This is a genomic window from Streptomyces sp. NPDC001020, assembly GCF_053599115.1.
Genome location: NZ_JBSFLQ010000019.1, coordinates 57,672 through 115,342 on the forward strand (window position 1 = coordinate 57,672; position 57,671 = coordinate 115,342).

The following is a 57,671-nucleotide window of genomic DNA, read 5'->3' on the forward strand; positions in this document are numbered from 1 at the left end:
CGGGCGGGCCGCTGACGTAGGCGACGTGCTCGGACCAGTCCCCGTGCCGGGCCATCGCCTCGGCCACCGAGCCGTCCGCGGACGCCCCCGGGCCCTCGTCGATCACCGGGACCACCCGCAGCCAGGGGCAACGGTTCTCCAACCGGGCCAGGGCCTGCGCGTCGTACAGCTCCTCGGCGGTGCGGACACCGAGGAAGAGGTGGGCTCTACGGCCCGGCGCGCGCCGCAGGGCCAGTTCCTCCAGCAGCGCCCGGCCGGTGGCCCATCCGGTGCCGCCGGCCACGATGAGCACGTCCCGCTTCAGGTCGTCCTCCAGGGTTGCCGTGCCCTGCGCGGGGCCGAGGCGCAGCGTGTCGCCGACGCGGGTCCGCAGGGTCAGGGCGTCGCTCACGCCGCCCGGACCGGTGCGGCGGACATGGAACTCCAGTTCGCCGTCCACTGCGGAGGCGCCTGCGAACGTGTAGGGGCGCCAGGTGTGCGGCAGCAGCGGGGATTCGAGGGTCGCGTACTGGCCGGGCCGATACGGGTACGGCTCCGCGGTGCGCACCCGGAGCACCGCGAGGTCCGGGCGGCGCAGCTGGTGGGACGTCACCGTGCCGTGCCACGCGGGCGGTTCGGCCAGCGCGCTGTTCGAGCCCGCCACCATGCCCGCGGCGGCGAAACGCACCATGCGCAGCCACGCCCGCTCCACCCCCTCGTCGAGCCGGCCGCCGGAGCACCGGTACAGCCCCTCGGCGAGCGCGGACTCGAACACCTGGAAGTGCACGGGCTGCACGCCGAGCTTGCGGTGGTCACGGCCCAACTGGGTGCAGAACGCGGTCACTTCATCAGGCTTGTGCAGGTGCTCGATCAGGTACCAGAAGGCCCGCTCCAGGTGAGCCTTCTGGAACTCCATCGACTCGGGGAAAAGCTGCCGCAGATAGGGGTGCCGCTCGAACATGGCGTCGTAGAGGTGGGCGATGAGTTCACCGAACGGGGTGATGGCGGCCAGGTTCTGGACGATGAGTTCCTGGTCGGCGGCCCCGTCGTAGGCGTCGTACGAGGGGGCACTCGCCTTCTCCACACCACGGGACGGGGCGAGCATCTGGTCACGCAGGCGCATCGCGTCCCGTCGCGCCAGCAGCGCGTGGTACTCGGCGCCCTTCCTGCTGTCCCTCGTCCTGTTGCCGTTGTCCATGATCGTGCTCTCCTCACGGCCGCACCGCCTCGGGATCTCGTCCGTGGCAGTCATCAGCGAGTCTTCCTCGCGCACATGCCACATACGGCGCCGTCCCGGCGGGCCGTGGCCGCGGCGCGGACGGCGAGGGCGGGAGTGGCGGGGCAGGGCATGGCGCGGCTTCCTATCTGCGGGTATAGGGCACCGCCCGCGCCCACGCCGAACCGCCGCTTGTGGCGGCGACGACGGTGAGTGGTGGGCAGGACGGCGGCATCCTCCGGCGGGCAGCCGGAGGGCGCGCTGCTATTACATCGCCGAGTCGGACCCTGAGGACCCGTCCAAAGAGCCCTTTCACCAGGCAAAAGGTCCCGATGATCAAGGACTTTCGGCCCTGGCGTCAGATGATCGCTTCACCTTGTCCGCCGTAGTCGCGGCTTCCCCGCCTCGAACTGGCGCTCGCGCTCGTCATCGTCCGGAAGCACCCGTCGGAGGAGTCCGCGAAACCCGGCTCCATACCCGGGTGCCCGAAGATGGCACAGTTCCTGGACCAGGACAAGGCCCAGCGGTGAATGGCGGGTTGCCACCCGGTGACGTTTTGGGAGCACGGGTCCACGGGCGGCCCGCGGCCCGTGTCACACCGCCGAGGCCGCGCCCTCCGCACGGACCGTGGACGCGATGGTGGCGGAGCCGACCACGCGCGTGCCGTCGTAGAGAACGATCGCCTGGCCGGGGGCCACTCCGCGGACCGGCTCGGTGAAGCGCAAGCTGAGGCCGCCGGCGACCGGCTCGGCGGTCACCTCCGTCTCGCCGCCGTGGGCGCGGAGCTGGGCCGTGTAGGTGCCGGGGCCGGTCGGGGGCGCCCCGCACCAGCGGGGCTTGATCGCGGTCAGGGCGGTGACGTCCAGGGAGGACGCCGGGCCGACCGTCACCGTGTTGGTGACCGGGGAGATGTCCAGGACGTAGCGGGGCTTGCCGTCGGGCGCGGGGGTGCCGATCCTCAGGCCCTTGCGCTGGCCGATCGTGTAGCCGTACGCGCCCTCGTGCGTGCCCAGCCTGGTGCCGGACTCGTCGACGATGTCGCCCTCCGCCCTGCCGAGCCGCTGGGCGAGGAAGCCCTGGGTGTCGCCGTCCGCGATGAAGCAGATGTCGTGCGAGTCGGGCTTCTTGGCGACCGCGAGGCCGCGGCGCTCGGCCTCCGCGCGGATCTCGTCCTTCGTGGTGAGCGTGTCGCCGAGCGGGAACATCGCGTGCGCGAGCTGCTTCTCGTCGAGCACGCCGAGGACGTAGGACTGGTCCTTCGCCATGTCGGAGGCTCGGTGCAGTTCGCGCGTGCCGTCGTCGAGCGTGACGATCTTGGCGTAATGGCCGGTGCAGACCGCGTCGAAGCCCAGGGCGAGGGCCTTGTCGAGCAGCGCCGCGAACTTGATCTTCTCGTTGCATCGCAGACAGGGGTTCGGGGTGCGCCCGGCCTCGTACTCGGCGATGAAATCCTCCACCACGTCCTCGCGGAACCGCTCGGCGAGGTCCCACACGTAGAAGGGGATGCCGATGACGTCCGCGGCGCGGCGGGCGTCGCGCGAGTCCTCGATGGTGCAACAGCCCCGCGCGCCCGTGCGGAACGACTGCGGGTTCGCGGAGAGCGCGAGGTGGACGCCGGTGACGTCGTGGCCCGCTTCGGCGGCGCGGGCAGCGGCGACGGCGGAGTCGACCCCGCCGGACATGGCGGCGAGGACACGGAGGGGGCGCTGCGGGGTCTCAGTCATAACCCTTCCAGGGTACGGGGCCGGGGGAACCGGGGCGCGAGAGTATCCGTTGACTGCCATATGGGGGATCGGAAAGTGGTGAGGGACGGCGACCGGCGGCTGGGTCGGCGGGCGCTGATCGTCGGGGGCACAGCCGCCGCGGTGGGTACGGCCGCTCTGGCCCGGGAGGGGCTGGCGCACCTGTGGTGGCGGCTGCCCGGTGTCGAGAAGCCCCGAGTGGAGGGCGCGGTCGACTTCCGGGGAGCGCAGTGGGTGGCGGCGTCGCCGGCGAATCTGCGCCGCGCCGACCGGCCCGCCGACTACCGCATAGACCGGGTGGTCATCCATGTCACACAAGGCGGTTACCGCAGCGCGGTGAAGGTGTTCCAGGACCCTGCGCACGGCGCGGCGGCGCATTACATCGTGCGTGCGGACGGCCATGTCACCCAGATGATCCGCGAGCTGGACGTGGCGTTCCACGCGGGCAACCGGCAGTTCAACGAACGCAGCGTCGGCATCGAGCACGAGGGCTACGTGGAGCGCGCCGCCTCCTTCACGGACGCGATGTACGCGGCGTCGGCGCGGCTCACGGCCGGGATATGCGGGCGGTACGGCATACCGGTGGACCGCGAGCACGTCATCGGGCACGACGAGGTGCCGGGCACGGACCACACGGATCCGGGGCCGCACTGGGACTGGGACCGGTACCTACGGTCCGTACGGCGGGAGAGGGCCGCGACGGCGTAGCGCCTGTGCCGTCAGCTCAGCCCCGCGCTCCGAGCCCGTTCCACGGCGGGGCCGATCGCCTTGGCGACCGCCTCGACGTCGGCCTGCGTGGACGTGTGGCCGAGGGAGAAGCGGAGGGTGCCGCGGGCGAGGTCCGGGGCGGCGCCGGTGGCGAGGAGGACGTGGCTCGGCTGGGCCACACCGGCCGTGCAGGCGGAGCCGGTGGAGCACTCGATGCCCTGCGCGTCCAGCAGCAGGAGCAGGGAGTCGCCCTCGCAGCCCGGGAAGGTGAAGTGCGCGTTGGCCGGGAGCCGGTCCACCGGGTCCCCGCCCAGGATCGCGTCCGGTACCGCGGTACGGACCGCGTCGATCAGGTCGTCGCGCAGGGCGCCGATCTCACGGGCGAACCACTCGTGCTGCTCGGCGGCGAGCCGTCCGGCGACCGCGAAGGAGGCGATGGCCGGAACGTCGAGGGTGCCGGAGCGTACATGGCGTTCCTGGCCGCCGCCGTGCAGCACGGGAACGGGGCTGTACTCGCGGCCGAGCAGCAGCGCGCCGATGCCGTACGGGCCGCCGATCTTGTGGCCGGAGACCGTCATCGCGGCGAGTCCGGAGGCCTCGAAGCCGACCGGGAGCTGCCCGAAGGCCTGGACCGCGTCGGCGTGCAGCGGCACACCGAACTCCGCTGCCACATCGGCGAGTTCGCGGACCGGCATGATCGTGCCGATCTCGTTGTTGGCCCACATCACGGTGGCGAGGGCGACGTCGTCAGGGTTGCGCGCGATGGCTTCACGCAGAGCCTCGGGGTGGACTCGGCCGCAGGCGTCGACGGGCAGGTACTCGACGGTGGCGCCCTCGTGCTCACCGAGCCAGTCGACGGCGTCGAGGACCGCGTGGTGTTCGACGGGACTGGCGAGAACGCGGGTACGGGCGGGGTCGGCGTCACGGCGGGACCAGTACAGGCCCTTCACGGCGAGGTTGTCGGCCTCGGTGCCGCCGGAGGTGAAGACGACTTCGCTGGGCCGGGCGCCCAGCGCTTCGGCGAGGGTCTCGCGGGCCTCTTCGGCGGTGCGCCTCGCTCGGCGGCCCGACGCGTGCAGCGAGGAGGCGTTGCCGGTGATGCCGAGCTGCGCGGTCAGGACCTCTGCCGCCTCGGGAAGCATCGGGGTGGTCGCTGCGTGGTCGAGGTATGCCATGGTGCGGCCGATTCTACGGGCCCACCCCCCGCGGCCTCAGCCCCGGAGGCGCCTGGAACCGGCGCACCCGGGGCCTCGGGCGGCTCCGCACGATGCCGCGCTTCCCGCAGGCGGTTCTAGAAGCTCCAGGAAACCGTGTCGTGCATCTGCATGAAGGCGAGCAGGACGACCAGGTCGGCGACGCCCAGGCCCAGCCCCAGGAGGGCACGACCCCGGCGCTCGGTGCCGCGCCGCAGGGCGACGGCCGCCAGGACGATGGCGAAGGGGCCCAGGAAGACGTTCAGGACGAGAAGGCCGACCAGGCCCAGGATGAAGGACGCGACGGCCATGCCGTCGGCGTCCTGCATGCCCGTCCGGCGGATCGGTGCGGCGGTGCCCTGAGTACGTGCTGCGGTGAGGTGCATGTGCGGTCAACTCCCGACGGTGCGTTGGCGTACGGCGGATCGGCCGGTGGCCGTGGACCAGGTCAGTTGGCCGACGTGTGCCGCTGGCGTCCGTGCCGCTCGCGGACCGCGAAGACCACCAGCCACACGCCGATGACGGCGGCGGAGACGAGGGTGAAGGAGAGCGGGGCCTGGGCCACGGTGCCCAGCACGGTGCCCAGCAGCAGGAGCGCGGCGACGAGGAACAGCATGGGACGGAATCCCCCTCCGAGATGTCCTTCTGGCACTTCGGTGAACGCCTGTGGCTACAAGTGTTCACTGACTGATGAGTCTAACGCTTCCGACGCCTTTCCAATTCCGGAGAACAGTTGTTAACTGCATGGCATGAGTCACACCCTCGGGCTCCGGCAGGCCCAGAAGCAGAAGACCCGACAGGCGCTCCTGGACGCCGCGTTGGGCCTGCTGGAGGAGCAGAGCCTGAGCAGCCTGGGTCTGCGCGAGGTCACCCGCGCGGTCGGCGTCGCCCCGACCGCCTTCTACCGGCACTTCCCCTCGATCGCGGACCTCGGTGTCGAACTGGTCGAGGAGGCTCTCGGCAGCCTCCATCCGATGATCGGGTCCACGGTCTCCGCGACCGGGAACAGTGACGAACGCAGCGCCCGCGCCGTCGACTTGATCGCCGGCCATGTCGACGCGTACCCGGCGCACGTACGGTTCATCGCGCGCGAGCGGCACGGCGGTGTCCAGCCGGTGCGGGAGGCGATCCGGCTGCAACTGGTGCGGTTCGCCGAGGAGGTGAAGGTCGCGCTGGCCGAGGACCCCGAGTCCGAGGGGTGGGGCGAGGAGGATCTGCTGATGCTGGCCGGTCTGTACGTCGACCAGATGCTGATGACGGCGTCCCAGTTCCTGGAGACGCTGGAGGCGTCCCCCGAGGAACGGGACCGGGTGGCCCGGGTGGCGACCCAGCGGCTTCGGCTGATCGGCATCGGCCGCCACCACTGGAAGGACTGACCGGACGGGCACCTCACCCCGGCAAACGGCCATGGGCGGCGCGTTCGTTCACCGAGCGCGCCGCCCACGTTTCACCCCCGCACCTCGTGCGGTTCAACCCAGCCTGACCCTCGCCAGCTGGCGGGACTGGGCGACCAGGCGGTCCGTGCTGTCCCACACCTCGGCGTCCTCCTCCAGGAAGCCGCCGGCGAGGTTGCGCGTGGTGATCGACACCCGCAGCGGGCCGGGTGCCGGACGCGACCGCACATGCACGGTCAGCTCAACGGTCGGCACCCAGCCGGAGAGCCCGAGTTCGAAGGCGGTGGGCGGCAGCGCGTCCACCGCGAGGAGCAGCGAGAGCGGGTCCGCGTCACGGCCGTCGGCGAGCCCGAACCAGGCCCTCATCTCGCCCTTCCCGGAAGGCGACCCGAGCACCCAGCCCAGCGTGGCGGGGTCGAGCTTGAGCATCAGCCGTTCGGTGATGGCCGAGCTGCCGGGCAGCGGCGTCGGAGCGTCCTCGGGGCCGAAGCAGTGCTCCATGGGCGGGAAGGTGGGCGGCTTCGCGCTTGTACGGACGTCGTCGGGCAGGGAGTCCAGCTCGCCGTAGGAAGCGAGGACCCGGATCCTTTCGACCTCGCGGCCCTCGTCGTCGCACTGGAAGAGGGACGCCTGACCGGTGGAGAGGGTACGGCCGGTGCGCACGACGTCCGTACGGACCACCGCGGGGCCCGGCTGGGACGCGGTGAGGTAGTGCGCGGAGATCGTGAACGGGTCGGAGTGCGGCAGGGCGTCCGCGAGGGCGCGACCGAGGACAGCCAGCAGATAGCCACCGTTCACCGCGTTGATGATCGTCCAGCCGGCCGAGAGGTCGATGTCGTAGAGGCCGGGTTCGCGGAGGGTGACCGCGGTGTCGCGGTCGAACTCACTGTCGCCGATCGTGGCGCGCGCGGCCTGTGCGGTATCTGCTTCTGACATGCCCGAACAGTACAACACGAAATTACCCAGCAGTAGCTTTTGTGATTCCGCCGACGGGACGTCCCGCTGAACCACCAGGGCCGGGTTTCCGCCCCCCCATAACCATGATTCTGGCAATTTCTTGGTAAGTGTCCGCACTCGTCCGCGACCGAACGCCGATGGAATCCCTCTCAAAGGACATACAGCTCTACCCGTCCGTTCACAGGAAGAACCGCACAGCCGATGAGCCTCACCGGAACGCCGTTCCTCTTCACGTCGGTCGCCCTGGTGGCGGTCGCCCTCATCCTGCCGCTGATCCTGTGGTCCCGGATCCGCGGCCCGATGGTCGTACGCCACGCCGTCCGCGTGCTGATGCTGCTGTTCACCCAGGTCACCGCGGTCACTCTGGTCTTCGTCATGGTCAACGACGCCAACAGCCTGTACGACAACTGGGCCGACCTGCTGGGCACGGGAAACCATGTGCAGCAGGCGGCCGACCTCGGCAAGGACGGCACCGGCGGGATCCAGATAAAGGCCCTGCCGAAGGTCAGGCAGACCTTCACGCAGGCCGACGGGCCGAGCATGCACGCGGCCGGCGGGGTGCGCGTCACCCAGCTCAAGGGCCGGGTGTCGGGCGTCGACGCCGAGGTCTACGTCTGGCTGCCCCCGCAGTACGACGACCCCGCCTACCGGAACAAGAAGTTCCCGGTCGTGGAGTTGCTGTCGGGCTATCCCGGTTCGGCGAAGGCGTGGTTCGGATCCCTGAAGGTGCACAGCCAACTGCTACCGCTGATGAAGAGCGGGCAGGTGGCACCGTTCATCCTGGTGGCACCGCGCACCAATCTCATCGCCAGGGTCGACACGGGCTGCGCGAACATCTCGGGCGCCGTGAACGCCGACAGCTGGCTCAGCATCGATGTGCCCAAGATGGTGACGGACAACTTCCGCGCCGAGTCCACGCCGGGCGGCTGGGCCGTCGCCGGCTACTCCGCGGGTGCGCACTGCGCGGCGAAACTCGTGGTCGCGCACCCCGACCGCTACCGGGCCGCGATCAGCCTGTCCGGCTACAACGACCCGATAGGCGAACGCAGCTCGCTCGCCGCGCGGAGCATCCGGCTGCGTCGGCAGAACAATCCCTACTTCCTGCTGAAGGGCTACCGCACCCCGCCCCGGATCTCGCTCTATCTCTCCGGCGAGTACGACGACGGCTACCAGGCGGCCGCGGCGCTGCAGCAGATCGCCAGGCCTCCGACGGTGGTGCGCGCGGTGCTGATCCCGCGCAGCGCCGGCGGCCACAGCATGGCCCTGTGGCGGCCGCAGATCCCCACGGTGTTCACCTGGCTCAGCCGGCAGCTGACAGGTCAGGCGACGGGAAGTCTTCCTCGGCCACATTGGAACGCCGGTTCCAGGCGCGCGGCGCTCGCCAGTGGAAGCGCATCGCGAGCAGGCGCAGTACGAAAGCAGTGACGACCGCGAGCCCGGAGGTGAGCGGGGTCAGCGCCTCGTAGCGGATACAGAGCGCGACCATCGCGGCGCCGACGATCGCGGGCACCGCATACAGGTCGCGGTCCCAGCGCAGCAGCGAAGGCACCTCGTTGGCGAGTATGTCGCGCAGCACACCGCCGCCCACGGCCGTGGCCATGCCCAGGACGGCGGACGAGGTGAGGCCGAGTCCGTAGTCGTGCGCCTTCGTCGTGCCGGAGACGCAGAACAGGCCGAGGCCGGCCGCGTCGAAGGCGTTGACCGCCCCCTGGATGCGCTCCACCTCCGGGTGGAGGAAGAAGACCAGGACGGTGGCCAGCAGCGGGGCCAGGAAGTAGCCGAGGTCCGTGAAGGCGGACGGCCGGGCGCCGATGACCAGGTCCCGGAACAGCCCGCCGCCCAGCGCGGTGACCTCGGCGAGCACGGCTATGCCGAAGACGTCGAAGTTCTTGCGCACGGCCAGCAGCGCGCCGGAGATCGCGAAGACGAAGATTCCGACGATATCGAGCGTGTGCTGGACGGAAGGGCTGAACAATTGCTGGAACACCCTCACATTCTCACCTATCGCAAGGCGTGCGCCTTACAAAGCAAGGCCAAGGCTGCGAATGGCCGGGAATGCCCAGCAGACACCGCGAGGGAGGCCGCCGCGGTGGCGATGGCCTCCCTCACTGTCGAACGGTGAGTCCTGGGAGTTGGTTCAGGACTCGGTGGAGCGGGACGACTCGGACGCGTCGGAGGATCCGGTGGCCTCCGTCGTCTCCTCGGAGGCGGTGGCCGCGTCCTCCGAAGCCGCGCCCTCCTCGGAAGCGGCAGGCGTCCCGGCCGAAGCGGCGGGCTTGTCCTCCGAAGCGGCGGGCTTGTCCTCCGAAGCGGCGGGCTTGTCCTCTGAAGCGGCGGGCTTGTCCTCGGCAGCGGCAGGCTTCTTCTCGGACTCGGCTTCCACCTCGGCCGCGACCGCCGCCGACGTCTCCGCCGACTGCGCCAGAACCTCGTCCGCCACCAGCTCGGCCGCCTCCTTCGCGGCCGACAGCAGGACAGTGTCCTGCGGTGCCTGGTCCTCGAAGTTCTCCGGGTGGTGACAGGCGACCCGCTGACCCGGCCTGAGCTCCACCAGCACGGGCTCGGTCGTCTTGCAGATCTCCGTCGCCTTCCAGCACCGGGTGTGGAAGCGGCAGCCGCTCGGCGGTGCGATCGGCGAGGGGACGTCGCCCCTGAGCAGGATGCGCTCGCTCTTGACGTTCTTCCGCTTCGGGTCCGGGATCGGGACCGCCGACATCAGCGCCTTGGTGTACGGGTGCATCGGCGCCCGGTACAGCGAGTCGCGGTCGGCCAGCTCCATGATCTTGCCGAGGTACATCACCGCGATCCGGTCCGAGACGTGCCGGACGACCGAGAGGTCGTGCGCGATGATCACGTACGTCAGGCCCAGTTCCTGCTGGAGGTCGTCGAGGAGGTTGACGACCTGCGCCTGGATAGACACGTCCAGCGCGGAGACCGGCTCGTCCGCCACGACCAGCTTCGGCTTGAGCGCGAGCGCGCGGGCGATGCCGATGCGCTGGCGCTGGCCGCCGGAGAACTCGTGCGGGTAGCGGTTGTAGTGCTCCGGGTTGAGGCCGACGCGCTCCAGGAGCTCCTGGACCGTCTTCTTGACCCCGCCCTCGGGCTTGACGCCCTGCAGCCGGAACGGCGCGCCGACGATCGTGCCGATGTTGTGGCGCGGGTTCAGCGACGAGTAGGGGTCCTGGAAGATCATCTGTACATCGCGGCGCAGCGGGCGCATCCCGCCCACACCGAGGTGCGTGATGTCCGTGCCCTCGAACTCGATCTTCCCGGAGGTCGGCTCGAGCAGCCGTGTGATCAGTCGGCCCATGGTCGACTTGCCGCAGCCTGACTCTCCCACGACGCCCAGGGTCTCCCCCGCTCGTACGTCGAAGGTCAGGCCGTCCACCGCCTGCACCGCCGCGACCTGCCGTTTGAACAGGCCCTTCCTGATCGGGAAGTGCTTGACCAGGCCATCGACCTTGAGCAGAGTTTCGCCCTTGGCGGGCTCAGGAGAGGTCGCCGGCGATTCCGACGCCTGCTGAGGGATCGTCATCTCGGGTCCTTTGGCGTCCGTCACAGCTTCGGCGCAATCTCTTCGTTCCAGATCCGCTCCCGCTCCTCGGCCGACATGTGGCAGGCAGAGAAGTGCCCGGAGCCGACCTCGCGCAGTTCGGGGCGCTCGCGGCGGGTGATGTTGTCCTTGGGGATGTCCGCGTACGGGCAGCGCGGGTTGAAGGCGCAGCCGCTCGGCAGATTGATGAGGCTGGGCGGGGAGCCCTTGACCGGCGTGAGCCGCTCGGTCTGCTCCCGGTCGATGCGCGGCATCGAGCCCAACAGCCCCCAGGTGTAGGGGTGTTCAGGCTTGGTGAAGACCTCGGCGGCGGGGCCGCGCTCGACGCAGCGGCCGCCGTACATGACGAGCAACTCGTCGGCCATCTCCGCGACGACACCGAGGTCGTGCGTGATCATGATGATGGCCGAGCCGAACTCCTTCTGCAGGTCGCGGAGCAGATCGAGGATCTGCGCCTGGACCGTCACGTCGAGGGCCGTGGTCGGCTCGTCGGCGATGAGTAGCTCGGGGTTGTTCACCAGAGCCATGGCGATCATCGCGCGCTGGCGCATACCGCCGGAGAACTCGTGCGGGTAGGCGTCGACCCGCTTGTCCGGCTGGGGAATTCCGACCCGGTCGAGCATCTCGATGGCGCGCTTGCGGGCGGTCTTCTTGTCGACGTCGTGGTGGACCCGGTAGGCCTCCACGATCTGCTTGCCGATCGTGTAGTACGGGTGCAGCGCGGACAGCGGGTCCTGGAAGATCATCGCCATCTCGCGGCCGCGCAGCTTGCGCACCTTGTCCGGGTCGGCGGAGAGCAGCTCGGTGCCGTCCAACCAGATCTCGCCGCTGATCTGCGCGCGGCGCCGGCCGTACTGACCGGCCGTGTGCAGGCCCAGGATGCCGAGCGACGTCACGGACTTGCCGGATCCGGACTCGCCGACGATACCGAGCGTGCGGCCCTTCTCCAGCTTGAACGAGAGCCCGTCGACGGACTTGACCATGCCGTCGTCGGTCGGGAAGTGCACCTTGAGGTCGCGGACCTCGAGGAAGGCGTTGGGGGCACCGGACGCGACGGGTTCTCCGACCGCCGCGCCGGCGTTGTGCAGTTCGGTCATCCCAGCCTCACTCGTGGGTCGATGACGGCGTACAGAAGGTCCACGACGAGGTTGGCGACGGCGATCGCGAGGGCCGCGAAGAGCGTGACGCCGAGGATCACGGGCAGGTCCTTGTTGGTGATGGCCTGGACCGCCGCGAGGCCGAGGCCCGGCAGGTTGAACGTGGACTCCGTGAGCACGGCGCCGCCGAGCAGCACGCCGAGGTCGAGTCCGAAGACGGTGAGGATCGGCGTCATCGCGGAGCGCAGGGCGTGCCGGGTGATGACGGCGGGCTCACCGAGGCCCTTGGCGCGCGCGGTACGGATGTAGTCCTCGCCCAGGATCTCCAGCATGGTGGCGCGGGTGAGACGGGCGTACATCGCGGCGTTGAGGAAGGCGAGCACGATCCACGGCAGGATCAGCGTCTGGAACCAGGTGCCCGCCGAGTCGTCGGTGGAGAGACTGTCGGCGATGTGCACCAGGCCGAGGTTGTGCACGAAGATGCCCATCGCGACCATGCCGGTGAAGAAGACCGGGAGCGAGACACCACCGAGGGCGGTGGTCATCGCGGCGCGGTCCCAGATGGTGCCCCGCTTGAGAGCGGAGACCACACCGGCGGCGACACCGGCGGCGAGCCACAGGACGCAGGCGCCGGCGGCGAGCGCACCGGTGATGGGCAGCGCGTCCTTGAGGGTGGTCCAGACGGGTACCTCCGTACGGAAGGAGTACCCGAAGCAAGGGGCGGAGCAGTGGGTCACGTCATTGCCGTTGGCGTAGTCGCGCCCCATCGGGATGCCCTTGATGAAGTCCCAGAACTGGACGAGCACGGGCTCGTCCAGACCGAGCTTTACCCGGATGCCAGCGAGCTGCTCGGCTCCGGTTGCCTTGCCGGCGAAGAGGACGGCGACGTCCTGACCCGCCCATTTGGGCAGCATGAAGAAGATGGTGAACGTCGCGAGCAGTACGACGAGCACCATGATGACTACGGCGAACAGGCGCCGGATGAGATAAGCAAGCACTGTGCGCGGCCCGACGGTGGCCACGAACTCCTTGTGGGGGTCCGTGACCATCGCCCGGGGCCATCACCTGCCCTTCGGACTGGCGGGTTTCGGCGGCTGAGCTGAGGGGCCGGGCAACGGAGCAACTCCGTTGCCCGGCAGGGGCGTTATTACTTGACGACGCCGAGAGAGACGTAGTCGTAACGGCCGTTGTAGGCGTCGGCCATGTAGGCGTTGGTCAGACGCGAGCCACGCCAGGTGATGTTCTTCTCGTAGATGAAGGGCATCCAGTCGGCCTGGTCGAGGATCCGGTGGTCGAGCTCCTCGTAGATCTTGCCGGCCTTGTCGGCGTCGGTCTCGGCGATCGCCTTGTCGAACAGGCCGTCGATCTTCGGGTCCTTGATCTGGGACTCGTTGTAGTTACCGGTCTCGGCAATGAACCGGCTGTCCCACAGCGGCTGGCCGAAGCCCTGGCCGGACGGGAAGTCCGGGCCCCAACCGCTCATCGTCATGCCGTAGCCGCGCTCCTTGACGACCTTCGGCGAACCGGTGATCGACGAGATCTCGGCGCCGTCCAGCGGGTTCACCTCGACCTTGATGCCGGCCTTGCCGAGCTGCTCCTGCAGCGCCTCGGCGGTGTCGACCTCGCCCGGGTTGTTGTTACGGGCGGTGAGCTTGGTGGAGAAGCCGTCCGGCTTGCCGCAGGCCTTCAGCTCTTCCTTGGCCTTGGCCACGTCCGCCTTGCCCTTACGGGCGAGGACACCGTACGGGTCGTAGTCGCTGTGGCCCTTGATGGAGGCCGGCAGAGCGGAGTTGGCGATCGAGCCACCGGCGACCTCGCCGCCGCGCACCTGCTGGAGGCTGGCGAAGTCCGTCGCGTAGAACACGGCCTTGCGGCAGTGGACGTTGTCGAGCGGCTTGGCGGTGTGGACCAGGGCGACGTAACGGACGAAAGAGGTCCGCATGTTGTCGACGTTGGCCTTGTGGTCCTGGAGGGCGGTGACGCGGCCCGACTGGGTCATGCCGGTGCCGTTGAGGTCGACGTCGTAGTCGCCGGCCATCAGGCGCTTGTCGTTCTCCTCCAGGTTGGCGGAGATCGTCACGTCGACCTTGTCCGGAAGCGCGGCGCGGATCGGGTCCGAAGCCTTCTTCCAGTTGGTGTTGCGGACCAGGACGATCTTCTTGCCGGGCTTGTACGTCTCGAACTTGTACGGGCCCGAGGAGAACGGACGCTGGGTGTACTTGGCAGCCGTGTCCTTCTCCTGCTTCACCGGCGAGCCGCCCGGCATGGCGAGGAACTGCTCGAAGTCACCGTTGGGCTTGGGCAGGCGGAAGACGATGGTCTTGTCGTCGGGCGTCTCGATCGCCTTGAGGCCGAGCTTGTCCTTCGACTTGTCCTTGTACGGGCCCTTGTACTCGCCCTTCGGGTCGAGGTTCTGCTTCAGGTAGACCGGACCGCCGGTGATGACGTCATCCGCCCAGATGCGCTCGATGCCGTACTTGACGTCCTTGGAGGTGATCGGCGAGCCGTCCTCCCAGGTGATGCCGTCGCGCAGCGTGTACGTGTACGTCTTGCCGCCGTCGCTGATCTTGCCGGGGGCGGTGGCGAGGTCGCCGACCAGCTCGGTCGACGCGGCGCCCGGCTTCGGCGCGTAGCTGACCAGCTGGCGCGTGTAGAAGCGCATGAAGTCCCACGCCATGCCGTAGTAGGCGCGCTGCGGGTCGGCGGAGTCCAGGTCCTGCTTGCCGACCATCCTCAGCGTGCCTCCCTTCTTCGTGGAAGGGTTGGCGACCTTGTTGTACGCGGCGTCGAAGCCCGCGCCCTTCGACGAGCCCTTGGACTCGTTGTCGTCGCCACCCCCGCACGCCGTGGTCGTCACCAGCGCCGCGACCACGAGGGCGGCGCCGGCGGCGAGCCGTCGCTTCGAGGAACCATTGGGCATTTTCTCGTGACCTCCGAGATCGCGGCCCCGGACAGTTGCCGGAAGACCATGGAGTCGAGCCACCTGACGGGGCGACAGGGGCGATTCTTGTGCAATCGGTTGGGCTGTGGTGGCGTCCGGCTCTACCGGGTGCCCTTGGGGTCGAGCGCGTCACGCAGACCGTCGCCGAAGAGGTTGAACGCGAGGACGGTGACGAAGATCGTCACACCCGGGAAGACCATGAACATCGGGTCGTGCTCGTAGGTCCCGAGCGCGTCGCGGAGCATGCCTCCCCAGGACGCCGTCGGCGGCCGGACACCGGCGCCGAGGAAGCTGAGCGCCGCCTCCGTGAGGATGTTCGTCGGGATCATCAGCGTCGCGTAGACGGTGATGGGGGCCACCAGGTTCGGCAGCAGTTCACGGAAGAGGATGTGCCGCGAGCCGCCGCCCAACGACCGTGCCGCTTCCACGTATTCACGCTCTCGCAGGGAGAGCGTCTGTCCTCGGACGATACGTCCGATGTAGGGCCAGCCGAAGAAGCCGATGACCAGGACGAGGACCGCGATGCGCACCCCACTGCCGGTCAGGCCCAGCATGTCGTCGGGGAGCACCGAGACCAGGGAGATGATGAAGAGAAGCTGCGGGAAGGAGAGCAGCAGGTCCATCACACGGCTGATCAGCGCGTCGACCCAGCCGCCGAAGTAGCCGGCGATGATGCCGAACAGGGTGCCGAACGCGACCGCGACGAGCGCCGCGAGGAACGCCACGAGCAGGGAGATCCGGGCACCGTAGACGATGCGGCTGAACACGTCGCGGCCCTTGTTCGGCTCGACGCCGAACAGGTAGTCGCCGCTGACACCGCCGAGCGAACCCTTGGGCAGGTTGGTCAAGGGGTCCAGTTCGTTCTGGTGGAACTCGTTCGGCGGGTGGCCGAGCAGGCTCACGATGAGCGGAGCGAAGACCGCCACCAGAATCAGGAAGACGACAACGATGCCACCGCTCAGGGCAACCTTGTCCCGCTTGAGACGGTTCCAGGCGATCTGCTTCAGCGACCGACCCTCGACCTTGCGACCTCCGTCGCTCGCGGCGGCATCGACCGGCGCGGTTGGTTCCGCTTCCGCAGTCGTGTCGTGCAATGGTGCCGTCATCGTGGCAGGGACCCCTCTCAACCGGCGGTGACCGGCCCACACTTGCCGCTGTAGCGGCGTGGTTCAGTCCGTCGTACACAGGGGCGAGCCCCCTTGAATGGGGAGTCTTCAATGCACTGGCGATCCGCTGCCAGGCTTGACGATGAATGGATGCGTAAACGTGATGCGGGCTGGTGTGTTCCGTTATCCGAACAGTGGGTAACGGGGGTCGGACGTATGCCAACTGGGACACATCAGATGAGGGAGGACCTTCCCCATCATCTCTGCGCGAAGAAGGTCACCAGGTACTCACCCGCTCACAGACGGGAGTTGACGGAGTATCAGTAGCGGTCGTACGCCGGTGGAAAGCCGTAACCGCCCGCCGCCGGTGCCGGCGCCGGGGCCACGTGGGCCTCCCGGTCGTAGAAGGGACGGGCTTTGGCGCGCAGCCACATCGCGACCGGGTCGTACGCGTCTGACATCGCGACCGTCGACACCGGCAGCCCCTCGGGGACGGCGACAACGGACTGCTGCATCATCGCGCGCACCGAGTCGACGGCGGGCGGCGAGGTGTCGTACACGTCCAGGCCGATCGCCAGATACGGTGCGCCGAGCGCGGGCTGCACCCAGGCGCGGCGCAGCGAGCGCACGGCGGACGTACGGTGCGCGTTCTGCGTGAGGAGGGCGTAGAACTGCGGGATCTCGATGGCCGGTTCGGTGAGCCGCAGCGGTCCGGCGGGCTGACGCTCCAGACCGGTGGCGATACGGCGCAGGTCCAGCCAGGGGATGCCGACGCCGCCGCCCGGCGCATGCGGGTTCAGCCACAGGCCGTAGTGGTCCGGGTAGAGGGTGCGGGCCACGTCGAGGACGTCGACCACCTCGTACGACCGGTTCCAGCCGCTTGCGGAGAGTTCCTGGGCGGAGGTGACGCAGGGCGCGTAGGCGTGCCCGTCCACCTCCATGTTTCCGTACTGGGCGTCGGGTGAGCCGGCCTGGCCGTGCCAGAGCAGCATCCAGACCTGGCCGGACGACGGGGTCGCGAGCGTACGGAGCAGCGCCTCGTAGGCGTCGTAACGCCCGGGCGTCACCTGGCTCAGCATCTGCTCGACCTTTCCCCAAGGTCTCGACTGCGTTCGACCACGGGAGTCCCCATCGGCCGCGGCCGTGCCCGACGCACTCACCCGCTACCACCCCTTCATGGCAAAACTGACAACCCCGGCGGATACCTCCGGTGCGTTGCGCGCGGACTCCGGCCGCACCACCCCGACCGGGCCATTCTCCACGTCCGGCGGACATTGCGCCCCACCGCGGCGTCGCCGCGGGCGGGATCCCGACCGGATACCGACTGGCTACCGACTGGCTACCGACTGGAGCTGAACGCCGCCCGTCGGCCCATGTAACCAGGTTACGGCGCCATACTGACAGCGACTTGACACGCGTCGACCCTGAGGCCTCCGGCCCGCGCGAGCGACGATGGTTCAGTAACCGTGCTGGTAGAACGGCCGCACCTGTTCGCGCAGCCACTCCCCCACCGGGTCCTGGGCCACATCGAGGAACACCATGTTCACGGGTGTCCCGACCGGCACCTTGCCCAGCGCGCGGCCGAGCGCGTCCAACGCAAGGGTGCGTATGTCGCCCTCCGCGGAGGAGAGTTCGACGCCGATGAACATCACGGGGTCAGCGGTCTCGACAGCCGCCATGCAGCGGCGTGCGGTGAGCACGACACCGGTCGTCGCGAACTCGGCCGACGCGGCGGCGAGGAAGTCCACCGGATCGTCCTGCCAGTCGGGCTCGAAGAGACGGACGCGGCCGCCGCTCACGGGCCCGTCCAGCGGGCTTTGCCCGGCCCGGCACAACTCGGCCACCGCGTCCGGCGGGAGCGGCACACCGACCACGCCGTCCGGGTTGAGCGCGATACCGACCTGCGGGGGCAGCCCGCGGGCGAACTCGACGGCGGGCGCGATCGCGTACGCCATGTGACTGCCGACGACCTGGCGGAACTGCTCCTCCGAGCTGAAGACGGGGACGTACGCCTGCCCGTCGATCTCCAGCGTGGGCAGGTCGAGGGGACCGCTGCTGGGTCCGCCGCCGCTCGGCAGCGGCACCCACACGAAGCTACGGCCGAGGACCTCCACGATCCGGCCACCGGCCGAGGGAACGCCGAGCGAGGCGGAGAGCACCTCCTCCAACTCGTTACCCGGCCATCCGCCGTGCGGATGGGGGTGCGCCTGTGCCGGGAAGTCCGCGGGAAGGTCCGCCGGGAAGTCCATCTGCCTACCGCCTGCCGAGAACGCTGCTGAGGTGGAAAAGGCTAACGGGTGCGCGCGAACGACCGGTCACCCCGCGAAGTCGATCCGGCGCAGTACGTTCGCCGCGTCCCGGTCGAGCAGGATCGCCGAGCCACAACCCTCCGGCAGGTCGCCCCGCTCCATGGCGCGCAGCAGGCGGCGGTTGGCCCTGCGGTGCCGCTGGAACGCGTACCGCGAGACGCCGCGGCCGCGTTCCCCTTGGCTCGCCAGGGCCGTGTCCGGGGTGACGTCGAGTAAGAGCAGATGGAGCGTGCCGCCGCGGCGGCGGGCCTCCCGGGCCAGCCAGGCGCGCACCCAGGCCTGCGTACCGCAGTCGTGCACGACGACTCCGGTGTCGGCGCGCAGGGCCCGGCGCAGCCCGGCGTAGTGGGCGAGGCGGACGACCGGGCGGTAGACCGCGTAGGGCAGGAATCGGGCACATCGCGAGTCCCAGCGGTCGCGGGTGTCCTGGGAGTCGACACTGACCCCTGGTACGGCGCGTCGTATGAGCGTGGACTTGCCGCTGCCGGGCAGACCGGTGACCACGACGAGGTCCCGGGCGGCGAAGGTCAGTGCGTGCGGGCTGTGGCCCGCACGTCCGCGCAGGTCGCGGACCACGGCCGCGCACGGCGGCCCGCAGGCGTCGCAGAGGGGGACTGCGGGCTGCTCGGGCATCGCGACGCCCCCCGTCGCACACGCCGAGGTGGTCTTCACCGTGATCGACCTCCCTTGGGATCAGGAGCCTGGAATCAGGAGCCGCCTCCCCGCGGAACGTAAAGAGAAGGTAATGCATGATGTCCTGGGATTCCGTGCACATACGGCCACGGGTCGGTTACAGATGCGACCTGCCATGATCGGGCGACGCGTGCAATGATGTGCGCGCCAACTGCATACCGGCCGCTTGAATCCGCGCGGGAGAGTTCCGGGTACGCACATGCGTCCGGGCGCCGAAGGAGCAAGTCCCTCCCTTGAATCTCTCAGGCCCCTGATACCGCGCGGGCGAGGCACATCTGAAAAGCGAGCCGCGCTACGGTGGCTCCACCCAAGGTGCAAGCCGTGACGACTCCGCTCGCGACGTCATGGCGAACCTCTCAGGTTCCGATGACAGATGGGGAGGAACGACCTCGCCCTCTCCCACGCTCGGCTTCGCTCGCGCGGGGGACCGCACATCCTTGGGAGCAGCACCGATGAGCAGTAGCCCCCTGCGCCGTACCGCGCTCGATGCCCTGCATCGTTCGCTGGGCGCGACGATGACCGACTTCGCCGGCTGGGACATGCCGCTGCGGTACGGCTCCGAGCGTGACGAGCACGTCGCCGTCCGTACGAGGGCGGGCCTCTTCGACCTCTCCCACATGGGGGAGATCGCGGTGACCGGTCCCGAGGCGGACCGCCTCCTCAACTACGCACTGGTCGGCGACCTCGCCTCCGTGGGCGTCGGCCGGGCCCGCTACACCATGATCTGCCAGGAGGACGGCGGGATCCTCGACGACCTGATCGTGTACCGACTGCGGGAGCAGGAGTACATGGTCGTGGCCAACGCCTCCAACGCCCAGCTCGTGCTCGACGCGCTCGTGGAGCGTTCCGCCGGCTTCGACGCCGAGGTGCGCGACGACCGGGACGCCTACGCGCTGATCGCCATCCAGGGCCCCGAGTCCCCCGGCATCCTGAAGTCCCTGACCGACGCCGACCTGGACGGCCTCAAGTACTACGCCGGTCTGCCCGGCACGGTCGCGGGCGTCCCCGCGCTCATCGCGCGCACCGGGTACACGGGCGAGGACGGCTTCGAGCTGTTCGTGGCCCCGTCCGACGCCGAGAAGCTGTGGCAGGCGCTGACCGACGCGGGTACGCCCGCGGGACTCGTCCCCTGCGGGCTGTCCTGCCGGGACACCCTGCGCCTGGAGGCGGGCATGCCGCTGTACGGGAACGAGCTGGGCACGTCCCTGACGCCGTTCGACGCCGGGCTCGGCCGGGTCGTGAAGTTCGCCAAGGAGGGCGACTTCGTGGGTCGGGAGGCGCTGCGTGAGGCCGCTGACCGGGCCGCGGAGAACCCGCCGCGCGTCCTGGTCGGCCTGGTCGCCGAGGGTCGCCGCGTGCCGCGGGCCGGGTACGCGGTCGTCGTCGGCGGCGAGCCGGTCGGCGAGGTCACCTCCGGCGCCCCCTCCCCCACGCTGGGCAGGCCGATCGCGATGGCGTACGTCGACGCCACGCACGCGGCACCGGGCACGCCCGGGGTCGGGGTGGACATCCGGGGCAAGCACGAGCCGTACGAGGTCGTGGCGCTGCCGTTCTACAAGCGCCAGAAGTAGACAACCGGGAGCGGGCCGGACGTGACACCGCACACACCGCCCACGTCCTCGCCCGCTCACACAGCGTCTCCAGTAATCCCCCATTCACCAGCACTCCCCCGCGTACAGGAGAATTCAGGTCATGAGCAACCCCCAGCAGCTGCGCTACAGCAAGGAACACGAGTGGCTGTCGGCCGTCGAGGACGGCGTCGCGACGGTCGGTATCACGGAGCACGCGGCCAACGCGCTCGGCGATGTCGTGTTCGTCCAGCTCCCGGAGGTCGGTGACACGGTGACCGCGGGCGAGACCTGCGGCGAACTGGAGTCGACCAAGTCGGTCAGCGACCTCTACTGCCCGGTCACCGGCGAGGTCACCGAGACCAACCAGGACGTCGTGGACGACCCGTCACTGGTGAACTCCGCCCCGTTCGAGGGCGGCTGGCTGTTCAAGGTACGCGTCGCGGAGGAGCCGGCCGACCTGCTCTCCGCCGACGAGTACGACGCCCACATCGCCGGCTGAGGAGTCGTAGGACACATGTCGCCTCTGAACACGCCCCTGCACGAGCTCGACCCGGACGTCGCCGCCGCCGTCGACGCCGAGCTGCACCGTCAGCAGTCCACCCTCGAGATGATCGCCTCGGAGAACTTCGCTCCGGTCGCGGTCATGGAGGCCCAGGGCTCGGTCCTCACCAACAAGTACGCCGAGGGCTACCCGGGCCGCCGCTACTACGGCGGCTGTGAGCACGTCGACGTCACCGAGCAGATCGCGATCGACCGGGTCAAGGCGCTGTTCGGCGCCGAGTACGCCAACGTGCAGCCGCACTCGGGTGCCTCCGCCAACCAGGCCGCGCTGTTCGCCCTGGCCCAGCCCGGCGACACCATCCTCGGCCTGGACCTGGCGCACGGCGGCCATCTGACGCACGGAATGCGGCTGAACTTCTCCGGCAAGCAGTTCAACGTGGTCGCCTACCACGTGGACGACACCGGTCTGGTCGACATGGCCGAGGTCGAGCGGCTGGCCAAGGAGCACCGGCCGAAGGTGATCATCGCAGGCTGGTCGGCGTACCCGCGGCAGCTGGACTTCGCCGAGTTCCGCCGGATCGCGGACGAGGTCGAGGCGTACCTGTGGGTCGACATGGCGCACTTCGCGGGTCTCGTCGCGGCCGGTCTCCACCCGAACCCGGTCGAGCACGCGGACGTGGTCACCTCCACCACCCACAAGACGCTGGGCGGCCCGCGCGGTGGCATCATCCTGGCGAGGAAGGACTTCGCGAAGAAGCTGAACTCGTCGGTCTTCCCGGGCTTCCAGGGCGGCCCCCTGGAGCACGTGATCGCGGCCAAGGCGGTCTCCTTCAAGGTCGCCGCCTCGGAGGAGTTCAAGGAGCGCCAGCGCCGTACGGTCGAGGGCGCGAAGATCCTCGCCGAGCGGCTGACCGCGCCGGACGCCCGCGAGGCCGGCGTCAACGTGCTGTCCGGCGGCACGGACGTGCACCTCGTCCTGGTCGACCTGCGCGACTCCGAGCTGGACGGCCAGCAGGCCGAGGACCGCCTGCACGAGGTCGGCATCACCGTCAACCGCAACGCCGTCCCGAACGACCCGCGCCCCCCGATGGTCACGTCGGGCCTGCGGATCGGCACGCCGGCCCTGGCGACCCGCGGCTTCACGGCCGAGGACTTCGCCGAGGTCGCGGACGTCATCGCCGAGGCGCTGAAGCCGTCCTGCGACGCCGAGGCGCTGAAGGCCCGAGTGAAGGCCCTGGCCGACAAGCACCCGCTGTACCCCGGTCTGACGAAGTAGTTCATCCCCGTGGCGGCACCGCGCACACCGCACCCGCACTCACCGTGAGCGCGGTGCCCGCCCCAGCCCCACCCCCCGTATTGAGGAGTCTTTGTGGCCGTCTCGGTCTTCGACCTGTTCTCGATCGGCATCGGCCCGTCAAGCTCCCACACGGTCGGCCCGATGCGCGCGGCCCGTATGTTCGCCCGCCGACTGCGCAACGAGGAGCTGCTGGGCTCCGTGACCTCCCTGCGTGTCGAGCTGTACGGCTCGCTGGGCGCGACCGGACACGGCCACGGCACACCGAAGGCCGTGCTGCTCGGCCTGGAGGGCGCCTCGCCGCGGACGGTGGACGTGGAGACGGCGGACACCCAAGTGCAGACGATCAAGGAGTCGGGCCGGATCCGTCTCCTCGGCGAGCACGAGATCGCCTTCGACTTCGACGCGGACCTGATCCTGCACCGCCGTGAGACCCTCCCGTACCACGCGAACGGCATGACGCTGTGGGCCTACGGTGCCGACGGAGCCGAGTTGCTGTCCAAGACGTACTACTCGGTGGGCGGCGGCTTCGTCGTCGACGAGGAGGCGGTGGGCGCGGACCGCATCAAGCTGGACGACACGATCCTGAAGTACCCCTTCCGCACGGGCGACGAGCTGCTGCGCCTGACGAAGGAGACGGGTCTGTCGATCTCCTCGCTGATGCTGGAGAACGAGCTGGCCTGGCGCACGGAGGAGGAGATCCGGACCGGGCTGCTGGAGATCTGGCGGGTCATGCAGGCGTGCGTGGCGCGGGGCATGTCCCGGGAGGGCATCCTGCCCGGCGGCCTGAAGGTGCGCCGCCGCGCGGCCGTCACCGCGCGCCAGCTGCGCGCCGAGGGCGACCCGACGGCCCGCGCGATGGAGTGGATCACGCTCTACGCGATGGCTGTGAACGAGGAGAACGCCGCCGGTGGCCGCGTGGTCACGGCCCCGACGAACGGCGCCGCGGGCATCATCCCGGCGGTCCTGCACTACTACATCAACTTCGTGCCGGGCGCGGACGAGGACGGGGTGGTCCGCTTCCTGCTCGCCGCAGGCGCGATCGGCATGCTCTTCAAGGAGAACGCGTCCATCTCCGGCGCGGAGGTCGGCTGCCAGGGCGAGGTCGGCTCGGCCTGCTCGATGGCGGCGGGCGCGCTCGCCGAGGTGCTGGGTGGCACGCCCGAGCAGGTGGAGAACGCGGCCGAGATCGGCATGGAGCACAACCTCGGCCTGACCTGCGACCCGGTCGGCGGTCTGGTGCAGATCCCGTGCATCGAACGCAACGGCATGGCCGCGGTCAAGGCGGTCACGGCGGCGCGGATGGCGATGCGCGGAGACGGTTCGCACATGGTCTCCCTCGACAAGGTCATCAAGACGATGAAGGAGACCGGCGCGGACATGTCGGTGAAGTACAAGGAGACGGCTCGGGGCGGGCTGGCGGTCAACATCATCGAGTGCTAGGGAAATAGACCCTGACCAGCGTGTTTGCATCTTTCAGCGCTGTCAGGTCCTTCCCTGCTTACGCGACGGAAAGTCCCCGGAAAGCCCCCGGGACAGACTTGAAAGTCCCCGAAAAGTCCCCGGGAAATCACGCGGGATGAGCGTCTGACCTGGGGTTTCAGACCCCTCAGTCACTGTTCGGATCCGCCCTGACCGTCAGCGGCCGCCCGGATGTATCAAATCGATCCCCGAAGGACATCCGACGGGTACCATTCGATACATGAGTGCTGCGGGAAACTCACGCTTGGAGCAGCGGCTGGTCGGCCTCTCCCCCACGTTCACGACGGCGCAGGCGCGTCAAGCCCTGCTCTCCCCTCGCGATCTGGCGCACTTGGTCACGGAAGGGGAGATCGACGAACTGTCCCGCGGGGTGTACCGGCGGGCAGGCGCCCCAGAGACGGCGCACGCCGATCTCCTGGCCGTGTGCGTACGGGCCCCTCGCGCCGTCGTGTGCGGCGAGTCCGCCCTAGCTCTGCATGAGCTGATCGACGACATCCCCGCAGCAGTACACATCGCCGTGCCACGCGGTACACGCCGCCCCACGATTTCCTACCCGCCGACCGTGGTGGCGCAGTACACCTCGAAAACCTTCGCCCTCGGCGTCGAACGGTTCGAAGCGGCCCCGGGAGAGACCATTCCCGTGTACAACGCAGCCCGCAGCGTCGTCGACGCCATGCGCCACCGCAGCCGCATCGGCGAGACCCTCGCCTTGTCCGCACTCGGCCGCTACTTGCGCCGGAGCGGACGTGGCGGGGTCAGCGAACTCCAGCACATAGCGCGCGAGTTGGGTGCTCTCTCCGCCGTCCGCCCCGCCGTAGAGGCGGTGCTCGCCTGATGGCCAACCCCACCCGCGACACCACCGCTGGCCGCGTCTACAACGACCTGCGCAACTTGGCCCGCCGCAACAGCCGGTCCACGGACGAGGTCATGGTCGAGTATGTCCTCGAACGGTTCCTCTACCGCTTGGCCTTATCCCCCCTTGGCCGTGAACACTTCATCCTCAAGGGCGGCCTGTTGCTCGCCCAGTTCGGCGCGCGTCGAATGACCCGCGACATCGACATCCTCGGCCGCTCGTTCCCAGGCGACGAAACCGAGATCATCCACAGGATCGCGGCCATCGCCGCCACCGAGGTCGACGACGGAGTCGTATTCGATCCCACGACGCTCAAGACGGTTCCCATCCGCGAGGAGGACGAGTACCACGGCCTACGCCTGTCCATGGCCGCCTCCATCGCCCGAGCGCGACTCAAGCTCCAACTGGATGTCAGCTTCGGAGACCCCGTCACCCCCGGTCCCCGGATCGTCGACTATCCACAGCAACTCACGGCGGAAAGCTTCCAACTCCTCGGCTACCCACTCGCCACCGTGATCGCCGAAAAACTCTCCACTGCCGTCTCACTCGGCGACCTCAACACTCGCGACCGCGACTACGGCGACCTCTACCGCCTGCTCACCCTCAACGACCTCGACGGCCAAGAACTCACCACAGCGCTGACCGCCACCGCCGCACACCGCGACATCACCCTGAAACCCCTCAGCGCTACCATCACCGACCTCGGCGAGCGCCGCCAGGCCTCCTACACCGCCTGGCGCCGCCGACAAGGCCCCGCCGCAACCGGCTACCCCGAACGCTTCATCGACGTCGTCCGGCAAGTCACCGCCTTCGGAGACAAACTTCTCAACGGCGACGCCGTCACCCTCACGTGGAATGCAGCGACCCTCACATGGTCATGAACCAGACCTGACCGACGGACCAAGCCTTCGGGGCGCGAACCCGAGACTTATGGCTCCACCCCGACAAGGTCACCGATCTCTTCGAACGCCCCGTTGCCGCCTCCGGCCTGCCGCCGATCCGGCTGCACGACCTCCGCCACGCTCATGCTGGCTGCTGGCATCGACATCCAGGTCGTGTCAGACACACTCGGGCACAGCGACACCCGGATCACGCGCGACATCTACCAGAGCGTGGCCCCCCACGTCGGCAAGAGCGCCGCCGAAGCCACCGCCAAGCTGGTCCCGCTTCAGCGGAAGGGAGCAGAAGGAGCAGGCCCGCAAGGCCGCCAAGAAGGTCAATGGGGCCGAGAAGGCGGAGGCCAAGGGGAAGAAGAGGGGCAAAGCCAAGAAGGCAACCAAGAAGGGCTGACGGCCCAACAGCCGCCCGCACTATGTGAGGCCGCAAAAGGCCAGGTCAGACAGCGCCTGACCTGGCCTTCCTCTGAGCCGCTTTCGGGATTCGAACCCGAGACCTACGCATTACGAGAGCTTGCGAGATCGTGACGGTAGATGCCAAGCCGTGGCACTGGGTCCTGTTTTTGCTGGTCAGCGGCGTGCGACCGAGAGGCACGTGCTCGTCCGGTCCGGCCCGTGCCACCCTGTCCGCTCACGCACGGCTCACGCACGCTGGACGTTTCACCGCTTCGCCGCAGAAGATCTGGAGCATCTGGGCTCTCGTCGTTCTGTAGCGTTCCCACTCGGAGAACTGGGATGATGGCACCCCACAGCACGCGACCAGGATGGGAGGCAGCGGATGGCCTACTCGACCCGCATGGCTGCCGCCCTCTCGGGAGCGACGGTCGGACAACTGCGCACGTGGAGGCAGGACCGTGGCAACGGGCCGATCCTTCAGCCCGAGCTGGCAGCCAGGCCGGCCCTGTACTCCTTCCGCGACGTACTCGCGCTGCGCGCGTTCGCCCACCTTCGCCAGGACGTGTCACTCCAGAAGATCCGCGTAGCCCTGGCCACCCTGAAAAAAATCGGGGAGGTCGAGCACCTGTCCAGTTACTCCCTGGTGGCCGAGGGCGACTCGATCGTCCTCGCAGGCCACGATGACCACGGCACCGATCTGGTCAAACGCCCTGGCCAACGGGTGATCGCCACCATGGCCAACATCCTCCAGGAGTTCGCTCCCAGAGCCGGCGTCGTCGTCCCCCACCTGCTCCAGCCGAAGCAGCACGTCACTGTCGACCCCGAGACCCAGGGCGGACAGCCCGTGATCACGGGCACGAGGATCCCCTTCGACACCGTCGCGGAGCTGATCGAGGACGGCATCCCGCCGGAGGGGATCGCCGACTACTACCCCGGCGTCACCGCTGACGCAGCACGTGACGCTGCTTCCTTCGCGCTCTACGTGGACAGCTACAGCACGGGAGCGCGCGCTGCCTGATGCGGATCCTCATCGACGAGAACGTCCCCGTCCAGGTGCTGGAGATGCTCAGACGGATCCTGCCCGGTCATGAGGTCAAGCACGTCAGCGAGATCAAGTGGGCGGGCAAAAAGGATCTCGCGCTTCTCCCCGATGCTGCGAGAAAAGGTCTCGACATCTTCCTGACCAGGGACGCCCGACAGCTGGAGGATCCGTCGGAGACAGAGGCCATCAAGAAGTCGGGCATGCACCACATCCGCTTCAGCCAGGCGCACAAGGGCATGGCCGGTCTGGGCCTGGCTATGGGCGCGGCGGTAGCAGCCATGCCCCTGATCATCGGCGAGCTCAACGAAGCAGACACACAGCAGCTGATTCACATCAAGGGCTTGAACCCGGTGAGCAAGCACCGCTTCGAGCGTGTGGACCCGTCCGTCTCACCGCCAGCCTACTGGCCACGCTAGACGAGTGACGTCTCCCGCCGCATGCCCGACGCGGCGGGAAGCCATGCCGACCACCCGGCTCACGGCCGGACGGTGATCCTTCTGGTGCAGAGCCGGCAGGAGGGTGCGTTAGTCGTCCGGCATACCAGGATGGTCGGCGCTCACTCAGTCTTCTTCTCGCCTTGCTCGTCGTTCCCGCGCAGACGACGCGCTCGCTCGGCGATACCGCTGGAGAGCTTGTTCTTCACCGAGTTGGCCCGGTCGAGGGTCTCGTTGCCCAGGCTTCGGGCAGCACCAACACCATTTACTCCTTTTTCCAACGCTCTGTCCCTCACCTCCAGGGCAGCTTCCGTCCATCGCCTCGCCTCAGATGAGTCGCCACCGGACTCGATTCCGAGCCGCACGTGAAAGTCATGGACGCCGGTCGCGACCTGGTTGCTCGACTGGACTACAGCCGGGGATGTGGTCGGGTGCAGCAACACCTTCGCGTTGGCCACGCCAGCAGCGGCGTTCATCCTGGCCAGCAGAGTTTCGGTGCTCCGCGAGATGTGCTCCAGCCGGCCCTGCCGGGCGGCCTTCAGGCCGAGGCGATGCCCGTTGAGCTCATCGGGGGACGCGTCCAGCACCCTGTCGAGTTCGAGTACGGCGATCGCGTCCTGCAACTGGAAACAGCGAGCGAGAACGGCGAGCCATTCTCGAATGATGCCCTCAGCCTCCTTGACCATCGTGGCGAGATCGCCGATCTTGGTCTGACGCTCCATGTTCTCCGCGAGCGCGTCGAGTTGACGCAGCGCGTACGCCTGCGTCTCCGCGATCGTCGCCGGCGCGGCGTGCACCTTCGACCAGGTGACCTCGTCGACCCTGCCCCGCTTCTCTCGGATGGTCATGGCCTCCTCGATCACGAAGCCCACTCCGATCATGCGGGCCAACACAGCGTCCTTCTGGGCACGCAGTACGTCGTCGACCTTCTTGTCGATCGCGGCGAGATAGTCAGTGATCTCGTCCATGGTCTGTTGCATCGCAACCTGCGCCATGAACTTCCCGGCGTTGGCAAGAGTCGCCGGGTTGGACAGGAGCGATCGGGGCGCGTGCGCGAACTCGAGGAATCCCTTGATCTGACCCTTCTGCCCCTTCAGCACACCCGTGCTGAGCCCCGTCTTCGCGCTCTCCCTCAGGCCATACTTCTTGAGAAGCAGCGCCGATTTCGGGGTCAGCTTCACCCAGTGAGCGGAGTTGGCGGCGATCTCCGATCCTGCCTCGGCGACTGCAGCACCCGTGGCGAAGACGGACTTGTACCATCGCGGTCCGAGGCTCTTGGACGGCAGTCCCTCCGAAGCGAGGAAGTTTTCGACATCCTTCGCGCTCCCCATGACTGTCAGCCCATCCCCGTCGCTGATCAGCTGAATCTCGTTGTCCATGGTCCGCTCCTGAAGTGGCTTCTCGCCGTCGAAGGTGGTCGGAGTTCGCAGAGTGATCGCCGGGCCGCGGCCGAGGTCTTCCAAAGGCGGGAGACCTCGGCCCCGACCCGGTCGGGATGTGGGTGCACTGCTCTTGCACCAACGCGGCCGCGCGGCTCAGCTGTCCGGCATACCGGTGGTGGCCCACTCGTCGGCGAAGTGCTCCATCTGCTTCAGGACCAGGTTCACCGCCTCCGCACGACGGTCCGGCGGGTAGCCGTGGCGAGCCAGCAGGCGCTTGATGGCGCTACGGAGACCAGCGCGGACCGGCTCGCGGGCGATCCAGTCGGGCTTGAGTTTCTTCTGGACCTCCGCAACGAGGTCGCGCGCGATGCTCGCCAGGATCTCATCGCCCATGAGTTCCTGCGCCGAGTCGTGCTCGGCCACAGCGTCGTAGAAGGCGAGCTCGCGCCAGTTCAACGGCGGGTCGAACTTCTCGCCGCGTCTGGCGTCTTCGACCACTTCCTTGGCCATCTCGACAAGCTTCGCGATGAGTTCGGCACTCGTGTACTGCTGCCGCGTGTACCGGATCATGAGGTCCTGCAGACGGTCGGAGAAGGCGGTGCGGCGGACGATGTTGTGACGCGTAACCTCGCGCATCTTCTGCTCGATGAGCCGCCGCAGCGCCTCCGCCGCGAGGTGCGGGGTGTCGCTGCCTTGGAGCTTTGCGACGAGCGCGTCATTGAGGTGCGTCAGGTCGGCCATCTCCAGGCCGGCCTCGGCGAACAGGTCCGATATCCCGCCGGTCTCGACCACGGACGAGGTCAGCTGGGCGAGGTACAGCTCGACGTCGCGGGCGACGGGCAGGCCACGCGCCTCGCGGTCCGCCGCGTCGAGCTTGGCCATGTAGGCGCGGACCTCGACGAAGAACTGGACATCTCGACGCCAGGTCGGGTGGTCCGGGAAACGCTCGCCGATGTTCGTGGCGCTGGCGGTCAGCGCGTAGAAGCGCTCCAGGCGGTGGGAGTGCTCGCGAAAGCGCCGGCCGACGGTCTGGCGGGGGCCGTCGAGCTTCTCCGGGTCGTTGCCGGGGGTGCGCGGGTTCCGCAGGTACTCGGCGGCCCCGCCGGCGGCGTTGACGAACGCCTTCGCAGTCGGCTGTTCAAGTCGCGCACGCCAGTTGAAGCCGCGCAGGATGTCGCTGAGGATGTCGTATTCGTTGCGCAGCTCATCCAGCGCGCGGTCGAGGTCCTGACCGAGGGTGCGGTCCTCTTGGTCGGCGTCTGTGTACTCGGCGATCGCCTTCTGCAGGTTCTCCGTCAGCGGCGCGTAGCCGACGAGCAGACCGTCCTCCTTGCCGCGGAAGCGGCGGTTGACCCGGGCGAGGGCCTGCATCAGGTTGGCGCCCTTGAGCGGACGGTCGAGGTACATGGTGTGGACCGGCGGGGCGTCGAAGCCGGTCAGCAGCATGTTGTTGACGATGAGCAGCTCCAGCTCGTCGTCGGGGTCCTTGGCGCGGTTGATCACCGCCTTGCGCTGGCCGTCGGGCAGCGCGTGGGCGAGCAGGTGGTCCTCGTCCTTGCGGGAGTTCGAGGAGAAGACGATCTTCATCGCACCCTTGGACGGCTCGTCGCTGTGCCACTCCGGCCGCAGCTCGCGCAGGGCGTCGTAGACCCGGACACAGATCTCGCGGGTCGCGCAGACGACCATCGCCTTGCCGGCCGCCCCGCCCTTCTCGGAGACCCCGACGAACGGCCGCATCCGGTCGCGCCGCTCCTCCCAGTGCGCCACCAGGTCCTCGGCGAGATCCCTGACACGGGCCGGCAAGCCGTACATGGCATTCATCGTGGCGACGGCCGTCTCAACCCGGCGGCGTTCGGTGTCGTCGAGGCCGTCGGTGATGCGGTCGGCCTCCTCGTCGATCTTCGTCGGGTCGACGTCTTTACCGAGGACGAGCTTGATGACCCGGCCCTCGTGGAAGACCTTGACCGTCGCGCCGTCGTCGGCGGCCCTCTTGAGGTCATAGATGTCGATGTAACCGCCGAAGACTTGGCGGGTGTTGCGGTCGGCCTCGGAGATCGGCGTTCCGGTGAAGGCGAGGAGCGTGGCGTGCGGGAGGGCGTCGCGGAGGTGGCGGGCGTAGCCGTCGAGGTTGTCGTAGTGGCTGCGGTGGGCCTCGTCGACGACGACCACGATGTTGCGCCGGTCGGAGAGCAGTGGGTGGTCGGCCCCCGACTCCTTCTCCTCCTTGGTCTTACCGAACTTCTGAAGAGTGGTGAAGAGGATGCCGCCGGTCCGTTTGGCCGCGAGCTCCTCCCGCAGCTTGGCCCGGGTCGCGACCTGGAGGGGCGTGCCCGGAAGGATCTCACTCTCCAGGAAGGTGGAGTACAGCTGGTCGTCGAGGTCGTTGCGGTCGGTGATGACGACGACGGTCGGGTTCAGCAGGGCCGGGTCGCTCATCACCATCGCCGTGGTGAGTACCATCTCCTCTGACTTGCCAGAGCCTTGCGTGTGCCAGACGACACCGGCCTTCCCGTCACCGGCTGCCGCCTCCCGCACCTTCTCCGCAGCCCGGGTCACCGCGAAGTACTGGTGCGGCTTCGCGATGCGCTTCATCTGCTTGGACGGCACAAAGTTGATGAAGGACCGGCACAGGGAGAGAAACCGGGTCTGGGTGAACAGCCCGTGCAGCGCCAGGTTCTGGCCCGAATCGGCCACCCCGTTGCCGTCCGCGGCGAACGGGTCGACGCGGGCCCCGAACTCGTCCGTGTTCCACGGCGCGAAGTGCTCGTACGGGGTGAAGGGCGTGCCGTACTTCGCCGTGATGCCGTCGGAGAGCAGCACCACCGCGTTGTAGCGGAAGGCGGTCGGGAACTCCTTCACATACCGGGCGACCTGGGAGTGCGCGTCCTGCAGCGTGGCGCTCTCGTCGCCGGCGCGCTTCAACTCCAATACGGCGAGCGGGAGTCCGTTGACGTACAGAACGACGTCGAAGCGGCGTCGCTTCTCGCCGTCGACGACGGTGACCTGGTTCAGCGCGCGGTACGTGTTCCCGTCCGGGTCCGCCAGGTCGACGAGGCGGACGGTCGGGTTGTGCTCGGCGCCGAAGGCGTCGGTGTAGACGACGGAGCGGATGCCGGTCGTCAGGTAACCGTGGGCGGTGCGGTTCTCCTCGTACGTGTCCTGCGACTCTGGGGTCGCCGCGGCGGCGATAGCGTCGCGTACGGCGTCCGGAGGCAGCTCGGGGTTGAGCCGCTCGATCGCCTCGCGGAGGTCGGTGTAGAGGATCAGGTCGTCCCACGACTTACGGTGCCCGGAGCCGGGGGCGAACTCGTTACCGGACGCCGGCAGCCAGGCCAACTCGGCGAGCTCGTCGAGGGCGAGCAACTCCCAGTCGGCTTCCAGGGGGCGGTGGTTCGGGCTTCTTCTGCTTCCGCTCTCGTCGTCGTGCGTCATGTGTGGTCCTCGACAATCTTCTCGGCGTCTTTGACGCGAAGGCGGCCGGACATGAGCTTGGGGAGAAGGGTCTCGCGGAGGTTGGCTAGGGTCAGGTTTTCCTGCTCCGCAAGCAGAGCGCGGTCCCAGAGAGGGCCAATCTCGGCGTTCAGTAGCCGCAGAACATCGTGGTCCGGAACAGGCACCACTTCATCCAAGTGCTTGCGCTGGATGTGGCCCATGGTCGTCGCCTTGTCCGCAGCAATGGCGCGGAACTCATCAATCTTCCTGTGGACAAGGTGACTGATTAGCCACTGCGGATACCCGCTCTTCGGGACACATTTGAAGATGTGCTGGTTGATAATTGCCTCGGGCCGGAACCAGCGCGCCACCGTCAGCGAACCCGACCAGGCAAACAGCACATCACCAGGCTTGGCCAGGTGCTTCTCAGGCACATCGATATCGTTGTACACGGTAGAAGCCCCTGGACCGCTGTTAATCTCTGCGATCCGTACCACCATGCGGCCAGTACCGGTGGCACCCTTAGTGAACGCACGACCGTTGACGAATTCCGCCGTGCCCGATAGCGGACGCTCTGTGAATCCGGCAGGGTATGCCCCCATGGCTCGATGGAAGAGTGCGACTGCTAGCGTGTCCGCTGTGGTCGCGATGCGCTCGTTGATGGCGATCTTGTCATCCAGCGCCCCGAGTGCAGCTGCAATAACTTTCTGTTTCTCGTACCCAGGGTTAGGGATGCGCACCTTCAAGAGTTCGGGCTGGCGGATACCGGAAACCGTCGTTCCGCTCGCCCGGTTCTGCAAGTCAGTTTGCACTGCATCAGACTGCAGCGCATAGTACAAATACCGACTATCGAGTACCCCAGACTTACCTCGAAGCGCGTAGAGACGTTGCGCAATTGCCAACGGCTCATCGCCGGTAACAAGTGCAACCTCACCGAGTGGCGCTTCGGACGTAAGGATAACGTCATCTGTCCTGAGCGGCTTCGGCATCCACTGCCGGTAAGTTTCCCAGGAGATATAACGGGCTTCCTTGAACGCAATTTTGCTGTTCTTGATAGCCTTGGCAGACAGAACTGGGATTCCTGAGGGTACGAACGGAGGGTTCTTCCCTCGGTTGTCAACCAGGAGCTCCAGGGAGTCACCCAGCACAAGCTCAGACATCGACCCTCCCCAACTGCTCCCGAACCGTCTTCTCCAGCTCCGCCGACCTGTCGAACAGCCCGTACAACTCCTCCGTCAGCACAGCGATCCGCTCCGCCACCGCCTCCGCCCCCTCTTCCTCCGCCTCCACAGCTCCCACGTACCGCCCCGGCGTCAGCACGTACCCGTGTTCCCGGACCGTCGCGAGGTCGGCCGAGAAGCAGAACCCAGCCTCATCCGCGTATGTAAGCCCCGCCTCACGGGCCGACGCCGTTCCCCGCCACGCGTGATAGACGCCGGCGATCTTCGCGAGGTCTGCCTCCGTCAGCACACGCTCCGTCCGGTCCACCATCTCGCCCATGTTCCGGGCGTCGATGAACAGGATCTCGCCGCGCCGGTCGTCCAGGCGCTTCGCTCCCTGCGGGGTCTTGTCCTTGGCCAGGAACCACAGGCAAGCCGGGATTTGCGTTGTGCGGAACAGCTGGGAGGGCATCGCGACCATGCAGGCCACCAGGTCAGCCTCCACCAGCGCCTGGCGGATCTCGCCCTCTCCGCTCTGCTGGGAGCTCATGGACCCGTTGGCCAGGACGATGCCGGCAGTACCCCGCTCGCCCAGCTTGGCGATCATGTGCTGGAGCCAGGCGTAGTTGGCGTTGCCCTTCGGCGGTACGCCGTACCTCCACCTCGGGTCGCCCTCGTCCCTCGCCCAGTCCTTGATGTTGAACGGGGGGTTGGCCATGACGAAGTCGGCCTTGAGGTCGGGGTGCTTGTCGTCGGCGAAGGTGTCGCCCCAGCGGGGGGCAAGGTTGCCGTCGATGCCGTGGATGGCGAGGTTCATCTTGCCCAGGCGCCAGGTGCGCTCGTTGAGTTCCTGGCCGAAGACCGAGATGTCGGCCTTGTGGGCGCGCCCGGCATGCGCCTCGATGAACTTGGCCGCCTGGACGAACATGCCGCCCGAGCCGCACGCCGGGTCGTAAACTCGCCCTTCGTACGGCTCCAGGATCTCCACGATCAGCCGGACGACGGACTGCGGCGTGTAGAACTCACCGCCCCGCTTGCCCTCCGCGCGCGCGAAGTTGCCGAGGAAGTACTCGTACACCTCGCCCAGCACGTCCTGCGCGGGCTTGTCGCCGCTGCTGCCGAAGCGGGCGTCGCTGATGAGGTCGACCAGTTCGCCGAGGCGCTTCTGGTCGACGTTGTCGCGGTTGAAGATCTTCGGCAGGACTCCCGTAAGCGAGGCGTTCTCGCGCATGACGGCGTCCATCGCGTCGTCGAGGAGCTTGCCGACACCCTGGCTCTTGGCGTGGGTGGCGATCCACGTCCAACGGGCGGTCTCCGGTACCCAGAAGACGTGGGCGCCGGTGTACTCGTCCCGGTCCTCCAGGAAGTCGTCCATCCGGTCCTCGGTGATGCCGTCATCGGCGAGTTCCGCGGCGAGCTGGGAGCGGCGCTCGTCGAAGGCGTCGGAGACGTACTTCAGAAAGATCAAGCCGAGGACGAACTCCTTGTACTGCGCGGCGTCGATGGAGCCGCGCAGCTTGTCGGCGGCCTTCCAGAGGATGTCCTGGATCTCCTTGGCGGTGGAGGCACTGAACAGCGATGCCTGATCGGCAGCGGTCTTTTTGCGGGGTGGCATGGGACGGAACGTCTCCTTCAGTCGTCGGTTCCGGGGAGGTTCTGGAGGGTGAGCGTGCCGTCGGCGATGCCGGCGGCGGTGAGGCGGACCAGGTCGTCGAGAGCGGCGGACTGCTCCCGCAGGAGGTGCGTGCGGGTCTCGATCTCCGCGAGCACGGAGTCGAAGCGCTCGGCCTCGCGCCTGCTCAGGTCGGGGATGAGGAGGTCTTCGATGCCGCGCGAGGCCCGCACCGCGCCGCTGGTGCGCGCGTACTCGGCGGCGGCCGCTCGTAGCAGTGCCGCGAGTACCCGTGGTAGCACCGGTGGGTCGGCGTCGGGGTGGACGCGGAGGATACGGGCCGGGGCTGCCACCAGGGACAGGCCCGCTTCGTCGACGTAGGTGCCGAAGCGGGGGCTCGTGGTGACGACGATGTCGCCCGGCTCGGTGAACAGGGCGTGTTCGTAGCCGGTGAGGAGGACTCCGCGGTCGATGCGGCGTCCGCCCGGGCGTGTGATGCCGAGGACCTCGTCGGGGGTGAGCACGGTGTAGTGGCCGTCTGCCGTGAGATGTTCGTCGGCGAAACGGTGCCCGGGGCGTCGGCGCAGGCGCCGGTCGTCGAGGAGCCGGCGGACGGTGGTGCGCCGCACGGGTTGGTCGTCGGGGCGCAGTACGGCCTGGGTGCTCAGTGCCGTGCGCAGGTCGGCGCGCTGCCGGGCCTGCTCTTGCAGCTCTGTCAGACGCTGTTCCAGGGCGCTGATGCGGACCGGACGCTCGATGACGCCGCGGGTGTAGCGGGCCACGGAAGGGCGGTGCTGGGTGGTGAAGGCGGCGCCCGGCCGGTCGTCGAGGTCCTTTGCGGGGACGATCACCGCGTGGCGGGGTTCGTGGCGGCGGTCGCCGCGCCAGGGTGCGGCGCGCCAGATGGCGATGTCCTCAGCGAGCGTGTCAAGGACTGTGTCGGTGAGCGACTGCGCGGAGTAGTCGGCGAGGAGGACCAGGCCCGTGCGATGTTCCGCCGAGGTGCGGGCCAGTACCCAGAGGGCGGTGCGGTAGCCGGGACGGTAGGGGAACGCGCCGTCGGGCAGACTCACTGCGGCCTTGAGTAAACCGTCCCGGAGGAAGGACCGGCGCAGACGGTCAGCCTCACTGTGCCGGGGGAACGGACGGACGAGCACGTCGGCGGGGCCGAGGACGATGGCGGTCGAACCTTCCCCAAGGTAGTCGGTCAGTGCCTGCACCTGCTCCAGCACGGCCTGCGGACTGCGGTTCTCCGCCGGTTCGTAGGGGAGGACAGAGACCAGCAGATGGGGGTATCCCCAGTCATCGGCAGGCAGGTCCTCCCCCTCGGTGACGCCGAGGTCGAACTCGTTAACGCCTCGGACGAGCATCCGGCGGCGGACCAGGCGGGCCCGCACCGGATCGGGGTCGGCGGCAAGGTAGGTGTGCCCGGAGTCCTCGGCGGCCCGGGCGTGCAGGGCGGCGAGCACGTCGCCGGAGCAGGCGTACGGGGTGGCGACGACGGAGCCTTCGTCGAGGGTGTCGACGCCGGAAAGGGCAGCTAGGGCGCGTGCCACCGCCGGGGTGGGCTCGTCGGCGGCCAGGTCGTGGGAGCCGAGGCGGCGGCGGGCCTCCAGGACCCAGTCGAAAGCCTCGGCGGGGGTGTAGGCGGCCTCGGTCAGCTCGTCGGCCAACGCGGCCAGCTCGGGGCCGATGCGATCCGGCTCCGGGATGGCCTTCAACTCGGCCGACACGTAAGTGTCCTGGGGGTCGAGTTCGTCGGCTTGGACGAGAATCGCGTCCCAGCTCTGGCCCGAGAGGGAAGCGTCGAGTTGCCGACGCAGGCAGATCAGCGCGGTCAGCGCCCCTACCAGGACGGGGGCGGATAGGGCCGGCGTCCGCCAGGCGGCGAGGGTGTGCAGGGCCAGTTCGGCCCGCAGATGGCGGGGATCGGCGTTGCCGCGGCCCGTCGCCATCAGCCAGTCGACGACCGCGCGGGCGTCGAACAAGGGCCGCCCTTCCTCGTGGGCGACGGGAGCGGGAAAGTCGGGGTGCCTACGGCTCCAGGTGGTGGGGACGGGCCGGCGCACCTGGGCAAGGGTGGCGATTTCCGCATACGTGATCCGCCAGGCCGGTGGCTCGGGCACGATGGGCGACACGGCCTCTTCGCGTGTACTGGTCACTCGCGCCACTCCCCTTTCCGTACCGGTCCCGTTCGGCGCATCCTCGCCGGCCGGTCAGCTGGCCCCGAGGCAGGCAGAACCCTACAGCGAAGGGGAAAGCCGGAGGAGGAGAAGGCTGATAACCCCAGTTATCAGTATCTCCAAAGGATTTCCGAGCCTTCCGGTCTCACTCTGGTGCTCGTTCGGCGCACCGAGACCCGGTGCTCGCCGCAGTCGCGATCCGGAGGTCTCCCCATGACTGACATGTCCTCGATGCCGCCCGCCCACCAGCCGTCGGAAGGCATGGGCGCCGGCCCCGGCTGGGCAACGGTGCCTTCGCAGCCGACGCCGCACACGTTCACCCAGCCGCCCGTGCCGGGTCTGCCGCCCGTCGGGCGCACCCCCTCGCGGCGCAAGGTCTGGCTCACCCACGGCGCGACGGCGCTCGTCGCGCTGATCTTCGGTGCCGCGATCGGTGGCGGCGGAGAGCCCGGCGCTACGGCGGGCTCCTCGAGTCCGGTCCCGGCCGCCACGGTCACCAAGCCCGCCGCGGGCGAACCGAAGCCGGCGGTGACCGTCACCGAGACGGTCAAGGCGACGGTCACCGCGAAGCCGAAGCCGGTGAAGAAGTCCGGCCCCCCGAGCAGCTTCTCGGGCGAAGGCCAGTACCTCGTGGGCGAGGACATCCAGGCCGGCACCTACCGGACCTCCGGCCCGGCGAAGGACAGCGTCATCCCCAACTGCTACTGGGCGCGCTTGAAGAACGCCTCCGGCGAGTTCGACGCGATCATCGCCAACGACAACATCCAGGGGCAGGGCCGCGTCACCGTCAACAAGGGCGAGTACTTCAAGACCAGCGGCTGCCAGGACTGGCAGAAGGTCCGCTGACGTCGAGGAGTCTCCTTCCCCGACCGCCTCAGAGGTATCCCGTCACGGCGCTCTCATGCGGACAGAGGCCGCCCTTCGAACAGACGGCCTCGATTACACCCTCGGCCGCTGACCGCTGACGGGAAACCGCCCACCGGCGTGCGTGCGACGCGCGCATGTCATCGGCGACCGGCCGCCGCCTCTGTCGGCTTCGTCATCTCGGACATCTCTGGGTGTCGGGCTCATCGGAACCGACGCAAGCGGATAACCCGGCGCCCCCGCAGCACAACTGTTGCGCCACTTCCCAGTCAAGTACCGGATCAAGGAGCACTCCCATGACCAGTTCGGAACAGAACGAGCCTGCCGCATCCTCTTCCGCGCCCCCCGCCCCACAGGCCCCTGCCGCCGAGTCCGTACCGCTCGCCGACCTGGTGGAGGCACGTCTGGCCGCCGCACCCCTCGGCGAACCCGTGAGGGCGCTCCTGACCCAGGCACTCGGCAGCGCGCAGACCCCGGGGAACGCACCCATGAGCCGGATCTACCTCGACTCCGTCTCTGTGGAAGGTTTCCGCGGCATCGGCCCCCGAACCTGGCTGAACCTGAGCCCCCGGCCGGGTGTCACGCTCGTCGTGGGCCGCAACGGCTCGGGCAAGTCCAGCATCGCCGAAGCCATCGAGACGGCGTTCACCGGCACGAACATGCGCTGGCACGGACAGGACGCGACGCGCACCAGTAACTGGCGCAACCTGCACGACGGTGCCAAGACGGAGATCGAGGTCAAGCTGGCCGTCGAGGGCGACAGCGGCCGGAGCACGCTCAGCCGCACCTGGACCGGCCACGGCGTCACCGACTGCGCAGGCACGTTCCGGCGCCCCGGACACGGCACGGTCCCCCTCGACCAGACGGATTGGAAGCAGGCCCTGACGGACTACCGTCCCTTCCTGTCGTACGTCGACCTCGGCCGCATGATCAGCGGCAAGCCCTCCCAGATGTACGACTCCATCGCCACGATCTTGGGACTGGGGCACCTCAGCTCCGCGTACAACCACCTCGGGCAACAGGAGAAGGCCTTGAGGGACGCCGTCAAGGCGGCAATGAACGAGCTGCCGGAGATCAAGGCCGCGCTGTACGCACTCGAGGACGATGAACGAGCGGTTCAGGCGCTCGTGGCCATCGAGACGAAGGAGCGGCCCGACTTCGAGGCGCTTGACGGACTTGTGGCGGGCCTGCCCGCCGACGACGACGGTCTCCTCGCCGAACTGCGTGCCGCGGTCGACATGCGGGGACCTGACCTGGAGCAGGTCGGGGCTGCGGTGGACCGTCTGCGCGAGGCGCTCGCCGGAGTCGAGGACGTGCGCCTGACCGGTGCCGAGGAGGCGTTGCAGCGCGCCGGCCTCCTGGAGAGGGCCCTGGCCCACAACAACCGTCACCCCGACGAGGAGTCCTGCCCGGTCTGCGGCACGGAACGGGTCCTCGACGCGGCATGGGCCGCCGACGCCGACGCCCAGATCGCCTTGCTCCGGCAGGAGGCGAAGACCGCCGAGGACGCGCGCAGCGAACTGCGGTCGGCGGCACGGGCGGCTCAGAACCTCATCGAGACGCCTCAGCGGATCCCGGCCGCGCTGACCGATCCGTGGAACGCCTGGCTCGCCTGCCGGACGATCAGCGATCCGGCCCAGCTCGTTCAGCGCATCCACGACACCGCCCTGACCCTGGCCGACGCCTGCGCCGCTGTGAAAGACAACGCCGTCAGGGAGCTGGAGAAGCGAGACGAGCGGTGGCGTCAGCTCGTCACTCGCCTGGCGACCTGGACGGAGAAGGCCCGCGCGGCGGCGGACGCCGAACCCCGGCTGGGCCACGTCAAGAAAGCCCGCTCCTGGGTCAAGGCACTCACCGCCGAGCTGCGGGAGAGGCGTATGGAGGGCTTCACCGGTCACTCCCAGCGGATCTGGGAGAAGCTTCGCCAGGAAAGCGACATCGACCTCCAGTCGGTGAGCCTCCAGGGCAGCGAAAGGGCCAACGTCCGCAAGCTCGTCATGGACGTCACCGTCGACGGGGAGGAGGCTTCGGCGCTGAGCGTCATGAGCCAGGGAGAGCAGCACTCTCTCGCGCTGTCCTTGTTCTTGCCCCGTGCGGCCACCGCCGACAGCCCGTTCGGTTTCATCGTCATCGATGACCCCGTGCAGTCCATGGATCCCGCGAAGGTCAACGGGCTCGCCCAGGTCCTGCACGAGCTCGGCGAACACCGGCAGGTGGTCGTGTTCACCCACGACACCCGGCTCCAGCGCGCTTTCACAACCCAGGAACTGCCGGTCACGGTGTTCGAGGTCGAGCGGGGCAAGGCGTCCAAGGTGAACGTCAAGGCGGTGACCGACCCGATCCGCCAGGCGATCGCGGATGCCAGGGCTCTCGCCAGCACCGACAATCTTCCGGAGGCGGCCCGCACCCACGTGCTGCCCGCATTGTGCCGGATCGCGCTGGAGAACGCCTTCGTCGAGGCGGCCTGGGTCCAGCACCTCCGCTCCGGGGGCTCCGAGCACGATCTGCAGTTCGCCGTGGCCGACGCGGACAAGCTCATGAAGATGGCCGCGCTGGCCTTCTTCGGCGACATCGGCCGTACCGGCGATGTCTACCGGGAGCTCCGCACCCGTTGCGGCCCACGTGCAGTGGACCTCCTCAAGCAGTGTCAGAGCGGTGCCCACGCCACGGGAACCCGCATCGCCGACGCTCAACGCTTCGTGACCGAGATCAGCGAGCTCGCGCAGAGGGTACGCAAGACGGAGGTGGCAAAGTGACCGGCGCCGCGAGTACTTCGATCGACGAGCTGCTGCTGACAGCCGACCAGCTGCTCTCTGACCTCAGCGTCGAAGCCTCGGCGGCTGGTCGGCACCGTGGAGCCTCCCTCGCGCTGCGGACCGCCCTGGAGATCGCGGTCGACCGTACGCTCGACGCTGCGGTGCCGGGACTGGCCAGCATCACCACGCGGGCGAAGATGCTCTGCCTGCGCTGCTACACCGCCGCGCCGATCGCCCGCAGGGCCAACGCCGTCTGGTCGCACCTCTGCCTCGGTTGTCACTACCACCAATACGAGATCGGGCCCAGCAGGGACCAGGTCCACAGATGGCGTGCGGAAGTCGGCGAACTGGTACGGAAATTGCCCAGTTGACCAGATATTCACAGCCAGCCCATGTGTCTGATAAGTCTTTTGCCGGGGGCTGGGCATATGCCCGGCGCGCGGCGTCTCTCGGGGCGCCGCGAGGGAGGGGACGTACGTGAGCACCACCATGCGTGACGAGATCATCGCCGAAGAGCAGAAGGCGGTGGACCGCGCCTACGACTGCTACGAGAAGCGGCTGGCCGAACTGAGCGGCGGCTCGATCGCCACAGCATCCGCCAGTGGCAAGGACAGCGTCGCCAACCAGAACGACGCCGAAGCAAAGGCCGCGGAGTACGCCGGTCTCGGCGACGCATCGCTGGTCGTCAGCCGCGTCGACGTCGAGCCCGGTGAGGAGCCGGACACCTTCTATGTCGGCCGCCGTGCCGTTTCCGACGTGGAGACCCGCGAGACTGTCGTCGTGCTGTGGACCGCGCCGGTAGCGGAGAAGTGGGCGAAGGCCCTGCCCGAGGCACCAGGTGAAGTGCTCCTGCGGAGACAGTTGCGCTGCGCGAAGAACGTCGTCGAAGAGTACGTCGATGAGATCTCCGTCGCTTCCCCCACCGCGCCGCCTGTCCTCGACGACACCGAGCCCGTGGCCGAGGTCCAGGACGATTCCAAGGTCGCGGCGTCTGAGACGCCGATGGTGCCGCCGGCCCCTACCCCGTCCGACATCGCCCACCTCCATCGGCAGAGACGACAGCCGCTCGACGACTTCCTCCTGCGTGAGCTCCAGCGCTCCCGCAGTGGCCGCATGCGGGACATCGTCGAGACCATCCGCCGCGATCAGATGGATCTGGTCACCGGTTCTCCCGCCGACATCCTTGTCGTGCAGGGCGGCCCGGGCACCGGAAAGTCCGCGGTCGGCCTGCACCGCGTGACGTGGCTCGTCAACAACGAGCACTTCAAAGCGCAGGACATCCTCGTCATCGGCCCGCACGAGCGCTTCCTCGACTACGTCGGCCAAGTCCTGCCGACCCTCGGCACCCGCAACATCAACGCGGTTCAGATGAACCGCCTCTGGGACGGCGAGGTCCTCGGCGCCGACACCCCACGTGCACGGCTGGTCAAGTCCGACGACCGCATGGCCGCCGTCCTGCGCCGGCGCGTGGAACACGAGTGCCGTCCCGACGCGATCGACGAATTCACCACTACGCCCACGTACAAGGACGCCAAGCCCGAACTCGCGGTCACCGCCGGCAGTACCACTCTGCGTATCCCGCGTTCCGAGGTTCTCGTCCTTCTTCAGGAAGCACGCGAGGGCGACGGCTCCTACCGGGAACGCCGCAACCGCTTCCGCAGTCTGCTGGTGGACCGACTGCTCCAGGAACTCGTTGCTCTGGCCCCACGCCGCAGCCAAGGCGACACGATCCGCCGGGACCTGGAACGCAACCGCCAGGTCGAGCGGCTGATCGAACGCGTCTGGCAGTCGCCCGGTGACAGAGAGTCCCTCCGAAGCCTCTACGACTCTCCCGAACTTCTGCGCACCTGCGCCGACGGCATCCTCGACACGAAGGAGCAGGCAGCCCTTCACCGCCCAAGAGCAGCGACGGCGGACAGCGACCTCTGGACCCTCGACGACCGCGTCTGCCTGGAAGAGCTGCGCTACCTCATCACCGGAGAGACTCCACAACGCTACGGGCACATCGTCGTCGACGAGGCCCAGGACCTGACCCCCATGCAGGCGCGCTCACTGCGCCGACGCATCGCGGTCAACGGCTCCATGACCGTACTCGGCGATCTCGCCCAGGCCACAGGTCCGCATGCCTACGCCGACTGGGACCGCCTCGGCACTCTGCTGTCCGACCACGGCGACTGGCACGTCGCCGAACTGAACACCAGTTACCGCGTACCGGCAGAAATCATGGAGTTCGTCGCGCCTCTGGCTCGCGCGATCGCCCCCTCGCTCCCCTACCCGCGGGCGGTGCGCGAAGCGGGCGCCGACAGCGTCCGGACTCTGGCAGCCGAACCGTGGACGCTGCTCGACGAGACAGTCAGTCAGACGATCCGGCTCGTCGGCACCAGCGACGGACACACCCTGCGCCGCGTAGCCGTCATCGTCCCCGACGACTCCGGCTGGCTCGACGAGATCAACCGTCATCTCGACCAGACCGCCGGCCTCACCGAAGAGCACCGTGCCACCGTGTCCGTTCTCGCCGCCGCCCACGCGAAGGGCATGGAGTACGACCACGTCCTCGTCGTCGAACCTGCCACCATCGCCGACCGCGGACCGGCCGGGCTGCGCCAGCTCTACGTCGCCCTCACCCGAAGCACCCAGAGCCTGACCGTCCTGCACACCTCCCCGCTCCCGGACGCCCTCATGGACACCACCGATACTCCCGAACTTGGAACCACCGCCACCGAGCCGTCGATGGCGGCCGCTGACGTCCCCGAGATCGGCACCGACATTCGTGTCCGCGTCCTCGACCGGGGTACAGGCGGCCGCTACAAGGTCAAAGCGCTCTCCCCGCCGGTCAAGGTCCCGCTGATCCTGACCGTCCGCCACGGATCGACTCCGCCCCGCCCCGGCGAGAAGCTGGACTGCTGGGTCTTCGCGCAGGAGAGGAACCACTGCCTGCTCACGACGGACCAGCGTGGACGCCAGCCCATCTCGGCGAAGATGGCCGAGCGCTACCTGGCTGCGCTCGGCGTGTTCGACGAACTGACCGCCGATGGCGTCGCCGTACCGGAGAACGCCCGTGAGCGGCTCTCCGAGCTCAAGGGCATGGCCAACCGCGTACTCCGCCGCGACCAGGCGGACTGGGTGGACGTACGACGAGTGCTCGGCTCACCCGACAGACAGCGTCTGAATCTCTTGCGTGACCTCGCCGCCGAAACCAACCGCGCCCTCAAGGACGACAGCCTGGACGCGAGTCGTCTCCGCGAGGACCTGGCGCGAACGGGCTGGTCCCCCTCCCTGGCCCAGGCCCGGGAGACGCTCAAAGACCGCATGACCACCTCGACCGAACCGGCAGCCGAGACCGCACCCGCCCCCTCCGCACCGCAGCCCGAGCAGGAAGCAGCCGAGCCCATGGCATCCGCCGAGGACACCGCCGTAACGACGCCTTCCACGACGAATCTTCTGCACGCGCTGGAGACCACCGCGACCGCCGACCGCACGTGCAAGAAGCACGAAGCGGTGCGCCACGCCCTGATGTCGGCCCTGTTCGAGGCCGACGCACAGGCGACGTCATCTCAAGTCGTTGATGTCAGCCGCTCGGCCGAGGATGGTGACTTCCTTTACGAGATCCTCGGCTCCGGCCAATCCGCCTACACCGACCTCCGCTCGGGTGCCGCCCGCCTCCTGGAGATCAACCACACCCTGGCCGCCCCCACCGACCGTCTCTACCTGGTCCTCACCGAGCCGCCGGCCGAGGACTGGTCCGCCGAGGCCCTGCTCGACGTCTACGGCGTCCGCCTGCTCTGGCGCACCAGCGACGGCTGGGGCGGCCAGGACACAGATACCGCCCTGGGCTCGGGTCGGCCGTAGGCCCTTTCGGTCCGGGCAGCGCGGAAGGGCCCGTTCTTCCGAAAATGACAGACGCACTGGTGGGCGGTGCCGCGACCGGCACCGCCCGGCGCGTCGCCGTTCGTCGACCTCTATTCCTTCGGATCAGTAGGGCGGTATCGCGCTCGCTCAGCATCGACTCCGCGCCTCATCACGGGAGACCGGCGTATGAGGAGACTGGACGACCCGTGTGCTGGGCACATAGTCGGCCATGGACACGGTGTCGGTGGACTGGGCATGGCAGGTCTCGAAGGCGGAGCTCGACGTGGCGCTTCCTCGGCGGTGGGCGCACAGCCAAGGAGTGGCGGTCCGTGCATTTGAGATCGGCCGGGTCCTGAACGACGTCGAGCTGCTCCAGGCAGCAGCCGTTCTTCACGATGTCGGGTACGCACCCCGGCTGGCCGTGACGGGTTTCCACCCGCTGGACGGGGCAAGGTTTCTTCGTGACGAGCACGGGGCCGACGAGCGGCTCGTGCGGCTGGTCGCGAACCACTCCTTCGCCCTGTTGGAGGCCGAGGAGCGTGGCCTGCGGGACGAGTTGGCGTCGGAGTTCCCCTTGCTGGAGGAGCCGCTGCTGGTGGACGCTCTCGTGTACTGCGACATGACGACGACACCCGACGGCGGCCGGACCACTGCGCCGGAGCGGATCGCGGAGATCGTCGGCCGCTATGGCGCGGACAGTGTGGTCGGCCGATTCATCCGCCGTGCGGCGCCGGAAATCCTCTCTTCCGTGGAGAGGATCGAGGCGGCGCTTGCGGCTCAGCCGAGGTAGGGATAGGTGCCTGCCAGGTAGTCGCCGATCTGCTGGCGCATGCTGGGGTGGATGTCGTACGCGTCGAAGTCGGCCGGCTGGACGAAGCGGACCCCGTCGGCCTCGTCGTTGATCGTGGGCGCTCCGCCGACGGGGCGGCCGATGTAGGTGTTCTCGTACTGCTGGCGGATCTCACCGTCGGTGTAGGCGACGATGTGGTTCGGGTTGGTGTAGACGCCGAGGAATCCGGTGATCTCGGCGATGATGCCGGTCTCCTCCAGGCACTCGCGCACAGCGCACTCGGCCGCGGTCTCGCCGATGTCCTGGGCTCCGCCTGGGAGTGCCCACTGTCCGGTGTCCCTGCGGCGCTGGAGGAGGATGGCGCCGGTCTCGTCGACGACGAGCAGGTTACTGGCCGGGATGAGGGTGTTTGCCTTCGGGGCGGTCGGGTCGTTGTAGTACTCAGTCCTGCCCATGGTCGGCGGTCCTCTCCTGGTCGGGTGCCCACGACCGCGCAGCGGCCCAGACGGCATCGAAGCTTTGAGCGTAGCTATCGAACCACCCTGCGCCGTCTGCCCTCTTGAGGTGGAGGAGGGGGTTGGCGCTGGCCGGCTGTCCCCAGATGTGGGGGTTGACGAGCAGGTTGTCGTCGTAGCGGAACATGGACGTGTAGAGCGTGGTGTCGTGGAGCCGTACGGCGCACCCGGCCTCGCCCAGCAGCGGGCGGTAGTACGTCAGCGAGGCGCGGATCTTGGCGGCCAGGGTGTCGCCGATTCCCTCCTCGCGGCCTCGGATGGAGACTGCCTGACCGTCCGGGTCGCCGAAGCACAGGCGCACCCGGACGCCCTCGGAGGCGCGTTCGGAGAGCATCTTGGCGACGTGGGGGTTGGACTGGGCGAAGAACGTGCCGGAGAAGACGAGGACGCTGATCTCCTGCTGAGCTTCTCGTAGCAGCGAGAGCCAGACGTCCCTGGGCACGCTGGCCCGGTTCTGGTAGGTGCCGACCAGCTCGGGGCCTAACCCGTCACGCAGTCGGCCGGGGCGCTCTGAAGGCGTGGGCCAGAGGAAGGTCTCTTCCACGCGCAGGTGTCGCGCAACGCTGAAGCGGTGCCGGGCATGGGGAATCCGCCCGCCCAGCCACCGACTCACCGTTTTGGGATCCACCTCGCAGACCTCGGCAAGAGACTCGGGCGAGACGCCACGTTGGCCGAGCACAGTGCGCAGTCGGTCGTTCACAGCAGCCATCGAATCGGTGCAGCGCATGATCACGCAAGGACGTTTTGGGACGTAGTTGCTGAAGCGCAACCCCGCGGACTGCCTACTCTGACGCCATGGAGCTCATCGTCCTGTGGGACATCGACCACACCCTCATCGAGAACGCGGGGGTGAGCAAGGAGATCTACGCCGCTGCCTTCTCGGCGCTCTCGGGGCGGGAGCCTACGGAGCCGGCGCGTACCGAGGGGCGTACGGATCGGCTGATCATGCGCGACATGTTCGTGCGTGAGGAGCTGCCCGTACCTGGCTGGCACGCCATCGAAACCGCGCTCGCCCAGGCGGGCGAAGCGAGGCTGGATGATCTCCGCAGGCGTGGGACCGCCTTGCCTGGCGTCCATGAGGTGCTGAAGGCCGCCTCCGCGCAGAGCGGGTGGGTCTCCTCCGTCCTGACCGGCAACATCGCCGCCAACGCCCGTGTGAAGCTGTCCGCGTTCGGTCTCGACTCGCTGCTGGACCTCCCGGTGGGCGCCTACGGAGCGGACGCCGAGCTCCGTCCCCAGCTGGTCGCTGTGGCCCGCGAGCGCGTGCAGCGGCTTCGCGGCGTTCCGGCTGACGTTCCCACCGTCCTGGTGGGGGACACCCCGCGCGACGTGGAAGCGGCCCTGACCACGGGCTCCGGGATCGTCGCCGTCGCCTCCGGCATCCACAGGCCGGAGGAGCTGACCGCCGCCGGCGCTGCTGAAGTCCTGCTCGACCTGTCGGACACGAAGCGCGTTCTAGGCATCCTGGAGTCCTTCGCAGGCCACTGAAAACGTCCCGGGACGTCCTCGGAGCGTCCCTGAACGCGGTGACGAGGTCCCGGGGCAAGAAGCCACTATCAGGGCTCCCACCAGGCAGTCAGCCGAAGGAGCCCAAGTGATCGGGGAAGTCACCGGGATCAGGAAGATCCGGATGCTGTACCTGCAGCTGCTGTACCGCTGCAACTTCACGTGCCTGCACTGCTTCCACGGCAAGCGGCTTCAGTACGCCGACGCCTTCACCGCCGAGGAAGCCGTCGGCCTTCTCAACCTGATGCGAGACGAATACGGCACGGAGGCCGTCACCCTCCTCGGCGGGGAACCGTTCGTCCACCGGGATCTCCCCCGGGTCGTCCGGCACGCCAAGCAGGAACTGGGCCAGCGCGTCGAGATCTGCACCAACGGGTACCGCATCGAGCGCCGCCTGACCGAGATCGCTCCGCATCTGGACTTGCTCCGGGTCTCCCTGGAGGGTGTCGGCTCGACCAACGACGGCATCCGCAAGCGCGGTAGCTACCAGAGCGCTCTCCACTCGCTCGGCCTGGCACGGGAACTCGGTGTTTCAACCGGCGCGACCATGACCGTGACCTCGCGGAACATCGGTGAGGTACTCCCCCTCGCCCGCGTCTTGGCCCACCTCGGAGTCCGGCAGCTGAAGCTCCACCATCTGCGGCCCGTCGGCAACGCCGCCGACCATCCCGAGCTGCTGGTCACCGACACGGCCGCCTACGGCCGGCTCCGCGAACAGCTCGCGGAAACCGAGCTGCCGCTTGAAGTGATCGTCGACGAGGACCTCTCCGAGCACGGCGCTCCCGAGGTCTGCGCACCGTCCGGCGGGCCTCGCGAGATCGACCGGATCGAGGCCGACCCCCGCGGAGCGCTCACCATGTCCTGCAAGGCGGTGGGCAAGGACTCCCACGCGTTCTGGTACGAGAAGACCGCGAACCGCATCGTCCACAGGCCCTCCGCCACCGACGAAATCACGCGCCCGGTACCGGACGTGGTGTACGCCCGTGCCTGATCACCCGGCATTCGAGAGCCTGGAGGGCTTACGCGGCACCGGGAAGTCGACCATCGCACCGATGCTCGCCGCCGCCCGCCAGGCTGTCCTTGTTCCCACCGTTCCTGCCTTGTACCAGCCCCTCAGGCGCGAGGTGGACAGGCGGACGAACGTCGAAGCGCGGATGTGCCTCTACCTCTCCGCACTGTTCACAGCAGCCGAAGAGATTCAGCACCACCTCAGAGGTGGCGTCCCGGTCGTCGTGGAAAGCTACTTCGCCCGGTGCCTCTCCAGCCACCGCGCGCTGGGCGCCCAGCTCGGCGTCACTCTGCCGGCCTGGCTGCCCACGCCCGTCACCTACCACCTCGTCTGCGCCGACGACGAACGCCGGCGCCGCCTCGCAGCGCGGAACAAGCCGACATCGCGATGGGACGCGCTGATGGAAACCGTCACGGACCGAGTGGCGGATGCCTACGCCTCGTTCCCGATGCATCGCATCGACACCACGGGGCTCACCCCCGAAGAGGTCCTCCGCGTGCTCACCGCCGCCGATACGCAAGGAGCGCACTCCCATGCAGACACAGAGCCTGTGGGAGCACACCCTTACCTTCTTCCCTCAGTTCCTCGCCACTCTGCGGGAACGCGTTGCCCCTGACGCCGCCATCGCGGTCGTCGGTGCGAGCGACGGCAAGTTCGTCCTGCCTCTGGCAGCCGCTGGGTACCGCGTAGTAGCGATCGAACGCGACGCGCTTGCCGTGCATGGAGGTGAGGTCCGCCTCCCGGGTGACAGCGAGGTGCACGCCATGGGCCTGATCGACCGGCTGAAGCTGGAGGAACTGCATGCCCGGGTGCAGGTGATCGAAGAGGACTTCCTTGCGGGGGAACCTCTGGACGTGCGGTGCGAGGCGGTCTGGACGAGCTGCTCGTGGCACTACAGTGCCAACCACCACCGCCCGCTTGCCGAGTTCGTCTACCGCATGCAACGCCTGGTCCGGCCGGGCGGTGTGTTCGGTGCGGAGTTCATGATGCCCGTCGAAAAGCGCCACCACTTGGTGGAGCACTACACGTCTCCCGAGCGCCTGCACCGTCACTTCCTCGGTGACTGGGATGTCCTGCTCACCCTGCGCACGAACGAGTTCACCGAACGGGCCCACGTCGGCCAGCCGCACGACCACACCCATCGCATGGGCCTGCTCCTGGCAGCCCGCACGTGCACCCTCACCGACCGTTTCTGAGAGAAGGACACATGAAGCACGAGTACGAGGCGAAGTTCCTGGCCGTCGATGTCGCCGCACTGCAGGCCAAGCTGGCCGCCCTCGGCGCCGTCCAGGCGCTCCCCCGCACCCTCCTCACCCGCAAGATCTTCGAGAACGACTCCCTCGACGGAGGGGCGTGGCTCCGTCTGCGGGACGAGGGCACCCGCTCGACGCTCACGCTCAAGCAGGTCACCGACGCCACGACGATCGACGGCACCAAGGAGATCGAGACCGAGGTCGCCGACCTGCACGCCATGGCCGAGATCCTCCGCCGGGTGGGCCTCACCGAGGTCCGCTACCAGGAGAACTACCGCGAGGAATGGCGCCTGGGAGAGGTCGCCTTCGACCTCGACACCTGGCCCGACCTCCCCACGTTCCTGGAGATCGAGGGGCCCGACGAAGCGTCCGTCCGGCAGGCCGCCGATCTCCTGGAACTCGACTACTCCGAGGCCCGGTTCGGCAGCGTCGACGAGATCTACAAGAGGGAGGCCGGCCGCGACATCCTCGCCGAGCCCACCCTGCTGTTCTCCGACGCCGATAAGCGGGAGAGCGCTTCCTCGGCGGCCCAGGGCCGTTGATCAAGGAAGCGGACGAACCATGCTGACGGAAATCGCCTTACAGCACAGGGTGATCCCCGGGATCGCCGAATTCGCCCGAGGCGGACTACCGGCACCAGCGGCCACGGACGACGGCAACAAATGGGTCGACGGGTTCTGCTGGCTCTACTGCGGCCGGCGCTGGACACGCGTCCTGTGGATCGGCCCCGCGAGCGTCGCCGGCGCCCAGGCTCCCATGTACGCGTGCGGGTCCTGCATCCGCGAGCTTCAGGGACGTGTCTGGGAGTCCCTACTCAGCAGGGACGAACCCGCTCACCCTGACCAGCCGAACGAGGCCACCACCTCAGGGCCGCCTTCGGCCCGGCGTACGGGCAGGCACCGCGGCCAGAGCAGGTTCCTCCGCCGCGGTTAGGCCCCCGCCCTGGTCACGGAAGAGCCTGCCGTCCCCCGCGGCATGAGCCCCGTGGCCAGGGCGGGTCTCCGGTGGTACGCCTACTCGTCAGCGGCGGGCAGTTCCCTGGGCAGCTCCTGGGAGCCAGCTCGTACCTGCGAGGCCGCGATGCAGGGCACCAAGGAGGCGACGTCGGCCGCCAGCGCCTCCGTTCTCTCCTCCGAACATTCGATGTGTTCGTTCCAGCCCCGATTGTCAGACCGGCGCGCCAGCATTGGTCCATGGCCATGCTCAGCCCCGCTCAGCGGCTCACTGCCCACGTTCGGTCTGTCCTCGGCGACGGGCCGTTCCACCCGCCAGGTGGGTGGATGCACATGGGCGCCGTCATCTGCGATGCCAGCTTCCACGCGCGCTGTAAGTACGAGCTGACCCTCCGGCCGCGCCTTCTTCGACTCCAATCCGCATGGCCTGACGCCGCCACGGTCCGTGGCTTTCGAGGACGGCTCGCGACGGAAGATCTCGCCGTCGCGATGAGCTTCAAGAGTCCCAGGAAGGTTGCGACAGCCCACGCCGTTACTGATCTGCTGGCTTCGAGCGGTGTCGATACCCGATCCGACCTTCGTGCGTGGCTCGACCACCAAGACAATCGGGCCGCTCTACGCAAGGTCAAGGGAGTGGGACCGAAGAGCCTCGACTACATCGGCAACCTTGTCGGCAGATCGCAGGTCGCCGTGGATGTGCACCTGCGGGCCTTCGCTGCGGATGCCGGTGTCACGGAACTTCATTACGAGAAGCTCCGAGCCTCATACGAGGAAGCAGCAGCCGCTCTCGGGCACGAACCAGGTGGGCTGGAGCACGCGGTATGGCGGTTCAAGTCTCAGGGCGTGTAACCCCCACGCCAGGCAGGCCCGTTACTCGGGCGCGCTCGGCACATGGGCCTCGCTAGCGGCGGGGTCGCACCACCTGCTGGTCCATAGACTGCTTGGGCGCTGTGCCTGCGCGCATACTTCGAATCTGCTCACCGGCGACCGAGGCGCCGTTGATGGTGGTACGGCGGCGAGCGGCTTCAGCGCGCCGATTGGGTATCGGGTTGCGGCCGGTGTGCTGGATACGGCTGATCAGCACGCGGGCGGGTTGGCGGGCGGTGGTCAACTCGCGTTGGGCAGCAGCCTCCTTGAGGAGCTGGTGGGGTTGATGGCCGCCCGCCTCAGCGTCGGCGAGGACGGTGGCGAGGGCCGGCCAGGCGGGGTCAGTGAGGATGCGGCCGGCGTGGTCGGGGATGGCGGCGCGGACATCGTGGGCAAGGGTCCGGCGGGCCTGGTCGCTCGGTTGACGGGTGGCGAGGCTGTCGAGGACGGGCGTGAGGGCTCGGTCGGCGCCGGCCTGGAGGTGGCGGAGGGTCTGGCGGGCGGCTTCGGCCTGGTGGGCGTGGCTCTTCGCTTCGTGCCAGCGGGCGGCGACGATTGTGGCCCAGACGAGGGCTGCGAGCAGAGCCGCGAGAGCGCTGCCGTCGGAGCCGGTGGCGGTGTGGGCGATGTCGCGGGCGGCTTTGCGCAGGGTGTGGGCGGCCTGGTTCTCGGCTCGGATCTGGGAGCGCTGAGCGCGGGTGAACGCTCGTGAGGCCGCTCGCAGTTCCGCCCGAAGCTGGGCGGGGACTTTCTGGGCGGTGGCTTCGATGAGTTCGCCGAGGGCGGTGATGTGGGCCTGGGCGTGGGTGTCGTCGGCCATGCCGGTGTGAAGGATGTCGAGGGCGTCGGTTGCCTGGTGCCAGGGGGTGGCAGGTTGGTCGCGGCGGGCGGTGGGGTGTTCCTCCGGCGCGGTGGTTTCGAGGCGGGCCTTGAGCTTGGGGAGGGTGAGGTCGGGGGCGATCTTTCCGCCGGGGTGGAAGATCTGTTCGCCGTCCTTGTTGAGGTCGCCGGGGCGGCCGGCAGCGTAGCCGAGGAGGTCTCCGGACGGTCCGCGGCGGGGTTTGATCGCGATGCCATCGGCTTCGAGATAGGCGAAGACTTCCTCAGCGCTGCTGGCGTGGGGGATGGCGGCGCGGATGCGGTCCTGGAGCCAGTCGCGGCTGGTCTGCTGCCAGCCGAGGCGCTGGGCCTTGTGCATCTCGGCCTGGGTGGGCCGACGGGCGGCGGTGCGGTCGCCCTTCTTCAGTTGCCGTAGGCCGTAGTCGGTCTCGATATGGCGGCAGGCGTCGCCGACGCGGATGCCGCTGTCGTGGAGCTTGGGGCGGCGGCCGTCTTCGCGGAAGGTGGTCGCGAGGATGTGGATGTGGTCGTCGGCGTGGCGTACGGCGATCCACCGGCAGCCGAGATCGTCGCCGGGCGCGGCGATGCCTGCGGCTTCGACTATCCGCTGGGCGATCTCGCCCCACTCGGTGTCGGAGAGGTGGCGGTCTTCGGGAGCGGCGCGGACGGGGCAGTGCCAGATGTGATCGGTGACCTTCTTGCCGAACTCGCTGTTCCGGAGGCGCACGGGCTCGTCAAGGTAGCGGGCGAGCTGGGTGAGGGTGGCGTCCTGGTCACGGCCGGGGTCCGGCATGCCAAGCATGGCGAAGCCGGCGACGATGTGCGGGTCGGTGTGCTCGTCATGGCGGCCGGGGCCGTAGAGGTAGGCGAGTAGGCCACGGGTGTTGGCCCCGGCCGGTTTGATGGCGGCGATCACTCGGCCTCGTCCTTCCTGGCGTCTGCCGGTTCACGCAGGGCCTCGGCGATCAGCTCCAGCAGGCGGTGCAGCTCGTCAAGGCGCCGGCGGATGTCGGGCGGGGTGAGGTCGCTGTTGAGGGCGCGGGCGATCTGGTTGACGTTGACGCCGATGCGGTTGAGCTCGCGCAGAACCTGGGCTCGGAACATGTGGGTGCGGCGGCGGTCTTCGGACAGCGGCAGGTTCGCGGTGAACCGACCGGTGATGAAGGCGAGGACGATGTCCGCGGCGAAGCCGGATTCCCCCTTGTAGCCGTGCTCGACAGCGGCCTCCTGGAGGTCGGCTTGCTCGTCGCCGGTGAACCTCAGTGGTCCGATGCGAGCAATCCGCTTGGTTCCGGTGAAACGGCGGATCGTCGGCTGGACGCTCTGCACTGTTCGCTCGCCAGCAGCCACCAGGGCGGTGGGTGCGGGGCAGAGGATCTGCTGCTGGGCAGCGTGGAGCGTGTCCAGGTCGGGGCCGCCCTCGGCCCCGACCTCCTGGCCCGGCGCCCCCTGGCGCTGGGCCGTCTCCGCCACCCCTGGGGCGGAGACCCCCGAAGACCGGCCTTGAGTCGGACTCGGGGTACTACTGGCTCCGCCAGGGGCCGTCCGTCCGAACGCCCGCCGCAAACGCCCCAGCAGCGTAGGGGAATCCGGCGACGTAAGCGGCTCAGCGGGGGTGTCTTCAGGCAGGTGCTGGTCGTGCGTCAAGGAAGATGCTCCAGGTACGGCTGGGCAGGCGCGGCGAAGGTACCTGCCCGGTGTGGTCGTCGTGTTGTCCACAGGTGTGGAAACGGGCGGGGCGGCTGGCCAGAGCCTGGGTGACGGGAAGGGTTCCGGTCACCCAGGCAGGTCGCTGTCAACGCCTGGAGACCTCGATCCCGGCAGCTTCGAGTTCCGGCCGAAGAAGCTCCATCACCTCGGTCTGCCGCTCACTGCCGATCGTCAGGTCGCGGTCCTTAACGGCCGCCCGGAGCAGGCCGCGAGTGAGTTTGCCGTGCTGGTGACCGGTGGCCCGGCCGATATCCGCCAGTTCCGCGATGGTCGCCTTCGGTGGACGGCCACCGCTCGACTTGCTCTCCGGTACCTGGGACGCAGGTTCCGTCCGCTCAGTACCGGAGGCATGCGGACTGTCGGAAGCGACGGCTGGCATAGGGCTGTGGCTGAAGCCGCCGACCGATAGCTCCTGCGCCTGTACGGAACCGGTGTCCGGGTGATCGTCGGACGGTGCGACGAGCTGGTGGATCTGTCGCATGAGGACGCCGAAGGCCACCATCGCGGCGGCCGGAGGAACTGCGGCGACCACGTAGTCGAGGAACGGGACGGTGCGGGCGTTGCCGGTGCCGCTGACCCCGGCAACGTTCAGCGCTATGGAGCCGAACGATCCGACGGCAGTCACGGCGATCGCCCACGGGTCGGTGGCGCGGCGCAGAGCGGCGCGCAGCATGAGCAGCTCACCCGCAACGATGAACGCGTCCAGGGTGGCGGGCCAGGCCCAGCGGCGGATGGGCGACGCTCCGAGCCCGTGCTGGCCGGCGACGTCAGCCAGGTGCGCGTAGGAGAGCCAGAACGCTCCGGCGGTCAGGGCGACGATGACGATGCCTGCCGCGCCGAGCGCGAACTGCTCGGCGTCAGCCTTCTTCTTCGGCTGCCCTTCGCCGGGGGCGTCGTCTTGCGGCTGCGGTGCTTGCGTGAGCGGCGGGGTGGTCAAGCGGAAGACTCCTGGGGGTAGCGGTGTGCGGCGTCTTTGCCGTCTCGGCCGTTGCAAGTGCAGGTCAGGGCGGGACGGCAGCGCTCTCGAAGTGCCGTCTCGGCGATCATCACTGGCGTCTTGTCCCGAGTCGGGACAGGAGCGCGGTGTGTTCGGGGCGGGCCCTGCCTCAGGTCGGTGTGTCCCTTGCCGGGACGGCTGCGTTGCGCGGTCCGTCCCGGCAGACAGGGCTGTGAACTGCGGCGATACGGCATGGACGCCGGGGACGGGGCAAGACGGATCTGGGCGGCGTCGCCCGGTGGGAAACGTGCCGGGAGACGATTGCGTTGCCGTCTTGCCCCTGGCTGACGTCTTACCCGTGTGCGGTCTGACCTGCGAGATCACGGCAGGGACGGCAAGTACGGCAACCAGGGGGTGGGGTTCAGTCTTCGCCGCGAGTGGGTTCGGCGTCGACGGGATGGACGGTTGGGCAGTACCGCCGCCAGGCGTCGAGGAACTTGTTGCGCATGTAGCCCTTGCGCTGTGTCCGGTCGGCCATGCGCACGTTGCCGGGCCGAATGTCGAAGTCGCGCAGCATCCTGCCGAGCTCTCGGGCCGTAAGCCCGTCGCGTCCCCGCTCCGCCCATGGGGCTTCGGGGTCTTGGCGCAGGTGGTGGAGGAGTTCCTCCGTGGACAGGCTGTCCACCTCACGCTGGGCGAAGAAGACCCGGCGGATGTCGGCGAGAATTCGCGCACCACTGGGATGGTCCTCCTCGGCCGCCACTTCGGCGGCGACCATCCGCGCGCAGGCGACCCGCGCCAGCCGGGGCCAGCGACCGCCTGCCAGGTCGGCGACGATCACCAGGGGCTCCCACGTGTCGGCGGCGCGGTCTTCGACCGGCATGTCCGGCTCCAGGTTCGCGGCGTCCTCCAGCAGCGGCCTGGCCCACGCGTGGATGCGGTCGCGCAGCTCGTGCAGGGCCGGGATGTCGCGGCGGGAGCGGAAGGGCTTGACCTTCTCTCCCTCAGCCCGGCGCCGCATGCGGATCACCACCGACCGATCCATGACCGTGTCGGGCAGGTCACCGATTCCCGCGATGGCCGCCATCGCGAAGGTGGCGAACTTGTGCGGGGTGTGGTCGTTGCCTACGACCCGGGTGACGTACCGGCCGCGCTGATGGCCGGCGTTGAGCAGGCCGCGCGTCTCCTCGTTCTTCTCCGCCATCTTGGGGCCGAAGATGGTGTCGGCTTCGTCCACCAGCAGCGTCGGCGGCTCCTCCTCGCTGATCGAGCGGAAGATGGCCGCCGGTGTGGTGTTGATGGTCAGCATCGGATCGTGAACCGTCTCGGTCAGCACGTCCAGCAGCCGCGACTTGCCGCAGCGCTTCGCCGGCCCCACCACCGCCAGGCGCGGGGCATGCTGCCACGCGGGCTGGAGATGCGTCGCCACCACCCACAAAGTGATCGCGTCCAGCGCCTCTGGTGAGGGCGGGATCACGAACTGGGCTATCTGGGCACGCAGTTCGTCCAGCAGCTTCGAGCCAGCCGTCGGCTCCGCGTCGGGTATGACCTCCAGTCCGCTCGCCGCATCCGCCTCGTCGGCGGTGCGGGCGGCCGTACCGTCGCTCGGTGCCGCCGCGGCGCTGTCGGCCTGCGCGGCACGCACGTGGGCGCCGGGCTGGCCGGGGATGGCCGTGGCAGGCCAGGCAACTCGGGCGGGGGCGGAATAGGACTCGGGGTTCTCGGGTTCCACTGGGCGGCTCCTCGTCTGGCGGTGTCGGGCTTGCACGCCCCTGCCGCCGGGTCGGTTCTCATGGGATTGCTGGGGAGTCTTGGGGCCTCCGGCGTTGCACCGCCGGAGGCTCTCCCTCTCCTCGCGGGCGTCACGGCACCGCGAGCGACCACGGACAGTACGTTCACGCCGCGCCACAGTCCAGCGTTTCTGTGTCAGCTCAGCACAGAAGCGTCTGATACGTACGCGCCCCCTCACACTGCCAGGCCCAGCAGGGCCAACAGGTCTGCCGTCACCACCCGGTAGGCGTTGCCGAGTCGCAGCACCTTGCACGGGTACTGGCCACGCTTGGCAAGCTCGTACCCCTTACTCCGCCCCAGCCCAAGAGCCCGGTTGCCTATCTCCAGGTCAACGGCGGCAGGAAGCTCCAGAAGCTCCGCGCGGCTCATCCCTTTCGCTCGGCCACCCTCTTCGTTCTCGCGCATGCGCGCTCCATCCATGGCTGAGCCCTCGGCGAACGCGGCCATCGCGCCCGTCTCCAGGTCATGGAATCAACGCTAGGCGAGCTACTGTGTCTACATGACACAGCGTCGTAGCGACCATGGATATGAGAAGGCCGACGACGAGGACGACGTCCTCGAGTGGGTGGACCAGGTCATGGCCACCGTGGCCGGCGAGGTCCGCAGACGACGGAAGGAACTCGGTTGGAGCGCACAGGACTTGGCCGACAAGTGCGACGAGATCGGCCACCCGATCCCCCGCAACGTGATCGCCAACATGGAGTCCGGGCGCCGCTCCAACCTGCCCCTGGTCGACGTCATGGTCCTGGCCGAAGCGCTGAACACCCCGCCCATCTGTCTCATCTATCCCGTCGGCTACGTCGACGACGTGCAGCGGCTCCCGCTCCAGCACCCCACCTCCACCCTGAACGCCCTGCACTGGTTCACCGGGGAGGAGACCGATCTCGGCGCGGACGACGACATGC

49 protein-coding genes, 2 pseudogenes and 1 riboswitch (2 of these 52 cut by a window edge) are annotated in these 57,671 nt (G+C 68.5%); of the genes and pseudogenes, 24 read left to right on the forward strand and 27 right to left on the reverse strand.

Annotated elements, in window-relative coordinates:
- Positions 1-1,231, reverse strand: partial view of a globin domain-containing protein gene (locus tag ACWDEX_RS19620; protein WP_450464859.1) — the 5' portion only. The gene continues 161 nt to the left of window position 1, outside the view; only the first 1,231 of its 1,392 coding nucleotides appear in the window; its start codon is at positions 1,229-1,231; its stop codon lies off the left edge, out of view.
- Between the two features lie 557 nt (positions 1,232-1,788).
- Positions 1,789-2,919 (reverse strand): tRNA 2-thiouridine(34) synthase MnmA, encoded by a 1,131-nt coding sequence (gene mnmA / locus ACWDEX_RS19625; RefSeq protein WP_450464860.1) that lies wholly within the window; start codon positions 2,917-2,919, stop codon positions 1,789-1,791.
- Between the two features lie 60 nt (positions 2,920-2,979).
- On the opposite strand from mnmA, the gene ACWDEX_RS19630 reads away from it, so the two are divergent.
- Positions 2,980-3,645 (forward strand): N-acetylmuramoyl-L-alanine amidase, encoded by a 666-nt coding sequence (locus ACWDEX_RS19630; protein WP_450464861.1) that lies wholly within the window; start codon positions 2,980-2,982, stop codon positions 3,643-3,645.
- A gap of 11 nt (positions 3,646-3,656) precedes the next feature.
- Here the strand turns inward: ACWDEX_RS19630 and ACWDEX_RS19635 are convergent, their stop codons facing one another.
- The 3 genes from ACWDEX_RS19635 to ACWDEX_RS19645 all read right to left on the reverse strand — a co-directional run bounded on the left by ACWDEX_RS19635 (position 3,657) and on the right by ACWDEX_RS19645 (position 5,454).
- Positions 3,657-4,820: a cysteine desulfurase family protein gene (locus ACWDEX_RS19635; protein WP_450464862.1), complete on the reverse strand. Its 1,164-nt coding sequence runs from the start codon at positions 4,818-4,820 to the stop codon at positions 3,657-3,659.
- Positions 4,821-4,936: 116 nt separating this feature from the next.
- Complete coding sequence (locus ACWDEX_RS19640; RefSeq protein ID WP_450464863.1) at positions 4,937-5,224, reverse strand: DUF4190 domain-containing protein; 288 nt, start codon at positions 5,222-5,224, stop codon at positions 4,937-4,939.
- Between the two features lie 62 nt (positions 5,225-5,286).
- Entirely contained in the window at positions 5,287-5,454 is a 168-nt protein-coding gene (locus tag ACWDEX_RS19645) for a hypothetical protein (RefSeq protein ID WP_450464865.1), read from the reverse strand.
- Positions 5,455-5,587: 133 nt separating this feature from the next.
- On the opposite strand from ACWDEX_RS19645, the gene ACWDEX_RS19650 reads away from it, so the two are divergent.
- Complete coding sequence (locus ACWDEX_RS19650) at positions 5,588-6,214, forward strand: TetR family transcriptional regulator (protein ID WP_450464866.1); 627 nt, start codon at positions 5,588-5,590, stop codon at positions 6,212-6,214.
- Positions 6,215-6,307: 93 nt separating this feature from the next.
- Here ACWDEX_RS19650 and ACWDEX_RS19655 read toward each other — a convergent pair whose 3' ends face one another.
- The gene (locus ACWDEX_RS19655; RefSeq protein WP_450464868.1) at positions 6,308-7,168 is read right to left on the reverse strand and encodes a thioesterase family protein; all 861 of its coding nucleotides are present in this window, start codon (positions 7,166-7,168) and stop codon (positions 6,308-6,310) included.
- 561 nt (positions 7,169-7,729) lie between these two features.
- Between ACWDEX_RS19655 and ACWDEX_RS19660 the strand changes: the two are divergent.
- A pseudogene (locus ACWDEX_RS19660) lies at positions 7,730-8,191 on the forward strand (alpha/beta hydrolase); the annotation flags it as partial.
- Positions 8,192-8,489: 298 nt separating this feature from the next.
- On the opposite strand, the gene ACWDEX_RS19665 reads toward ACWDEX_RS19660, so the two are convergent.
- The 9 genes from ACWDEX_RS19665 to ACWDEX_RS19705 form a co-directional block, all read right to left on the reverse strand.
- Complete coding sequence (locus ACWDEX_RS19665; RefSeq protein ID WP_450464869.1) at positions 8,490-9,176, reverse strand: trimeric intracellular cation channel family protein; 687 nt, start codon at positions 9,174-9,176, stop codon at positions 8,490-8,492.
- 150 nt (positions 9,177-9,326) lie between these two features.
- A complete protein-coding gene (locus ACWDEX_RS19670; protein ID WP_450464870.1) occupies positions 9,327-10,724 on the reverse strand; it encodes a dipeptide ABC transporter ATP-binding protein in 1,398 nt (465 codons plus the stop codon).
- Between the two features lie 20 nt (positions 10,725-10,744).
- Positions 10,745-11,839 (reverse strand): ABC transporter ATP-binding protein, encoded by a 1,095-nt coding sequence (locus tag ACWDEX_RS19675; protein WP_450464871.1) that lies wholly within the window; start codon positions 11,837-11,839, stop codon positions 10,745-10,747.
- Positions 11,836-12,837, reverse strand: a complete 1,002-nt coding sequence (locus ACWDEX_RS19680) for an ABC transporter permease (protein ID WP_450464950.1) — start codon at positions 12,835-12,837, stop codon at positions 11,836-11,838. The genes ACWDEX_RS19675 and ACWDEX_RS19680 overlap by 4 nt, the downstream gene beginning before the upstream one ends.
- Before the next feature lie 149 nt (positions 12,838-12,986).
- Positions 12,987-14,759 (reverse strand): ABC transporter substrate-binding protein, encoded by a 1,773-nt coding sequence (locus ACWDEX_RS19685; RefSeq protein ID WP_450464872.1) that lies wholly within the window; start codon positions 14,757-14,759, stop codon positions 12,987-12,989.
- A gap of 122 nt (positions 14,760-14,881) precedes the next feature.
- Entirely contained in the window at positions 14,882-15,886 is a 1,005-nt protein-coding gene (locus ACWDEX_RS19690; RefSeq protein ID WP_450464873.1) for an ABC transporter permease, read from the reverse strand.
- A 320-nt stretch (positions 15,887-16,206) separates the two neighbouring features.
- Positions 16,207-17,046, reverse strand: a complete 840-nt coding sequence (locus ACWDEX_RS19695) for an enhanced serine sensitivity protein SseB C-terminal domain-containing protein (RefSeq protein ID WP_450464874.1) — start codon at positions 17,044-17,046, stop codon at positions 16,207-16,209.
- A gap of 297 nt (positions 17,047-17,343) precedes the next feature.
- Entirely contained in the window at positions 17,344-18,135 is a 792-nt protein-coding gene (locus ACWDEX_RS19700) for an enhanced serine sensitivity protein SseB (RefSeq protein ID WP_450464876.1), read from the reverse strand.
- Positions 18,136-18,201: 66 nt separating this feature from the next.
- Positions 18,202-18,873 carry an AAA family ATPase gene (locus ACWDEX_RS19705; RefSeq protein ID WP_450464951.1) on the reverse strand — a complete coding sequence of 224 codons (672 nt, stop codon included), beginning with the start codon at positions 18,871-18,873 and terminating at the stop codon, positions 18,202-18,204.
- Between the two features lie 182 nt (positions 18,874-19,055).
- Positions 19,056-19,157: riboswitch (glycine riboswitch) on the forward strand.
- Between the two features lie 183 nt (positions 19,158-19,340).
- On the opposite strand from ACWDEX_RS19705, the gene gcvT reads away from it, so the two are divergent.
- The 9 genes and pseudogenes from gcvT (at position 19,341) to ACWDEX_RS19750 (ending at position 27,339) form a co-directional block, all read left to right on the forward strand.
- On the forward strand, positions 19,341-20,459 hold the full coding sequence (gcvT, locus tag ACWDEX_RS19710) for a glycine cleavage system aminomethyltransferase GcvT (RefSeq protein WP_450464877.1): 1,119 nt from the start codon (positions 19,341-19,343) through the stop codon (positions 20,457-20,459).
- Between the two features lie 121 nt (positions 20,460-20,580).
- Positions 20,581-20,958 (forward strand): glycine cleavage system protein GcvH, encoded by a 378-nt coding sequence (gene gcvH, locus ACWDEX_RS19715; protein WP_450464878.1) that lies wholly within the window; start codon positions 20,581-20,583, stop codon positions 20,956-20,958.
- Between the two features lie 15 nt (positions 20,959-20,973).
- Complete coding sequence (gene glyA, locus ACWDEX_RS19720; protein WP_450464879.1) at positions 20,974-22,236, forward strand: serine hydroxymethyltransferase; 1,263 nt, start codon at positions 20,974-20,976, stop codon at positions 22,234-22,236.
- A gap of 93 nt (positions 22,237-22,329) precedes the next feature.
- On the forward strand, positions 22,330-23,697 hold the full coding sequence (locus ACWDEX_RS19725; protein ID WP_450464880.1) for an L-serine ammonia-lyase: 1,368 nt from the start codon (positions 22,330-22,332) through the stop codon (positions 23,695-23,697).
- A gap of 259 nt (positions 23,698-23,956) precedes the next feature.
- On the forward strand, positions 23,957-24,571 hold the full coding sequence (locus ACWDEX_RS19730; RefSeq protein ID WP_450464881.1) for a type IV toxin-antitoxin system AbiEi family antitoxin domain-containing protein: 615 nt from the start codon (positions 23,957-23,959) through the stop codon (positions 24,569-24,571).
- Positions 24,571-25,470, forward strand: a complete 900-nt coding sequence (locus tag ACWDEX_RS19735; RefSeq protein ID WP_450464882.1) for a nucleotidyl transferase AbiEii/AbiGii toxin family protein — start codon at positions 24,571-24,573, stop codon at positions 25,468-25,470. Before ACWDEX_RS19730 ends, ACWDEX_RS19735 begins: the two co-directional genes overlap by 1 nt.
- Positions 25,471-25,520: 50 nt before the next feature.
- A pseudogene (locus tag ACWDEX_RS19740) lies at positions 25,521-25,879 on the forward strand (tyrosine-type recombinase/integrase); the annotation flags it as partial.
- A gap of 384 nt (positions 25,880-26,263) precedes the next feature.
- Complete coding sequence (locus ACWDEX_RS19745) at positions 26,264-26,899, forward strand: DUF433 domain-containing protein (RefSeq protein WP_450464883.1); 636 nt, start codon at positions 26,264-26,266, stop codon at positions 26,897-26,899.
- Complete coding sequence (locus tag ACWDEX_RS19750) at positions 26,899-27,339, forward strand: DUF5615 family PIN-like protein (protein ID WP_450464884.1); 441 nt, start codon at positions 26,899-26,901, stop codon at positions 27,337-27,339. Before ACWDEX_RS19745 ends, ACWDEX_RS19750 begins: the two co-directional genes overlap by 1 nt.
- 140 nt (positions 27,340-27,479) lie before the next feature.
- On the opposite strand, the gene ACWDEX_RS19755 is transcribed toward ACWDEX_RS19750, so the two are convergent.
- The 5 genes from ACWDEX_RS19755 to ACWDEX_RS19775 form a co-directional block, all read right to left on the reverse strand.
- Positions 27,480-28,736: a hypothetical protein gene (locus ACWDEX_RS19755; RefSeq protein ID WP_450464885.1), complete on the reverse strand. Its 1,257-nt coding sequence runs from the start codon at positions 28,734-28,736 to the stop codon at positions 27,480-27,482.
- Between the two features lie 156 nt (positions 28,737-28,892).
- The gene (locus tag ACWDEX_RS19760; protein WP_450464887.1) at positions 28,893-32,171 is read right to left on the reverse strand and encodes a type I restriction endonuclease subunit R; all 3,279 of its coding nucleotides are present in this window, start codon (positions 32,169-32,171) and stop codon (positions 28,893-28,895) included.
- Positions 32,168-33,331, reverse strand: coding sequence for a restriction endonuclease subunit S (locus ACWDEX_RS19765; RefSeq protein WP_450464888.1), 1,164 nt, complete (start codon positions 33,329-33,331; stop codon positions 32,168-32,170). The genes ACWDEX_RS19760 and ACWDEX_RS19765 overlap by 4 nt, the downstream gene beginning before the upstream one ends.
- Positions 33,324-34,946: a class I SAM-dependent DNA methyltransferase gene (locus ACWDEX_RS19770; protein ID WP_450464890.1), complete on the reverse strand. Its 1,623-nt coding sequence runs from the start codon at positions 34,944-34,946 to the stop codon at positions 33,324-33,326. Before ACWDEX_RS19770 ends, ACWDEX_RS19765 begins: the two co-directional genes overlap by 8 nt.
- A 17-nt stretch (positions 34,947-34,963) precedes the next feature.
- Positions 34,964-37,105: a hypothetical protein gene (locus tag ACWDEX_RS19775; RefSeq protein WP_450464891.1), complete on the reverse strand. Its 2,142-nt coding sequence runs from the start codon at positions 37,103-37,105 to the stop codon at positions 34,964-34,966.
- A 234-nt stretch (positions 37,106-37,339) separates the two neighbouring features.
- Between ACWDEX_RS19775 and ACWDEX_RS19780 the strand changes: the two genes are divergently transcribed.
- From ACWDEX_RS19780 to ACWDEX_RS19800, 5 genes are all read left to right on the forward strand, one after another.
- Positions 37,340-37,972 (forward strand): hypothetical protein, encoded by a 633-nt coding sequence (locus ACWDEX_RS19780; protein ID WP_450464892.1) that lies wholly within the window; start codon positions 37,340-37,342, stop codon positions 37,970-37,972.
- Positions 37,973-38,286: 314 nt separating this feature from the next.
- Positions 38,287-40,746 (forward strand): AAA family ATPase, encoded by a 2,460-nt coding sequence (locus tag ACWDEX_RS19785; protein ID WP_450464893.1) that lies wholly within the window; start codon positions 38,287-38,289, stop codon positions 40,744-40,746.
- Entirely contained in the window at positions 40,743-41,117 is a 375-nt protein-coding gene (locus ACWDEX_RS19790) for a hypothetical protein (protein WP_450464895.1), read from the forward strand. The genes ACWDEX_RS19785 and ACWDEX_RS19790 overlap by 4 nt, the downstream gene beginning before the upstream one ends.
- 106 nt (positions 41,118-41,223) lie before the next feature.
- On the forward strand, positions 41,224-44,595 hold the full coding sequence (locus tag ACWDEX_RS19795; protein WP_450464896.1) for a HelD family protein: 3,372 nt from the start codon (positions 41,224-41,226) through the stop codon (positions 44,593-44,595).
- A 229-nt stretch (positions 44,596-44,824) separates the two neighbouring features.
- On the forward strand, positions 44,825-45,385 hold the full coding sequence (locus ACWDEX_RS19800; protein ID WP_450464897.1) for an HD domain-containing protein: 561 nt from the start codon (positions 44,825-44,827) through the stop codon (positions 45,383-45,385).
- On the opposite strand, the gene ACWDEX_RS19805 is transcribed toward ACWDEX_RS19800, so the two are convergent.
- Both ACWDEX_RS19805 and ACWDEX_RS19810 read right to left on the reverse strand, forming a co-directional pair.
- Complete coding sequence (locus ACWDEX_RS19805; RefSeq protein ID WP_450464898.1) at positions 45,373-45,840, reverse strand: NUDIX hydrolase; 468 nt, start codon at positions 45,838-45,840, stop codon at positions 45,373-45,375. The genes ACWDEX_RS19800 and ACWDEX_RS19805 overlap by 13 nt on opposite strands.
- Complete coding sequence (locus ACWDEX_RS19810) at positions 45,827-46,600, reverse strand: helix-turn-helix domain-containing protein (RefSeq protein ID WP_450464900.1); 774 nt, start codon at positions 46,598-46,600, stop codon at positions 45,827-45,829. Before ACWDEX_RS19810 ends, ACWDEX_RS19805 begins: the two co-directional genes overlap by 14 nt.
- Before the next feature lie 95 nt (positions 46,601-46,695).
- Between ACWDEX_RS19810 and ACWDEX_RS19815 the strand changes: the two genes are divergently transcribed.
- The 6 genes from ACWDEX_RS19815 to ACWDEX_RS19840 all read left to right on the forward strand — a co-directional run bounded on the left by ACWDEX_RS19815 (position 46,696) and on the right by ACWDEX_RS19840 (position 51,470).
- Positions 46,696-47,388, forward strand: coding sequence for an HAD family hydrolase (locus ACWDEX_RS19815; RefSeq protein ID WP_450464901.1), 693 nt, complete (start codon positions 46,696-46,698; stop codon positions 47,386-47,388).
- A gap of 106 nt (positions 47,389-47,494) precedes the next feature.
- Complete coding sequence (locus ACWDEX_RS19820; protein WP_450464902.1) at positions 47,495-48,397, forward strand: radical SAM protein; 903 nt, start codon at positions 47,495-47,497, stop codon at positions 48,395-48,397.
- A complete protein-coding gene (locus tag ACWDEX_RS19825; protein WP_450464903.1) occupies positions 48,390-49,031 on the forward strand; it encodes an AAA family ATPase in 642 nt (213 codons plus the stop codon). Before ACWDEX_RS19820 ends, ACWDEX_RS19825 begins: the two co-directional genes overlap by 8 nt.
- Positions 48,949-49,611 (forward strand): SAM-dependent methyltransferase, encoded by a 663-nt coding sequence (locus ACWDEX_RS19830; RefSeq protein WP_450464905.1) that lies wholly within the window; start codon positions 48,949-48,951, stop codon positions 49,609-49,611. The genes ACWDEX_RS19825 and ACWDEX_RS19830 overlap by 83 nt, the downstream gene beginning before the upstream one ends.
- A gap of 11 nt (positions 49,612-49,622) precedes the next feature.
- Positions 49,623-50,210, forward strand: coding sequence for a class IV adenylate cyclase (locus ACWDEX_RS19835; RefSeq protein ID WP_450464907.1), 588 nt, complete (start codon positions 49,623-49,625; stop codon positions 50,208-50,210).
- Positions 50,211-50,861: 651 nt separating this feature from the next.
- Positions 50,862-51,470 carry a hypothetical protein gene (locus tag ACWDEX_RS19840; RefSeq protein WP_450464908.1) on the forward strand — a complete coding sequence of 203 codons (609 nt, stop codon included), beginning with the start codon at positions 50,862-50,864 and terminating at the stop codon, positions 51,468-51,470.
- A gap of 52 nt (positions 51,471-51,522) precedes the next feature.
- Here the strand turns inward: ACWDEX_RS19840 and ACWDEX_RS19845 are convergent, their stop codons facing one another.
- From ACWDEX_RS19845 to ACWDEX_RS19865, 5 genes are all read right to left on the reverse strand, one after another.
- Complete coding sequence (locus ACWDEX_RS19845; protein WP_450464910.1) at positions 51,523-53,244, reverse strand: relaxase/mobilization nuclease domain-containing protein; 1,722 nt, start codon at positions 53,242-53,244, stop codon at positions 51,523-51,525.
- Complete coding sequence (locus tag ACWDEX_RS19850) at positions 53,241-53,801, reverse strand: MobC family plasmid mobilization relaxosome protein (protein WP_450464911.1); 561 nt, start codon at positions 53,799-53,801, stop codon at positions 53,241-53,243. Before ACWDEX_RS19850 ends, ACWDEX_RS19845 begins: the two co-directional genes overlap by 4 nt.
- Before the next feature lie 322 nt (positions 53,802-54,123).
- Complete coding sequence (locus ACWDEX_RS19855; protein ID WP_450464913.1) at positions 54,124-54,975, reverse strand: DUF2637 domain-containing protein; 852 nt, start codon at positions 54,973-54,975, stop codon at positions 54,124-54,126.
- A gap of 421 nt (positions 54,976-55,396) precedes the next feature.
- Entirely contained in the window at positions 55,397-56,707 is a 1,311-nt protein-coding gene (locus ACWDEX_RS19860) for a DUF3631 domain-containing protein (protein ID WP_450464915.1), read from the reverse strand.
- A gap of 233 nt (positions 56,708-56,940) precedes the next feature.
- A complete protein-coding gene (locus tag ACWDEX_RS19865; protein WP_450464917.1) occupies positions 56,941-57,171 on the reverse strand; it encodes a hypothetical protein in 231 nt (76 codons plus the stop codon).
- A gap of 94 nt (positions 57,172-57,265) precedes the next feature.
- On the opposite strand from ACWDEX_RS19865, the gene ACWDEX_RS19870 reads away from it, so the two are divergent.
- Positions 57,266-57,671: the 5' portion of a helix-turn-helix domain-containing protein gene (locus tag ACWDEX_RS19870; protein ID WP_450464918.1), read on the forward strand. The gene runs 296 nt beyond the window's last position; only the first 406 of its 702 coding nucleotides appear in the window; it begins with the start codon at positions 57,266-57,268; its stop codon lies off the right edge, out of view.

Coding starts and splice junctions, on each gene's coding strand:
- mnmA (WP_450464860.1), bottom strand. CDS start 2,919: ATGACTGAGACCCCGCAGCGCCCCCTCCGTGTCCTCGCCGCCATGTCC.
- ACWDEX_RS19630 (WP_450464861.1), top strand. CDS start 2,980: ATGGGGGATCGGAAAGTGGTGAGGGACGGCGACCGGCGGCTGGGTCGG.
- ACWDEX_RS19635 (WP_450464862.1), bottom strand. CDS start 4,820: ATGGCATACCTCGACCACGCAGCGACCACCCCGATGCTTCCCGAGGCG.
- ACWDEX_RS19640 (WP_450464863.1), bottom strand. CDS start 5,224: ATGCACCTCACCGCAGCACGTACTCAGGGCACCGCCGCACCGATCCGC.
- ACWDEX_RS19645 (WP_450464865.1), bottom strand. CDS start 5,454: ATGCTGTTCCTCGTCGCCGCGCTCCTGCTGCTGGGCACCGTGCTGGGC.
- ACWDEX_RS19650 (WP_450464866.1), top strand. CDS start 5,588: ATGAGTCACACCCTCGGGCTCCGGCAGGCCCAGAAGCAGAAGACCCGA.
- ACWDEX_RS19655 (WP_450464868.1), bottom strand. CDS start 7,168: ATGTCAGAAGCAGATACCGCACAGGCCGCGCGCGCCACGATCGGCGAC.
- ACWDEX_RS19670 (WP_450464870.1), bottom strand. CDS start 10,724: ATGACGATCCCTCAGCAGGCGTCGGAATCGCCGGCGACCTCTCCTGAG.
- ACWDEX_RS19675 (WP_450464871.1), bottom strand. CDS start 11,839: ATGACCGAACTGCACAACGCCGGCGCGGCGGTCGGAGAACCCGTCGCG.
- ACWDEX_RS19685 (WP_450464872.1), bottom strand. CDS start 14,759: ATGCCCAATGGTTCCTCGAAGCGACGGCTCGCCGCCGGCGCCGCCCTC.
- ACWDEX_RS19690 (WP_450464873.1), bottom strand. CDS start 15,886: ATGACGGCACCATTGCACGACACGACTGCGGAAGCGGAACCAACCGCG.
- ACWDEX_RS19700 (WP_450464876.1), bottom strand. CDS start 18,135: ATGGACTTCCCGGCGGACCTTCCCGCGGACTTCCCGGCACAGGCGCAC.
- gcvT (WP_450464877.1), top strand. CDS start 19,341: ATGAGCAGTAGCCCCCTGCGCCGTACCGCGCTCGATGCCCTGCATCGT.
- gcvH (WP_450464878.1), top strand. CDS start 20,581: ATGAGCAACCCCCAGCAGCTGCGCTACAGCAAGGAACACGAGTGGCTG.
- glyA (WP_450464879.1), top strand. CDS start 20,974: ATGTCGCCTCTGAACACGCCCCTGCACGAGCTCGACCCGGACGTCGCC.
- ACWDEX_RS19730 (WP_450464881.1), top strand. CDS start 23,957: ATGAGTGCTGCGGGAAACTCACGCTTGGAGCAGCGGCTGGTCGGCCTC.
- ACWDEX_RS19735 (WP_450464882.1), top strand. CDS start 24,571: ATGGCCAACCCCACCCGCGACACCACCGCTGGCCGCGTCTACAACGAC.
- ACWDEX_RS19745 (WP_450464883.1), top strand. CDS start 26,264: ATGGCCTACTCGACCCGCATGGCTGCCGCCCTCTCGGGAGCGACGGTC.
- ACWDEX_RS19750 (WP_450464884.1), top strand. CDS start 26,899: ATGCGGATCCTCATCGACGAGAACGTCCCCGTCCAGGTGCTGGAGATG.
- ACWDEX_RS19755 (WP_450464885.1), bottom strand. CDS start 28,736: ATGGACAACGAGATTCAGCTGATCAGCGACGGGGATGGGCTGACAGTC.
- ACWDEX_RS19760 (WP_450464887.1), bottom strand. CDS start 32,171: ATGACGCACGACGACGAGAGCGGAAGCAGAAGAAGCCCGAACCACCGC.
- ACWDEX_RS19765 (WP_450464888.1), bottom strand. CDS start 33,331: ATGTCTGAGCTTGTGCTGGGTGACTCCCTGGAGCTCCTGGTTGACAAC.
- ACWDEX_RS19770 (WP_450464890.1), bottom strand. CDS start 34,946: ATGCCACCCCGCAAAAAGACCGCTGCCGATCAGGCATCGCTGTTCAGT.
- ACWDEX_RS19780 (WP_450464892.1), top strand. CDS start 37,340: ATGACTGACATGTCCTCGATGCCGCCCGCCCACCAGCCGTCGGAAGGC.
- ACWDEX_RS19785 (WP_450464893.1), top strand. CDS start 38,287: ATGACCAGTTCGGAACAGAACGAGCCTGCCGCATCCTCTTCCGCGCCC.
- ACWDEX_RS19800 (WP_450464897.1), top strand. CDS start 44,825: ATGGACACGGTGTCGGTGGACTGGGCATGGCAGGTCTCGAAGGCGGAG.
- ACWDEX_RS19805 (WP_450464898.1), bottom strand. CDS start 45,840: ATGGGCAGGACTGAGTACTACAACGACCCGACCGCCCCGAAGGCAAAC.
- ACWDEX_RS19815 (WP_450464901.1), top strand. CDS start 46,696: ATGGAGCTCATCGTCCTGTGGGACATCGACCACACCCTCATCGAGAAC.
- ACWDEX_RS19830 (WP_450464905.1), top strand. CDS start 48,949: ATGCAGACACAGAGCCTGTGGGAGCACACCCTTACCTTCTTCCCTCAG.
- ACWDEX_RS19835 (WP_450464907.1), top strand. CDS start 49,623: ATGAAGCACGAGTACGAGGCGAAGTTCCTGGCCGTCGATGTCGCCGCA.
- ACWDEX_RS19840 (WP_450464908.1), top strand. CDS start 50,862: ATGGCCATGCTCAGCCCCGCTCAGCGGCTCACTGCCCACGTTCGGTCT.
- ACWDEX_RS19865 (WP_450464917.1), bottom strand. CDS start 57,171: ATGCGCGAGAACGAAGAGGGTGGCCGAGCGAAAGGGATGAGCCGCGCG.